Raw genomic sequence first — 57,671 nt, forward strand, 5'->3', positions numbered from 1 at the left:
CGCGACCCGGCGAACCGCGTCGATGAGCATGTCTCGGGACGCGACCAACTCACGGTACTGCGCCTGCATGCGCGCATTCGATTCGTTGAGTCCGATGGCGAGCGCCACGGCACCGGCCACGTTCTGCGTGCCAGAGCGCAGGCCGCGTTCCTGCCCGCCTCCGGACAGCACCGGTTCGATGGGTGTGCGGCCGCGTACCAGCAGCGCTCCCAGACCTTTGGGGGTGCCGAATTTGTGTCCGGATACGGACAGGGCGTCCACATCCCAGTCACGAAAACGAATCGGAATCTGCCCGGCGGCCTGTACGGCGTCTACATGGATGGGCACGCCGTGCGCGTGGGCGATGCGGACCAGTTCCTCCACGGGTTCCACGGTGCCGACCTCGTTGTTGGCCAGCATGGTGGAGACCATCGTGGTACGTTCACTGGCCTCGCCGTCGAGCTCGCGTTCAAGTGCGTCGAGATCGAGATGTGCTTGCGCATCCACGGGAATGCGCACGACTTCGAAACCGAACCATTCGTGCAGCCATGCCGCCGATTGGGCCACGGCCGGGTGCTCGATAGCGGAAATGATAATGCGCGGGCGACAATTTGCCGGCTGTTTGCCATCGGCTTCGGCGAATCCGCAGACCGGCCGCAAGCCCAGTTTGCGCATGCGCGCCATGGCGATGCCTTTGATGGCCAGATTGTCCGATTCGGTGCCGCCTGAGGTGAAGATCACGTCATCCGGCCGGGCGCCCAATGCCGCGGCAAATGATGCGCGAGCCGCGTCCAGCGCGCGGGCCGCGGTTTTGCCGGGCTGGTGCACGCTGGCCGGATTGGCGTAGGCCTCAGTCAGGAACGGGGTCATGGCCTCGATGACTGCCGGGCTCACTGATTCGGTGGCGGCGGCGTCCAGGTACAGTTCGCCGGGTTCACCGGATGCGTTGGGGGTATCGGCCATGACTAGTTCCAATCCAATCCGAGGTCGATGCTGCGCACAGAGTGGGTGAGCGCGCCCACGGAGATCACGTCCACGCCGGTGACGGCCACGGCTGGCACTCGCTCCAGGCTCATGTTGCCGCTGGCTTCCACGATGGCCTTACCGTCGATGAGCTCCACGCCGCGACGGGTGTCGTCGAGCGAGAAATTGTCCAGCATGATGGTGTCCGCTCCGCCGGCGAGCACGGCGGGAATCTGGTCAAGGCGGTCGACTTCCACTTCGATATGCGTGGTGTGGCCCACCTGTTCGCGCACGTGGCGGATCGCGCCGGCCAGGTCGATGCCGCGCGCGGCGAGCGCCGCCAGATGGTTGTCCTTCATCATGACCGCGTCGGACAGTCCGTAACGATGGTTGTGGCCGCCGCCGCAGACCACGGCGTATTTCTCGAACGGGCGCAGGCCGGGCGTGGTTTTGCGCGTATCGACGATGCGGGTGCGCTCGTAGCGGCGCGGCCGGGTGACGGGTCCGTCATAATCATCGCCGTAGATGGCGTTCACCGCGTCCACGAAGGCGGCGGTCATGGTGGCGATGCCGCTCATGCGCTGAGTGAAGTTGAGGGCGATGCGCTCGGCGGTGAGCAGGTCGCGTACCGGGCCTTTCACGGTGGCGAGTATCTGGCCGCGCTGGAATCGCTCGCCGTCCTTGATGGCGGCGGTGACGGTGACGGCCGGGTTCTGTGCGGCGAAGGCTGCGGCGAACACGTCGATGCCGCTCATCACGCCGTTTTCGCGCGCGGTGAGGTGGGCCGAGCCGGTTTCGTCCGCGGGGATGGTGGTCTCGCAGGTGATGTCGCCGTAGGGCGCGTCTTCGGCGAGCGCCGCTTCGACGGCGACGCGGATGATGTGTGATGTGAGCATGGGTCAGTCCTTGATGTAGGCGACGGAGTGGGCCCAGTTGTCGACTGGCTCGCTGTGGTCGGTGCGGGCGTGGGCGCCTCTCGACTCGGTGCGGGCGAGCGCGGCGGTGGCGGCCACATAGCCTACGGTGAGCATGTTGCGGTTCTCCAAAGCCTCAACGCTGCTTGCAGCACCATCGGCGTTTACATCAGCCTGGGCGTTTGCGGCGGCGAGGCCTTGGCCGAGTTCGGCGATGGCGGTTTTCAGTCCGGCCTCGTCGCGCAGCACGCCGACGCCATGCCACATGGTGTTCTGGATGCGGGTACGATTCCACACCTTGTCGGCGGCGGTATCGTCAGCAGCAGCCGTAGCGGCAGGGGCGGCCAGCGCGATCGGCGCATGGTCGAACACGGCACCGGTGGCGGAGTTCAGGAACGGTTCGGGTGCCCAGACCGCGTCGTCACCGTCCGCGACGGCGGCCAGACCGGCGCGGCGTCCGTAGACGAGCCCCTCGAGCAGCGAGTTGGAGGCAAGACGGTTGGAGCCCATGACACCGGTACGAGCGCATTCGCCGGCCGCATACAGGCCGGGAATGGAGGTCCGGGCGTTCAGATCGGTGCGAATGCCTCCCATGTAGTAGTGCGCGGCGGGCGCCACCGGAATCGGCTCCTTGCTCCAGTCGAAGCCAAGCGAACGCGTATAGGCGTCGATGGTCGGGAATCGGTGGGCCAGGAAGCTGGCCAGGTCGGGGTTCTCGCGGGCCATCGGCGAGACGTCGAGCATCACGGGCTTGCCGCCTTGCGCCTGCATCACGCGGAAGTTCTCGCGGGCCACGACGTCACGCGGCGCGAGTTCGGCGCGCGGATCGATGTCCTTCATATACCTGTGGCCATGCTCATCCAGCAGCACCGCACCTTCGCCGCGCACGGCTTCGGAGACGAGGAAGTGCTCGCCCACGGCCATGGCGGTGGGATGGAACTGGTAGAACTCCAGATCGGCGACCTGGGCACCGGCACGCCATGCGACGGCGAGGCCGTCCGCGGTGGCGACCGGCGGATTGGTGGTGTACGGGTACATACGGCCTGCTCCACCGGCGGCCAAGATCACCCGGTCGGCGGCCAGATCCTTGTCCTGCCCGTCGATCAGCAGGTGGACGCCGGCGATGTGGCCGCCCCGCACGATGAGATCTTTGAGGAAGGCGTTCTCGATGATGTGGATGCGCGGGTTCTTGCGCACCATGGCGGAGACGTCCAGTTCAAACACTTTGCCGGTGGCGTCTCCCCCGGCATGCACCACGCGGGCGCGCGAATGAGCCGCTTCCAGGCCGCGCAGCATGTGTCCATGCGCGTCGCGGTCGAAGTGGACGCCGGCCGCGGCGAACTCGCGGACGCGCTCCGCACCCTCACGGGTGAGGATGTCCACGGCCTTCGGGTCGCACAGGCCGTGGCCCGCGGCCATGGTGTCGGCGGCATGCAGCTTCGGGTCGTCGTCGGAGAAGATGGCTGCAGCGATGCCGCCCTGCGCATGATAGGTGTTTGATTCCACCAGTTCGGCCTTGGTTACCAAGGTCACGTCGTGTCCGGTGCCGGCCACGGCCAGTGCCGCGGACAGTCCGGCGACGCCGGCGCCCACGACGACGATTTCAGTGTTGCTCATTGTGTTGCTTTCCTCTGTTTTTGCGTCATCTGCTCCCTTCAGTCCGCTACGCGGACAGCTCCCCTCATGTACGAGGGGCGTCAGGGATGGATCACGGGTGAACGCGCAGCATGCGCTCCAGTGCCACCTTGGCTTCGCGGGCGGTGTCTTCGTCCACGGTGATGCGATTGACCACGTTGCCGGCTTCGAGGTTCTCCAAAGCCCAAGCCAGGTAGGCCGGGTGGATGCGGTACATCGTGGAGCAGGGGCAGACCACGGGGTCCAAGCAGAACACGGTCTTGTCCGGGTACTGCGCGGCCAGACGGTTCACCAGGTTGATTTCGGTGCCCACAGCAATGGCGGATCCGGCGGGCGCGTTGGCGATCTCCTTGACGATGTACGCGGTGGAGCCAGTACCGTCGGCGGCATCGACCACCTGCATCGAGCACTCGGGGTGCACGATCACCTTGACGCCCGGGTATGCCTTGCGGGCACGTTCGACCTGTTCGACGGTGAAACGCTGGTGCACGGAGCAGAAGCCCTTCCACAGAATCATCTTGGCGCGGGCGTAATCGGCCGGATCGGCGGCGCCGCCCTGTGCCTTGAACGGATCCCACAGCGGCATCTCGCTCAGCGGAATGCCCATCGCGCGGGCGGTATTGCGGCCCAGATGCTGGTCCGGGAAGAACAGCACGCGCTTGCCGCGGGCGAACGCCCATTCCAGCACGGCGTGCGCATTGGAAGAGGTGCATACGATGCCGCCGTTGCGTCCGCAGAACGCCTTCAGCGCGGCGGATGAGTTCATGTAGGTGACCGGAATGATCTGCTGCAAGCCATCGGAGTCCGGCTGGGTGCCGCAGATCTCGCCGAGCTGGTCCCAGCATTCCTGGACCTGGTCGATGTTGGCCATGTCGGCCATCGAGCAGCCGGCGGACAGGTTGGGCAGGGTCACGCTCTGTTCGGGCGTGGAGAGGATGTCGGCGGTTTCGGCCATGAAGTGCACGCCGCAGAACACGATGTGGTCGGCGTCCGGGCGTTCGGTGGCGTTCTTGGCCAGCTGGAAGGAGTCGCCCACGAAATCGGCGTGCTTGATGATCTCGTCACGCTGGTAGAAGTGGCCCAGAATCAACAGTTTGGAGCCGAGACGCTGCTTGGCGTCGGAGATGCGCTGCTGCAGTTCCTCGTCGGAGGCCTTGCGGTATTCGTCCGGCAACACCTGCTGGCGCGGCGCGTTGGCGGGCAGACGGTCGAGCATCGAGGCACCGGGACCGTAGCTGGGTGTGGTGGTGTCGAAGTGCCATGGGTCCTGGGTCAGTCCTGCATCGCAGGTGCTTTGCGCGCCCAGCTTGGCGATGATCTCGTCAACGGACGGCGCAGTGAATAGTGCGGTCATAGTGGTTCCTTTCCTATATACGTCTGTGATACCGGCCCGAAGCGGGTCGGCGGGAAAAATCAGATGCGCGCGGATGGGATCAGCGCGTCGAGAGCGTCTTCACGCTCGCCTTGTCTGGACAGTTCCACGATGTCGTCACCATCGGATTCGTGGGGCGTACCGTTCTCGACAGGTCGTTTGGGGATGTAGCGGTAGACGGTGGCCGGTCGTTGGCGGCCTTCGCGCATCTTCTCCCCGGTGTCTTCAAGGTCGCCCGAGGCAAGCATTTTGCGGCGGAAGTTCGCCAAGTCGAGGGGTTCGCCGCCAATCGCCTCATAGACGCCGTGCAGTTGGCGCAGGGTGAACGTGGGGCCGAGCAGTCGGGTGGCCACGTCGGAGTATTCGATTTTGGAGCGCAGGCGGAGCAGCGCGTAGTCGATGATCTGGCGATGGTCGAACGCCAGCTCGGGCAGTTCGTCTTCGGGGAACCATCGTACGTTGTCACCGTCCTCGAAGCCCGCGGCCTCGGTCTGGCCGACGAGCGCCCAGTACACGACGGATACCATGGGCAATCCGCCATGGGACCGGGTCGGGCCTCCAAAGGTGTACAGCTGTTCGAGGTATCGCGGGTGCAGGTCTGTGGTCGATTCGAGGGCCGCGTAGGCAGACTGTTCCAACGACCGGTCGGAGCGCAGGTCACCGCCGGGCAACGCCCAGCAGCCCAGGAACGGCTGACGGACGCGCTTGACCAGGGGCAACCAGAGACAGGAATGGGCCGAGTTCGCGGCGTTGCCGGAATCGGCGGCACTGTTGCCGGTATCGCCTTCCGGGCCGAGTGCCAGAATCACCACTGACACGCCGACCTGTGGCGGTGCGCTGCGGCGCTCGGACACATTGCCGAATCCCATGCCATGCCTCTTTCCATACCGGTTGTTCTCCCTGCATTGAGAGCATAGCACTACTTATAGTCACAATGACCATAAATCACATATCGGATGGTCTAGCGCACGAATATTGGTCAGGCAGCGGGCCCCAATCGCTACGAAATCACGTCCGTATCTTCCGATTTCGACTGTGTCATTTCGGCGACGGACGGGAGGAATGGCGCTAGGGAGGGTAGTTCGTCGAGACTCTTCAGACCCATTTGGTCGAGGAAGAATTCGGAGGTGACCAAGAGGGCCGCGCGGGATTCGGGGTCCACGCCGTCTTCCTTGATAAGGCCGCGTACCGTGAGCGAGCGAATCACTCCATCGGAGTTGACACCGCGGATCGCGGCCACTTGGGCTCGGGTGACGGGTTGGCGATAGGCCACGATGGCAAGCGCCTCCAGTGCGGCCTGACTGAGTCTCGCAGTCTGGCCGTCGGTGACGAATGATGAGACGACCGGCTCGAACGCGGCGCGACTGGCGAACTGCCAGCCACGAGCGGTGCGGCGCAGTTCGAAGCCGCGCGGGCGGATGTCACGGGATTCATCGCCCTCATAGTCATCGTGCAGGGCTCGCAATGCCTCTTCGACTGTGTTGCGATCCAATGCCAAAATACGGGCCAGCTCGGTGGCGGTCTGCGGCTGGTCGGCGACCATCAGAATCGCTTCCAGACAGGCGGGCAGCCCGCCGGGAAAATCGTCTACCGCGAAATCCACGTATTCGGGGTGCGTCTCCTCCACTCCCCTCACCGCGGCCTTTGCGGATTCAGCCGTCGATTCGGCATCCGCCATGTGTTCGGTTGTATTCGTTGCGTCAATCTGTTCAGTCACCAATCGCCGTCCTTACGCAAAATCACCTTCGGAAATGTTCACGTCGCTCATCGTTTCGGCTACGCCGGGTACCCACCTCAGGTGCAGTTCGGCAAACGGACCATCTTGCTGATACTGCAGCACACCTTGTTTGAAGAACACGAGCACGGCCATGAACCGAGCCACCACCTCAATACGAGAAGTGCAGTCCCGGGTCAATTCGCTGAACGATATCGACTGGTCGCCCTTGGATTCCAATGCCGCGATCAGCCGGTCGCGCACCACCAGCGATTGGGCCCGCAGATCGACCAACGGCACGTGCAGCTGATGGATCGACACTTCGGAGGCGGGCGCGTTGGCGATGACCTGGGCGGTCAGTCGGGCGAGTTCGAGCGGAGTCAGCGTCCATACCAGCTCAGGCAGCATGGCGGCAACGCCCTCGTCCATGGCCGCCGGGTGCGGGAATCGGCCGGAGTTGGCGGCGATACGCGCCCGGAAGTCACCTGCGGCCTGCTTGTAGGCGCGGTATTGGAGGAGTCGGGCGAACAGCAAATCGCGTTCGCGCAGCACTTCGAGGCTCTGCTCGTCGTGCTGGCTGTCTTCGCCGCCGGGCAGAATCGCCACGCTTTTGGCCTCGACCAGAATAGAGGCGATATCGAGAAAGGCGCTGGCCTCATCCATGTTTTTTGTGAAATCGAGCCCGCGCACGTATGTCAGGAATTCCTCGGTGATCGAGGAGAGGGAAACTTCGGTCAGCTCGAGTCTGTTGTTGGCGATCATGCCGAGCAAGGCATCAAACGGACCGGAATAGACTTCGAGGTTGACCCGGAAGCCGGAAGTGGCGGATTCCTCCGTGCTGATTTCGGCTTCCGCGGAGCTCCCCTCAGCCTCGCTACGCGAGCCAGCTTCCCTCAGAGAGGGGAGCCGAGAAAGGGAAGTCTCATTCATCGTTTATCGAAACAATCGTTACGCCACGATGCCGCGAGCAATGAGCTCACGTGCCACCTCACGGTATTCCTTTGATGTCTTGTGCTCAGGGGCATAGACCACCACGGGCGCGGCGGCAACCGTGGAATCGGGCAGTTTGATGGAGCGGGAGATGAACGTGTGGAACACCTTTTCGCTGAACGCCTCGTAAACGCGCTGGCAGACCTCTTCGCAGTGCAGTGTCTTGGTGTACATGGTGATGAGCACGCCATCCACTTCCAATGCGGGATTGATGCGGGACTGCACTTTTTCGATGGACTGCATAAGCAGGGCCACACCGCGCAAGGCGAAGAATTCGGCGGCCACGGGAATGATCACGCCATCAGCTGCGGCAAGCGCGTTCACGGTGAGCAGGCCGAGCGATGGCTGGCAGTCGACGATGATGAGATCGTATTCCGACTTGAGCTTGCGCAGCACGCTGTTCAGGATCTGCTCTCGGCCCACTTCGGTGACCAGCTGGACCTCGGCGGCGGACAAATCGATGTTCGCCGGAATCACATCGATGTTCTCGAATGCGGTGTGCTGCACCACATCATGTGGGTCCACGGAAATATCGAACAGCGCGGTGTAAATCGTGTTCTCCACGGTATTCGCGTTGACGCCCAGTCCCACAGTGGCGGCACCCTGCGGATCGAAATCGACGATAAGCACGCGGCGGCCATACTGGGCCAACGCACCGGCAATATTGATGGAGCTGGTGGTCTTACCTACGCCACCCTTCTGGTTGCACATGGCAATGACACGCGCCGGACCGTGCTGTTGCAGCGGTTCGGGTGCGGGGAAGGTTTCGTATTCACGTCCAAGCAAATCGGTAGGCATACTGTCTACCTTATCAACATCCGGGTTCGCTGGGGGTGCAACGACATACGTTCCTGTCATAGGCAGCGTTCCTTGACGGAATGCGCTGTCTTTATCGCGGGTATCTCGCCAGTCGTCCATCGTTGCCCTCGCCCCCTTTGTCGGGAATACCTGCTCGCCCATCCTAATGTACTCGCCGGGCTCGCCTCGGAACACCGTTTTGCCGCTGGTATTCCAGTGTTCCGAGGTTTATGGATCTCGTCTCGTACTATGTCGATGCGCTTACTCGGTGCGCAGTGCGGTGGCCGGGTCTTGCTTGGCTGCCTTACGCGAGGGAATCAGGCCGCCGATCAGCGTGAGCACCACGCTTAGGATCACCAGCACCACGCCACCGGTCACCGGCAGGGCGGCATTGACGTCCGCATTGCCGATGAAGTGGTGTAGCACGGCGTTGATCGGAATATTGAGCAGCACGGTCAAGCCCACGCCCAACAGGCCGGAGCATAGGCCGATGATGCCGGTCTCCGCATTGAACACCTGGGATACGTTGTGCTTCGAGGCACCCATTGCGCGTAGGATGCCGATTTCCTTGGTGCGCTCCAGCACCGAAATGTAGGTGATGATGCCGATCATGATCGAGGAGACGATCAGCGAGACGGACACGAACGCGATAAGCACGTAGGAAATCACGTTGACGATGGTGGTCACCGAACTCATCATGAGCCCAACGTAATCCGTGTAGGTGATCTTGTCTTTCTTCGAGACGGTGTTGTTGTAGTCGGTGATCGCGTCGGCGATGTGGTCCTTGTCTTCGAAGCTGTCGGCGTAGATGTTGATCGAGCTGGGCGCGTCACGACTCACCACACCGAATGCGGCGAGGTTGTCGTCGTAGGTGCCGGTCGACACGTACTGGTCGTAGATCGCGACAAGCACGTCGTTCGAAGCCGTGGCGATATACGCGTCGAAACTGTCGGCGAGCTGCTGTTCGCTCATCGCGGCCATGGCGGCGGCCTGATCGCCGGCACCCGCCGCGCCAGCGACACCTGCAGCACCAGCACCAGCGGCGTCCGATGTGCCCGTGCCGGACTGCTGCCCGGCGCTCATCATCGACTTGGCCATGTTCGCCTTCTGCGTCACGCCCAGCGAAGCCACGTAGGTGCGCGCGTCGGCCACCTTGGTGGCATCGTCCGAGGGCGAGAACGTCATGCCGTTGAGCACGTTCGTGTTCGGGTTGGCCTTCTGATCGGTAACGATGGCGCTGGAGGCCGCACGGTCGATCAAATCATTGGTCAGAGCGCGCGCGTACCCCACACCAGCGGCCAACGGCGTGGCCGAAGCATCCTTCTTCGCCTTGACGACGCCCACCACCTTGAGTTTGGTGGCCGTTTCGAGGCGCTGTTCGATTTCGTCCTTGTCGTTGCCGATGAAACGGTAGTGGCCGTCATCGCCCTTGACGTACTGGTCGGATGCCGGAATCATGTACAGCGTCTGATCGAGGGCCTTAGCATAGTCGATCTTGTCTTGTGGAGTGCTGACCTTGTCGCCGGCGTTGAGCTTGGACATCATCTCGTGGTAATCGGAGGCGGGCAGCAGGCCGAGCTCGTACAGCGTGGTCAGCGGCACGCTGTTGTTGTCGTCAAGCACCAGCACCACTTCATCCTTGGACTTCGGCCATGAACCGTTGACCACCTGGTAGTTGTCGGTGATAACCTTGCCTACGAGCTTGCTGTCGTCCGCTCCCGGCATGATCTCGTTGAACGAGTCGGGCGCGGCGTTCTCATCGGTTTTGCCGGTCAGCATCGACATCTGCTGCGAGGTGATCGACGAGGTGCCGGACATGCCGGACGAGCTTGTGGACGCCATCTGCGAGGCCATCGAGGCAGAGTCGCTGGATCCGATCGTCACGCCGTCCGCATTGACCAGCGTGCCGTCGGGGTCGTGGTCGAACACGGAGAATTTCACGTCATATGTGTACTGGATGCCGGTGGAACCCACATACTGGTGAATCTCGCTCTTGGAATTATCCAGGTATTTCTTGAAGCGGGTCAGGTTGTTTTCGGTAATCGAACTGGTCAGGCTGGACGCCTGCTTGACGCTGCGGTCGTCCGGGTAGATGCCGTCGGTTTTGTGCGTCTTGCCGCCGTATCCGCCATCGCCGCCCATCTGTCCGCCCATCATGCTGCTCAGGTCGAAGGTCTGGGAGTCGACGGTGATCGGGTAGGCGGTCATCGTGTCACGCTGGATGTCACTGATGTATGTGTTCACGCCAGTCGACACCGATAGAATCAGCGCGATGCCGATGATGCCGATCGAGCCGGCGAACGAGGTCAGCAGGGTGCGCGCCTTCTTGGTTTTCAGATTGTTGAAGCTCAACGCCAGCGACGTGGCGAACGACATCGACGCGCGGCCCATCGTCTTGTACACGGCCGGCTGTTCGGCCGTCTCATCCACGACAAACGGGTCGGAGTCGGAGCGGATCACGCCGTCGCGCAGGTTGACGATGCGCGTGGCATATTGTTCCGCAAGTTCGGGGTTGTGGGTGACCATGACCACGAGGCGGTCCTTGGCCACGTCCTTGAGCAGGTTCATGATCTGCACGGACGTGTCCGAATCGAGCGCGCCGGTCGGCTCGTCGGCCAGGACGATGTCCGGGTCGTTGACCAGTGCGCGGGCGATCGCCACGCGCTGCATCTGGCCGCCGGACAGCTGGTTTGGCTTCTTGTTGATGTGTTCGCCGAGTCCGACCTTCTCCAGCGCCTTGCGCGCACGTTCGCGACGGTCGGCCTTGCCGATGCCGGAAATCGTCAGCGCGAGTTCGACATTCGACAGAATCGTCTGGTGAGGGATCAGATTGTAGCTCTGGAACACGAAGCCGATGGTGTGGTTGCGGTACGAATCCCAATCGCGATCCTTGTATTGGCGCGTCGAGATGCCGTTGATCACCAAATCGCCGTCGTCATACCGGTCGAGGCCGCCGATGATGTTGAGCAAGGTGGTCTTGCCGGAACCCGAGGGACCCAGAATCGCGACGAATTCGCTGTCGCGTAGGTTCAGGCTGACTTTGTCAAGCGCCTGCTGAACGAAATCACCGGTTTTATAGCGCTTCGAGATCGATTTGATCTGCAGCATGAATACCTCTTCCTGGCTGACGGTTCGCTGTTATGTACTGTATTGTCACGCCTTGAATTTCCGGCCGACTTTGGTGCTCCCCCGCCGCGATTCCGCTATGGGCGGACGCGTCGCAAAATGGTGTGTCTCACCGCGCTCTGGGATGTGAGGTCAGATACGTTTCGATCAGGGTTTCAGGGCTTACGTGCGTGTAGATCTGCGTGGTGGTCACGCTGGCGTGCCCGAGCAGTTCCTGCACGGTGCGCACGTCCGCGCCGCCTTGGATCAGGTGCGTGGCAAAGGAATGGCGCAAGGTGTGCGGATGGAGTGGTTTGGTGATGCCGGCCCGCTCCCCGGTTGCTTTGACGATTTCCCATACCGATTGCCGCGAGATGCGCTTGCCGCGTTTGTTGAGAAACAGTGCGCGCCTCTCGGGAATCTTGGCGCTGGAGCGCTGTTCCAACTCGCCACGCCCCGCATTGAGGTATGCGGTGATGGCCCGGCATGCGTAACTGCCCAATGGCACAAGCCGCTGCTTGGAGCCCTTGCCCATGAGTCGCGCGATGTGCTCGTCCAGGTCGATGTCGTCCAGATTCGCACCGGTGGCTTCCGAGACGCGGCAGCCGGTGGCGTACATGAATTCGAGCAGGGCCTTGTCCCGTAATACCACCGGATCGGTTGAGCCGCCGGCTGCCGCCGCGTCGAGCAGACGGGTTACCTCGTCCACGGTGAGTACGTCAGGCAGGGTGCTGGCACCTTTGGGTGCCTTGACTGCGGCAGAAACGTCGGCAGTCACCGCGTGCTGGCCGAGCGCGAAGCGATGGAATTCATGGATCGAGGCCAGTCTTCGGGCTTTGGAGCGGGCGGACTCCCCCGCCTGGTCAAGGGCGGCGATGTAGTCTTCGACGTCTTGTTTGGTTATGGCGTCCGGTTCGTGGATGCCGCGGGTTTCGAGCCAATCAATGTATTTGGCGATATCGGATTCGTAGGCGGTGACGGTGGCCGTGGCGAGCCCTCGCTCCACGCCGATGTGGACGAGGAACTGCTCGGTGAGTCTGGTGAATCCGTTGGTCATAGTGCCCATGGTACAAAGAAACCCCGCTCGGAAGCGGGGTTTCTAGTGTGAAGTCACGACTTCAAGCAATCAGGCCTCAACCGGAGCGTTGACGTCCTCAGGCAGGGCGGCCTTGGCGGCGTCCACGATGGTCTTGAAGGTGTCCGGGTCGGAGACGGCGATCTCAGCCAGAGCGCGACGATCCAGCTCGATGCCGGCGAGACGCAGGCCCTGGATGAAGCGGTTGTAGGTGATGCCCTCAGCGCGGACGGCAGCATTGATGCGCTGGATCCACAGCTTGCGGAAGTCGCCCTTGCGAGCCTTGCGGTCACGGAAGTTGTAGTTAAAGGAGTGCAGCAGCTGTTCCTTGGCCTTGCGGTACAGGCGGGAGCGCTGGCCACGGTAGCCGGAAGCCCTCTCGAGAACAACGCGACGCTTCTTGTGGGCGTTCACTGCGCGCTTGACACGTGCCATAATCTATTCCTCAGCTTTCTAAAGTCTTGTTATTTCCGGGTAAGCCCTATGCTCACTTCTGCAGAAGCTGGTGCAGCTTCTTGGCCTGGCCGCCGCGCAGCACATCGTCGGCGGACAGTTCACGGCGCTTGCGAGCGGACTTGTGCTCGAGGTTGTGGCGCATGGCGGAACCGACATGCTTCACCTTGCCGGTGCCGGTGATCTTGGCGCGCTTGGAAGCGGCGGAATTAGTTTTCATCTTCGGCATTGCTGCCCTCCTTGCTGGTTTGCTTCTTGTCGGAAGTCTTCTGAGAAATCGCGGACTGCGCGTCGGCCGCGGCCTGAGCCTGAGACTCCTGCTTGGCCGCGAGACGAGCCGCCTGGCGAGCCTGACGCTCGGCGCGGGACTCGGCGCCACGACGACGCTGCTCGGACTGGGTGTGCACCTTCTTGCCCTTCGGCGCAAGGGTCATGATGATGTTGCGGCCCTCCTGCTTCGGCTTGGACTCGACGGTGCCGTATTCCTCGACATCGTCGGCCAGACGCTGCAGCAGTTCCACGCCACCAATCGGGCGGGAGATCTCACGACCGCGCAACATGATGGTGACCTTGACCTTGTCGCCTCCGTTAAGGAAGCGGGTCACATGGCCCTTCTTCACGTCGAAATCGTGGTCGTCAATCTTCAGGCGGAAACGAATCTCCTTGATTTCCGCGGTGCTCTGGTTGCGGCGAGCTTCACGAGCCTTGATCTTCTCGTTGTACTTGAACTTGCCGTAATCAATGAGCTTGGCGACCGGAGGCTTCGCGTTCGGGGCCACCTCGACGAGATCGAGGTTTGCCTCCTTGGCCAGGTTCAGCGCGACGGAAGTCGCGATGACGCCCACCTGCTCGCCCTTCGGGCCGATCAGGCGTACCTGCGGGACGCGAATCTCGTCGTTAATACGTGGTTCGTCGCTGATGATGACTCCAATCCTCTACTTCAATTCCGTGGCGAGGGCCTTTGCTGGAGTCCTGTTCAATGCTTTGGGTTCATGGCAAGCCAAAGCCCGCGCCAATATGCGCTCAGCTTCTGCAGACGCATATCAGTTCTTTGCGTCATTCCTGATTACGCGTTGTATATCGCAATCGCTAGGCTGTTTGCCTTGAACCCGAGGCCTTGAAAGGCTTCCAGGTGGGGTTGCCCCGCTTTCTTGATTTCTCAAGCCAAATAGAAAGTCTACCATACGCCCGGACATTCGCGGTCCGTGTGTCGAACCTACTGCACGGCGCGCAGCAGACCGCCGAAGCCTTCGTCTTTGAGAATCTGCCGATATGGGCCGGCCTCATCGGCGATGATTTGATCGATGGCATGCATGCCGAGTACTTCGACCGGCGCCTTGTCGTCGGTGAGAATAGTCGACGCTGAGTCCGGTTCGTTCACCTTCCGGAATCGAGAGGCGACCTCTTCCATATACCATTCGAGATCTTCGCTGCCGGTGCGCTCGTAGGTGGTCTCACGCAGGTTGAGCGCCTTGGAGGCCTGCTGCATGGAGTTCTCTTCGGAGCCGGAACCCGGCTTCTTGGCGAACAGTTCACGGTTCGTGGTGTTCGGCACGTCGGCCGTCAGTGTGTTCCCATTGCCGAACACGCTGGCGATGGTATCGCTCAACGCCTCGTTGATCGAACCTTGGCCGTCCGAGATCATGTTCATGTTCACCACCATCACGCCGCCGGGGTTCAGGTGCTCTCTGACCATGGTGAAGAACTCGGTGGAGCTCATCTGGAAGGGAATGGTGATGTCCTGATACGCATCGACCATGATCACGTCGTACTTGTCATGCGAGGCGGCGAGCCAGGCTCGGCCGTCATACGTGGTCACGGGGATGTCGGCGGGCTCATCGAAGTATTCGCCGGCCAGATCGGTGATCTTCTGGTCAATCTCCACGCCGGTGATGTTCATTTTCGGATAATACTGCTTCAGCTGGCGGGCGTAGGTGCCGGTGCCCATGCCGAGGATCAGCGCGGAATTGGCATTGTCGGCGAGCGCCGGCGCAGCCAGGGCCGTGTCGTAGTACATACCTGTCAGTCCTTTGTCTTTCATCGTGACGGACTGCACGCCGAACAGCACGTTGGTGGACAGGATCGTGCGGTCGGAGAGGTTCTTGACCTGCAGGTAGTTGTAGATGGACTCGCCCTCATAGGCCAGGTTGGTTTCCCAGAACGCGAAGCCGGTCAGGGGCGAGACACAGGACGTGGCCACGAAGATCACGGCGCTGACCACGCAGGCGATGCGCTTGGCCTTGATCGAGATGAAGTAGATCAGCGGACATGCCGGAGAAGAATTCGGTGATGTAGAGGAATATCTTTGATTTGAGAATCGGCCGTTCGCTTGCCTCGGTGATCTGTGCCATCGCTCCGCTCCCCTGCCTGTGCGCCTATCGACTACTGTTCTGATGCGTAGCCTATCAGCATTTTCCCGGCCGATGGGTGGATACCGGCTACAGTAGGCATCATGACTCAGGTATGCGTGATTTTTGGTGCGGGCGAATACTATGCGGGCACGCCCGTGGTGCCGGCCGGCGCGTATGTGATTGCGGCCGATGGCGGGCTCGACCATACGCGCCAGTTGGGTATCGTGCCCGATGTGGTGGTGGGCGACTTCGATTCGCTGGAGGGCCGGCCGCCCCGCACCGATGTGCGCACCATCGCGCTGCCCGCGCTGAAGGACGATCCGGACATGCTCTCCGCGCTGAAGGTCGGTTGGTCGGCGGGTTGCCGCGAATTCCATGTCTATGGCGGTTTGGGCGGCCGCATTGACCATACGATTTCCGGCATTCAACTGATGGCATTATTGGCCCGGCATGGGGCAAGCGGGTATCTGTATGGTGATGGGCTCATCGTCACGGCCATCACCGATGGTAGGCTTTCGTTCCCCGCGCATCCGGTGCCCGAGGACGGCCGCATGGTGTCTGCGTTCTCCCACTCCGATGTTTCGCTTGGCGTGAACGAGCCGGGGCTGAAATATGAGCTTAAAGACGGCACGCTGACCAATACGGTGGTGCAGGGGGTCAGCAACGAGTTCCGCGACGGCGTGGACGCGGCCATCAGCGTGGAGCACGGCACACTGATCGTCACCTTCCCCATCGAGGTGGCGTTGCCTCAGGTGAGTCGATTCCACGAATTTGGCGGCGATATCGGCGAGCTGGACACCGCAGTGTCCAAGCTGCTGGTTCGCTGACTTGCATGCCGCGCGCTTGCTCATGATGATTCGAGACATTCCTCCAAAGGAGAGGAAAAATCACATGTCGGTTGCGGGCAATCCGAATTGTGAGCGCTCACAGAAAATACGGCATTTTTGCCCAAAACGCACGCTGAAACGTTGCCATGTGTACAGAGTCGGCATTACAGTAGCAACTGTTGGTAAACAATGGCCCGGTGTGCCAAAGCGCGCCAAGGCCACCCTACAAGGGAGAATTACATGACAGTTAAGATTGGTATCAACGGCTTCGGTCGCATTGGTCGTCTCGCCTTCCGTCGCATCTTCGAGCTGCAGGCTCGCGGCGGCCAGGCTGGTGACATTGAAGTTGCCGCCATCAACGATCTGACCACCCCGGCTACCCTGGCTTACCTGCTGAAGTACGACAGCACCCACGGCACCTTCCGTCATGACGATGGCACTCCGGTTGACGTCAAGGCCACCGAAGACTCCATCATCGTCGACGGCAAGGAATACAAGGTCTACGCCGAGAAGGACGCCAACAACATTCCGTGGGTCAAGAACGACGGTGTTGAGTACGTGCTCGAGTGCACCGGCTTCTACACCTCCGCCGAGAAGTCCCAGGCTCACATCAACGCTGGCGCCAAGAAGGTCCTGATCTCCGCCCCGGCCAAGGATGACACCACCCCGACCGTTGTGTTCGGCGTGAACCACGACATCCTCAAGGCTTCCGACGTGATCGTCTCCGCCGGTTCCTGCACCACCAACTCCATGGCCGCCATGGTCAAGCTGCTGGACGAGAAGTTCGGCATCAAGGCCGGCTTCATGACCACCATCCACGCCTACACCGGCACTCAGATGCTGCTCGATGGCCCGCGTGGCACCAAGACCGGCCGCAACCTGCGCGCCGCCGCCATCAACACCATCGCCCACTCCACCGGCGCTGCCAAGGCCATCGGCAAGGTCGTTCCGTCCGTGAACGGCAAGCTGCAGGGCCACGCCCAGCGCGTCCAGGTTCCGGACGGCTCCGTCACCGAGCTGACCACCGTTCTGAACACCGAGACCACCGCCGACGAGATCAACGCCGCCTTCAAGGCTGCCTTCTCCGACACCGATTACTACGGCTACAACGATGAGGGCATCGTCTCCTCCGACATCCTCGGCGACACCCACGGTGGCGTGTTCGACCCGACCCAGACCGACGTCAACACCATTGATGGCGTGACCCTGGCTCGCACCGTGTCCTTCTACGACAACGAGTACGGCTTCACCTCCAACATGATCCGTACCCTGCTGTACTTCGCTGAGATCTCCGAGTGAACCATTGCGGTCTAGGCCGCTACGGTTCGTTTGAGAACTAAGCTGTGAGACCCCCGCCTTGTGCGGGGGTTTCTTCGTAGTAGAACGGTAATCATGGCAAAGAAAAGCAAGCATGATAAGGGCGCGGGTTCCACTCCGGCGACAGTCCAACTGGAGAAGGCGGGCGTGGAATTCCACGTATACGAATACGAGCACTCCAACGACCATATGGATGACGGCTACGGCGTGGAGGCGGCCACCAAGCTCGGCTTCGACGAGCATCAGGTGTTCAAGACGTTGATGGCGGACACCGGTGCCGAACGCGTGGTGGGCGTGGTACCGGTGAGCGGTCATATGGATTTGAAAGCCTTGGCTGCAGCCGTAGGTGCCAAGAAGGCCTCTATGGCCGATCCCAAGGTGGCGATGCGTGAATCCGGTTATGTGGTTGGCGGCATCTCGCCGTTAGGCCAGAAGACACGTCATAAGACTGTGTTGGATGAAAGCGCCCTGCAATTCGACCAAATTCTGGTCTCCGGCGGCAAGCGAGGCCTGTCTGTGGGCGTGAATCCACAGGACCTGCTCAAGGTCTTGAACGCCGTTGCCGCACCAATCGGCACGTGGTGACCGTTCTTGGCTCCCCTCACGGAGGGGAGCCAAGAATGACTACTTCTTCCTGCGCAACTCCGCCGGCAGCACAAAGTGCATGTTTTCTTTGATGGTTTCGACGGACTTCATACCGGTGAAACCCAAGTTTTGCAGAGCGTCAATCACACCGGACACCAGTTCGTCCGGTACGGAGGCACCCGAGGAGATACCTACGGATTCCAGACCCACGAACCATGCCGGGTCAAGCTCGCTGGCATCATCCACGCGATACGCTTTGCCGCGCTCCCCCAAGCCCTCCTGCGCCACCTCCATCAGTCGCACGGAATTCGAGGAGTTGGCCGATCCGACAATCACCACGCAATCGGACTGCTGGGCCACCAGTTTGACCGCAGCCTGACGATTCGACGTGGCATAGCAGATATCCGAACTCGGCGGCTCTTGAATCCAAGGGAATTTGGCCTTCAGCGCGGCAATGGTATCGGCGGTCTCGTCCACGCTCAACGTGGTCTGCGAGAGCAGCACCAGCTTGGTGTCGGGCGCAAAATCCAGCGAATCGACATCCGATTCATGCTCGATCAAGTGCACGTGTTCGGGGCTCTCCCCCACTACACCGACCGCTTCATCGTGACCTTTATGCCCGATATAGACGATTTCATACCCCTCGCGCACGAAACGCAGCACCTCACGGTGCACCTTACCCACCAGAGGGCAGGTGGCATCCACCACATGCATGCCACGACGTTCGGCTTCCGCCTTCACTACCGGAGATACGCCATGGGCGGAAAACACCACCGGAATACCCGCTTGGGCAGCAGCATCCGGAATCTCCGCCAATTCCTGGACGAACACCGCGCCTTGCCCGGCCAAGTCCTCGACCACATGCTTGTTGTGCACGATCTGCCGGCGCACATATACCGGGGGCAGCCCATCCTCGCGCGTCCGCTTTCCGGAAGCCTCCGCGGCTTTGAGAATGGTCTGTACGGTAAGAATCGCACGGTCCACACCCGCGCAGAAGCCTCGCGGATCAGCGAGCACAACGCTTTTGGTCATCGGAACCTCCTGAACGTCAATAGTGTTTTCCAGTGTAAGGCAGGGATTACAGGAATCTGCCGTCACAACTTTTCCGCGTCTCCCACAAATCACCGGTTTCCAAGGAATCCACGTGCTTCTCGCATGATGGTGTGAGACTCGTCACTCCACGTATTGCTACCGTGTTTATACGAATTGTTTATTATATGCCGCATATCGCCAATCCCCGCCTCGATAGAGGAGACGCGCTAGACTGGGGCCAGCGATAGCAGGAGCTACCGGCCCACCAACCTCACTACGGGAGTGATTCCATGACGAGTAAAACACCACGCACCGGAAATCAGTATTCGATTCACTATGGCGATTATTCCGCCGTCATCTGCGAACTCGGCGCCAAGATTCGCCGATTCGATTATCAAGGCAAGGAAATTTTCTGCCCGTTCGGCGTCAACGACCTGACCCCCACCTGTAACGGTTATGTGCTGGCCCCGTGGCCAAACCGCATCGAAAACGGCGAATACGATTTCAATGGCAAGCATTACTGCGCGCCGGTTAACGAATATCATCCCGCACCGCGCAACAATGCGAACCACGGATACGCCTACCACTACATGTGGAAGCTTGAATCGTTGACCGATAGCGCCGTGACGCTTTCGCTGCGCTTCCCCAACTTGGACGGATACCCGTTCGATGTGACCGTGACCGTCACCTACGAACTCGGCGACAACGGCATGACCGCGACCGTCAATGCCCGCAATGATGGCGACGAACCGGCACCGTGGGCTCTCGGCCTGCATCCGTGGCTGGCCAACGGCAAGCAGGGCGCAACTGCCGCCGAACGCGATGCCGACTCCGCCGCCTGCCACCTGCAGATTAAGGCCGCCAGTCATGTGACGGTGAACGAGGCGCTGATTCCCACCGGCACCGAACCGGTTACCGGTATCTACGACCTGAACGATGGCCCGACGCTCGAAGGCCGAGCCTTTGATGATGCCTGGGTTGACGTGGAGCGTGCCGCCGATGGTACGACCACCACCACATTCACCCGCCCGGACGGTATCGAAGTGAAAATCATTGGCGATGAGACGATTAATGCTTGGCAGTGCTACACCGCCACTGGCGCACCGTTCGCCGAGCATCCGTATGGCATCGCCGTCGAGCCGATGACCGCCCCGGCCAATGCCTTCCGCACTGGTGACCACTTGGTGACGCTCGCCCCCAACGGCGACTACACCACTGTGGTCCGCTACGAAGTAGTCCAGAAGTAGTTCTGTTACGCTGGCTCCCCTCCAGAGGGGAGCCAATTTTTTATCCTTATGTGCCGCCGCGTCTTGGGACTTATGCGATACGATTGTGAGCGATAACAATTTGTTCCACAAAGGAGTGTGCACTATGGCTTTGAAGCCTCGCACTGGTAACCAATATGTCATCTCGTCCGGCGAATGGAGTGCCGTCGTCACCGAACTGGGTGCCAGCCTGCGCGAGCTGAAGTGGCGCGGCGAAGACCTCATCGTCCCCTTCGACCCGAACAAGGTCATTCCCTGCTGCAACGGCTGGGTGCTGGCACCGTACCCGAACCGAGTGACCAATGGTCAGTATTCTTTCGATGGCGAAGACTACCAGATGCCGATCGACGAGTTCGACCGCCAATCCTCCCTGCACGGCTATGCCTACCGCTACATGTGGGAGCTCGTTGATTTGCAGGAATCACACGTGACGCTCTCCTGGCGCTCCCCCGACATCGCCGGCTACCCGTTTGATATCACCATCACCGCCACTTATGCACTTGACGAGAACGGTCTCACGGAAACCTTCACCGTGCACAACAACGACAGCGTGAAGGCACCGTGGGCATTTGGCATCCACCCGTGGCTGGCCAACGGCAAGCACGCCACCGGTCAGGCCATTACCGCCGACAACGAGCCCTGCCGTCTTGAGCTGCACTGCGACACCCACGTGACCGTAGACGAACACCTGCTGCCCACCGGCGAAGAGCCGGTTTCCGGCATCTTCGACCTGCGCGATAACCCCACGCTGGAGGGACGTGGCTTCGACGATGCCTGGACCGATATCACCAACCGCGGTGAAGATGGCAGCACTTCCGCCGCGTTCACCCGCCCCGACGGCATCAAGGTCACGCTGACCGGCGACAAGACCATCAACTCCTGGCAGGTGTGCACCGGCAACGAAATCGGCGAGAAGGCTCGTCAGGCCGGCGTGGCCGTCGAACCGATGACCGCCTACGCCGACGCCTTCCGCACCGGCAAGGATCTGGTTGTGCTCGAGCCGGGCGATGACTACACCACCGTGGTCACCTTCCACGCCGAACAAATCTGAAAAACCGAATAACCAAGCCTGACGATCATCGCCACATGGACACACGTGTTGCATCACGTCGTACTTATGTGGCATAATTCCGAAGGCTTATTTTTTTACTGCAGCAAAGGAGTCCATCATGGGCATGCGCGGACGTAAGCGCAAGGATCGTCGTAAGAAGGCCGCCAACCACGGCAAGCGTCCTAACGCCTGATTCTTCGCGTTTCTTATAGAACGCTCAAGGCCCGTCTGATGATACATCAGACGGGCCTTGTTGTATATGTCGTTACTTATCTTCCCCGCAGCAGTGATCAAGCGTGGCCTTGAGCCGGGCCATCAGACATTCGGGCGCCACATCCGGGCGCAAGTAGGCACGCAACGCGGCAATCAACGCCTGTTCACGCTCGTCGCAGCAGGTACGGGGGTCAAAACAGTCGCCCTCCGTAACGATATGCACGTCTGTCTGGACCGACGCAGCGGCCGAGCCGGTATCTACTGAACGATGATGCACCGCCGTGATATGCACTTCGGTCTGGCTTACCGTGCCATCGGCCGCCGTACGGGTTATGGAGATATGGCGAGTACGCTCTACCGGCTGATCGTTCATCAGATCTCCTTTCCCGAAAGCTTGCTTGACTGTTGTGGCGTGCGGGCGCCAGTCGCATGACTATGTCTCACTACGGCTTGCGTGTCGCCATTGCTACCAACAGTTTGTTCACTACTTTCATTATGGCCGGAATCGGCGATTCGACCAACGTTTTCGCTCAACTTCGCGGATGGTGAACCAGCCGACGAACCAGTCACGTACCCGCGCTCTTTCGCATACGAGGCGAGCTCACGCTTGAGTTGCGTGCGGGCGCGATTCAGGCGGCTCATTACCGTGCCGATTTTCACGCCCTGCTCATCGGCCACCTGCTGGTAGGACTTGCCGTCGATGGCGGCGTCGATGAACACCTGCCGGCGTTCCGGCGAGAGTTTGGCGAGCGCGGCCATGATTTCCTCGGGCGCGAAGGCGTCCAAATATTCCTCTTCAGCGGACTTGAGCCCGTCCGACGTATGTTCGGCGGCATCGTAAATGTCCCAATCGTCGTATTCGCCAGTGGAGTCGTTGGCACGCTGCGGGCGCCGCTTGGCCTTGGCATACTGGTTGAAGTAGGCATTGCGCTCGATGGTGGTCATCCACGCCTCGAAGTTGGAGCCCGGCTGAAATGAGTCGAAGGCCTTGAACCCGCGTTCGAAGGTGTCCTGGACCAGATCCTGCGCGTCATCGGGATTGTTGGTCAGCCTCATCGCCTGCCGGTACAGTGCATTGACGGCGGGCATGGCGAGCTGCTCGAATCTGGCGCGCTTGGCTGCCATGGACTCGCCCGATCCGGCTGACTGCCCGGATTGCGTAGTTGCTTCGCTTGTCGTCACGGTTCACCATTCTAATCAAATCATGTGCCCATATCGTGGTCGATGACGTGTGAGCCACAACACGCTGCACCCCACCTGTAGAATGGCGTATCGGCTAGATAATAGGGAGAAACAATTATGGCTTTGACTTTGGCTTCGGCCGCTGACCTGCTCAAGGAACACCATCTGCTGCGTGAAATCATCCAAGGGGATGTCTGGACCGACGACCCGGCCCGTATCGCTTCGGCGGATGAACCGTTCGCCGGCATCACCTACGACACCCGCAAGGTCACGCAGGGCACCCTGCTGTGCTGCAAGGGCCGATTCAAGGCCGAGTATCTGAACGGCATCGACGAAGCCGGCCTGGCCGCATACGTGGCCGAAACCGAGTACTCAGCCGCAACCGCCGCCCCCGGCCTGATCGTCAACGACGCACGCAAGGCGATGAGCCTGCTGTCCGCCGCGTTCTACGGATATCCGCAGAACGAGCTCACGGTCATCGGCGTCACCGGCACCAAGGGCAAGACGACCACCTCGTACTTCACGCAGGCGCTTATCAACGCCGTCTCCGGTGGCAAGGCCGCATTGTTCTCCTCGGTCGATAATTGCCTTGACGGCCACACCTACGTCGAGTCCGATCTGACCACGCCCGAATCGATGGACGCCTTCCGCATGATGCGCGAGGCGGCCGATAACGGCATGGAGTATCTGGTGATGGAGGTCTCCTCCCAGGCGTACAAGGTGGACCGCGTCTATGGCCTGACTTTCGATGTGGCCGCGTTCCTGAACATCTCCCCCGACCACATCAGCCCGATCGAACACCCCACGTTCGAGGATTACCTGTATTGCAAGCGCCAGATCATCGCCAACGCGAAGTCGCTGGTACTCGGCGCGGACAGTCTGCACGCCGATCTGTTGCGGGAGGACGCGGCGGCAGCCGGCATCGGCGCAACCACCTTCGCCCTGCATGACGCGGATAATGCCGGCACCAGTGCGGACGTCGTCGCCTGGCCCGCCGACACGGCGCACGCCTCCTTCCACATCGCCGACGGAGATCAGACCCTTGGCGACTACCATCTGTCCATCGATGGCGACTTCAACTACCTCAATGCGGCGGCGGCCATCGCCATCGCCCATGCGGCTGGCGTATCGCTCGATGACGCCGACGCACTGCACGCCATCGAATCCGTACGTATCGCCGGCCGTATGGAACAGTTCCGCGACCCGCAGTCGAACACGCTCGCCATCGTCGATTATGCGCACAACTACGCATCCGTCACCGCGCTGCTTGACTTCGTCTACGAGCGTTGGGGCGAGGAAAACCCGCGTATCACGCTGGTGACCGGATCGGCCGGCAACAAGGCCTACGATCGCCGTAAGGAAATCGTCGAGGCTGCCGAGAACCGCATCGCGAACTTCATTTTCACCGCCGAAGATACGGACACCGAGCCGTTCATCGACATCTGCATGGAAATGCAAGGCTACATCACGAACAAGGATGTGGCCTCCACGGTGATTTCCGACCGTCCGACGGCCATCACCAACGCCATTTACGATGCCCGTGCGCACGCCGACCGATTCAACATCCTGCTGATTATCGGCAAGGGCAACGAGCGTTGGATCAAGGACCATCACAAGCATGTGCCGTTCGACGGCGACGATCACGTCGTCGAACGCATGTTTGGCTTGTGACGGGATTCCAGCCAATCAGATCCTGATCGGATCCCGATTGGCCCACATCAGATCACGCGCAATACGACCAAACCAGAAACACGACATACGGATACGAACGAAAAAGGATAGCTGAATCGTAATGATCACGTTGGAGAAAGTTGACGGAGCCACACTGGAAGCCGAAGCCGAGAAGGCCGGCATCACATTGCCCATCGAACAGACCAAGGTTTGGTCTGGTTTTCAGGCGGATATCGACGGACGCACGCCATGGGGCGATTATCTGATCAAGCGTGATGGTGAATTGGTCGCCGTGATCTCCTTTATCGATTTTGAGACGCACGGTTATCATTATCTGCGCTCGATGCATGGGCCGGCGTGGGCTGCCAAGCCCACCGAAGCTGAGGAGCGCGAGGTCGTCGACGCCATCGTGGACACCGTCAAGAAGGCCGACAAGAACATCGCGTTCCTGCGTATCGACACCTGGTTCGCCGATGGTACGGAGAAGGTGCTCTCCACAGTGCCGTACGACCAGACCGTGGTCATCGACGTCACCGGTGGCGATGATGAGATTCTGGCTCGGATGAAGCGTCGTGGACGCCGTGACGTGCGCAAGTCTCTGCGTGAGTGCCCGGCCGAGGTTGCCGATGAGACGGATAAGGCGCTGGCCGATTTCTCCGAATATTACGATGTGATGGTCGAGACCGGCCAGCGCGATGGATTCACGCCTGCTCCGATGAGCGACTACTCCGATATGATCGGCGCGTTGGGTGCCGATCATTGCCGTGTGTTCGCCGCACGTATTGAAGACCGTGTGGTGGCATGGTCGATTGTCACCGTGAATGGCACACATGCGGTGCGCTACTATGCCGGCATGCGCAACGAGGTTATGCGTCTGCATGTGACCGACAAGCTGCTGTATTCCGAATGCTGCATCCTGGGCTCGCAGGGTATTACTGAATACGATCTCATGGGCATCGGCTCCGATTTCGCGCCGTCTCTCAAGGGCCTTAACGAGTTCAAATGCAAGTTCACCGAGGAAATCACCCCGGTGGCCCCCGCCCGCGACGTACCCATCAAGAAGGTCTTCTACAAGACGCTGCAGACTGTACAGGGCGTGCGCAAGGCATTGCGCTAATACCGCCCCGCTCCCGCTGGCGGGAGCTGTCGAACGAAGCGAGACTGAGGGCGGTCTTTCGATATGGACCGCCCTCTGTCACCTGTGGCACCAGTTCCTGTCAGCGGGAACCATTCGTTTATCGTTCGAGTTTTTGACTCACCACGGCTGTTACGCCGTCGGCTCTCATGGTTACGCCGTAAAGCGCGTCGGCAATCGACATGGTGCGTTGCTGGTGCGTAATGATGATGAGCTGCGCATGGGCGCGTAACTCATTGAACGCATTAATCAAACGGGTCAGGTTCACGTCGTCCAACGCGGCCTCGACCTCGTCCATCACATAGAACGGGCTGGGGCGGGCGGTGAAAATCGCGAACAGCAGCGCCAGCGCGGTCAGCGAACGTTCGCCGCCGGACAGGAGGCTCAGCTGTTTGACGCGCTTGCCGGCCGGGCTGGCCTCGACCAGTACGCCGGTGGTGAGCATGTCTTCCGGGTTTTCCAGGCGCAGTCGCCCGGTGCCGCCTGGGAACAGCGTGGCGAACATCTGCTCGAACGCCTCGGCGGTATCGTCGAACGCGGATTTGAACACCTGGACCATCGTGGAATCGAGATCCTTGATGAGCTGCATCAAATCGTCACGTGATTTGACCACATCGTTGCGCTGATCATTGAGATACTTGTTCCGCTCCTCAAGCGCTTCGAATTCCTCGGTGGCCAAAGGGTTGATCTTGCCGAGTGCGGCCAGATCGCGGCGAGCCTTATCGAGACGCTTCTTCTGCTCCTGACGGTTATACGGCACGGTCTTAAAGAGGGCGGAATCGCCGTTGGTGCCGGCCTCTCCCCCGGTTTCTCCCTCTTCGGTCCCAGCCTCAGCTTCCGTCTCATCCAACGGCACAGGGTTGCCCTCATCATCCAGCACGGGCACCGGCTGTTCGGGGCCGTAATCACCAACCAATTCCTCCAAAGTGAGACCGAGTTCGTCGGACACTTTCTGCATGAGCTGCCCGGATTCGGCGGCCAACCGTTCGCGGTTTACATCCAAGGCATGTTCGCGCCCGGTCAGATCGGTGACCTTGGGCTCGATCTGGTTGCGCTGCGCGCGCAGGGCCTTGAGTTCCTCGTCATGGCTGGAGGCGGCGGCCTGCAGCTCGTCTCGTTTGGCGGCCACGTCATGCAGCGTATGCTCTACCATGGCGGCCACTGCTCGCGCGTCATCGGCCACGCCTTGCAGGTGTGCGGCCTGCTCGCGTCTGCGATCGTTCAACGCCTCGATGCGGGCGCGGCGTTCGGCGGCTTCTTTGGCGTTGTCCCGCAGCAGCCCGGCCTGTCGGCTCAGGGACTCCCCTTTGCGGCTTGCCTCGGTCCACGCGATTTTCGCGGCGACCTCATGCTCGCGAGTCAGGTTCAGTCCGCGCTCCAGCGTACGTTCGCGTTCATCGAGTTCGTCGAAATCGGCATGTTCCGCTGTGGATTGCCGGGCCGATGCCAAAGCGCGATTGAGGTCGTCAAGCTTGAGCTGATGCTCGTTGCAATTCTCTTGGGTCTCGGTGATTTTCCTATCCAGCTGCTCGAGCTGACGGGTGAACGATGCGACGCGATCTGTGGCGGATTTCAGAGATTTCTCCGCCTGCTGGGCTTTGAGCCGGGCTTCGGTGCGTTTGGCGGATTCCTGGTCGACGAGTCGAGCCGCTTCATCGCGCTTGGTTTTGGCCTCGGCCACTTGCTCAGCCATTCCGCCGTCTTGGGCGGTCAACTGTTTGACCTGTGCCAATGCTTTGTCTCGGCGGGCGGCCAGAGACAGGTCCGATTGAGAGATTGAAGAGCCGCCGACCGCCGCCACGCCGTGTGTGAAGGTCTCGCCGTTCTTGGTGACGGCCCGCATGGCTTCGCCGAATGCCACAATCTGTTGGGCTTCGTCGGCGGTGCCGGCCGCGGCTACATCAGCCAGCAGGAGACGCACGGTGCGCACGACCGCTTCGGCCTGTGCCGGGTTCTCGGCATCCGGGTTCGCGGTGACGAGTGCTGCCAGCGCGTTGCCCGATTGCGGAGCGGCCCCCGCGTTCTCGGCGCTACTCTCCTCCGACTCCGTGCCCGGCTCTGTGGCGGGATCGCCGGCAATGCTCGCGGTCAGCACCACGGCTTTGCCGAGCTTATCTTCCCGAGCGCGTTCGAGGGCGTGCAACATGTTGCCTGCCGCGGGTACCACGATGGCGCTGGCATACTGGTCGAGCGCGTGGGCCACGGCTTCTCCCCAGCCTTCGGCCACATGGATGAAGTCGGTGAGTCGGCCAAGCGAGGCCACGTCCGTATCGCGCTCCAACGATCCGGAGGCATTGCGGCTGTCTAGCGTGTCGGCAAGCGCATCGGCCTTGGATTTGAGCGAGATGATCTTGGACTGTATCTCGCGCTGCTTATCGGCGCGTTCATTCAGTCGTTCGCGGCATTCGGCGAGCGTTGCACGTGCGGCGTCCAATGCGGCACCGTCATCGTCGGCAATGGAGTCCGCTTCGCTGCGCAATGCGTCCAGCTGTTGCTGGGCATCGTCGCGCTGGGAAGTCAGCGAGTCGCGTTGGGAGGCGTAATCCTTGGCGCGGCTGGTCGCCAGTTGTACGGCGGATTCCTCGCGGGCGATGAGTTCGCGCAGTCGGGCGATTTGCGCATCGCGTTCCTGTGCGGTTTTGCGCAGTTCCGTCAAGGTCTGGCGGACTGAGGCAAGCTTTTTCTCGTCGTCGGCGCGTTCCTCGGTGGCCTTGTCGAGTGCGATGCGCGCATCGGCCACGGCCTTGGTTTGTGCCGCTGCCTGAGACTCCAGTTCCTCGGCTCGTTTGACAAGCATGCCGGGATCCTCACCGAAGTTGGTGACGATCTGGCCGGCGAGTGACCGGCTGCGCTCTTCGGCCAACTGGGCGAGCGCGTTCAGTCGTTCACGGGTCTGCGAGAATTCATGCCAGTATTGGTTGGCCTTGGCGATGGCCGGACTGGATTCGGAGCTCAACGCCTCGACCTGTTCGATGCGTACTTTGACTTGGGCGAGTTCACGTTGGGCGACGGCCAGCTGGTTACGCACAGCGCCAAGCTCTTGACGTACCGTGTCGCGACGGCTCATCGAGCGTTGAGCGTCTTCGGCGTACAGGCGGGCTTGGGCGTCGCGTACGGATATCTGAATCGCGTCGGCGCGCCGGGAGATACGTGCCTGGCGTCCGAGGGGGCCGAGTTGGCGGTGAATCTCCCCCAGCAAATCGTCGAGTCGGCTCAGGTTCGTTTCGGTATTGGCCAGCTTGCGCAACGCGCGTTCCTTGCGCTTGCGGTGCTTCAGGATGCCGGCGGCCTCTTCGATGAACGCACGGTGGCCGGACGGGTCGGCCTTCAGAATCGCATCCAATCGTCCCTGGCCTACGATCACATGCATCTGCTGGCCAAGACCGGTATCGGAGAGGAGTTCCTGAATGTCGAGCAGGCGGCATTGCGAGCCGTTGATCGCGTATTCGGAGCCTCCGTTGCGGAAGATGGTGCGGGAGATGGTGACTTCCGTGTAATCGATATCGAGCGTGTGATCGGAATTATCGATGGTCAGGCTCACCTGTGCACGGCCTAATGGCGGGCGGGAGGACGTGCCTGCGAAAATCACGTCCTCCATCGAAGTGCCGCGCAGGTTTTTGGCGCCCTGCTCACCCATTACCCAGATCAGGGCGTCGACGATGTTCGACTTGCCCGAACCGTTGGGGCCGACCACCGCCGTGATGCCGGGCTCGAAGCGCAGCGTGGTGACGGAGGCGAAGGATTTGAATCCGCGGAGGGTGAGTTCCTTGAGATACATGGCGTGAGACTGTTTTCCGTATGCCGGGTGTCCGGGTATCCGATATGCCTTGGATGCGGGTTACCGGGCGTCGGCGGAATCGTCGGTGTCGGCGCTGGCTGTGTCAGTGCTGTCGGTGTCGGCACTGGCCGTGCCGGTGCCGGCGTCACCGGCCTGTTCCTTACCGAGGCCGAGGACGTCGAACACGTCGAAGTCGTCCGGGCTTACCGAATCCTCGAGGTTGTCGGCGGCCTCATCCTCGGCCTTGTCTGCCGGCTGATCCGAATCGTCCGGGTCAACCGCCGGCTGATGAACGGCCATAGCCTGCCTCATCGTGGGGCTGGCGTGTTCCTCAAGCATCAGGCGTGCGTCGCCGGCGGTGACGAAGCTGCCGCAGATAAGCACGCCGTGGCCGTAGCCCACGCCCAGCTCGTCCTCGGCATCGACCATATTGACGGCGGTCTGAATCGCGTCAGGCAGGTTCGCTTCCTTGATCACACGGTCACGGCCGAACACGTCCACGGCAATCTTCTCAAGCTCGTCGGCCGGCATCACGCGCTCGCGCCACGAGTTCTCGGTGACCACCACGGAGCTCAGGATCGGCTCCAGAACACCCAGATATTCCTCGACCTGCTTGTCGCGCATCATGGCGACCACACCGACCAGCTGCTTGAAGTCGTAGCTTTCCTCGATGGCCTTGCGCAGGGCTTCGGCGGCATTCACGTTGTGTCCGCCATCCAGAATGATGGTCGGTGAGGTGCGGATCTGTTCGATGCGTCCGGGAATCTTGACCGAGCTCAACGCCTCGGCCACCAAGTCGCCGTCCAGCGGGCCGTTGACCGGAATCACCACTTCGGAAGCGGCGAGCGCGGCAAGCGCGTTGTGGGCCTGATGCTCGCCGAACTTGGCGATCGGCACGCCCTCGTAAGTGCCGTTGGGCGTGGTCAGGGTGGCGACTTGGCCGCCGACTGCGGCCATACGGTCGGACGCGGTCATTTCGTAGCCGTCGCGCACGAGCATGGCGTGGTTGCGTTCGGCGGCTTCGGCGAGAATCGGCATGACGGCTTCCTCATGCGGCTGCGGGCCGATGATGGCGGTGCAGTTCGGCTTGATGATGCCGGCCTTCTCGGTGGCGATCTGTTCGACGGTGTCGCCCAGCCACTGCATGTGGTCCATGTCCACCGGGCCGATGATGGCCGCATCCGCGTTGAGCACGTTGGTGGCGTCCCACAGGCCTCCCATGCCGACCTCGACGATGGCCACGTCCACGGGCGTGTCGGCGAACTTCCAGATGGCCATGGCGGTGAGCACCTCGAAGAAGCTCATCTTCGGCTTGCCTTGCTCCTCCATCTTGGCGTCCACCAGGGCCACGAGATCCTTGGTCTGGTCCCAGATGTCGATGAAATCGTCATCGGACAGCTGCTGGCCGTCGATGGCGATACGCTCGTTGATCTTCTCCAGATGCGGCGACGTGTACAGGCCGGTGCGCATACCGTAGGCGCGGCAGATGGCCTCGGCCATGCGTGCGGTGGAGCCTTTGCCGTTGGTGCCGGTGATATGAATCACGCGGAACGACTGCTCCGGGTGGCCCAGGATGTCGAGCATCAGGTTCATCCGGTCGAGATCCAGATTGGTGGTGTTATGCTCCGGCGGGCGGCTCATGATGTCCAGTTCGACGTCCCGCATGCTCTCATTGTTCCGATTCGGATGCTCGAATGACATATCCTCTTCTAACCTCTGCTCGTGTTGCTGTTGCGCCGTTCGGAGTGCGTATGCCACTTACGTGTTCGCGCCATTCTCGTCATGTCTACGCATGCCCGCATATATTCCGCTTCCGCATGCGCAGGAAGTTCCCCTTGCACAGGTTTGCTCTGCATGGTTCGGGATTCTTGCCTTCACGCGTGGAGCCGCACTCCCTCAATTCCCTCTATCCTAGCCGCCGGGGTGGTTTATCGTGCGCGCACAGTGAAACCGTCTCATATGTCGCCGCCGCGCGGGCAGTCTCTACCTGCAGCCACGCACAGTGAAGCCGTCTCATATAGTTGCAATGCGGCTCTTGCCGTCGGCATCCCATTCTTAGTCGGCTGCAATCCAAAACTTGTATGTCCGGCGACGCTGATGCTATTCAGCGTCGGTACAGTGCCAGCTTCTGGCGGTACACCGACGCTATGATGCTCTTGCGAGTCGGTGGCTGGCCAAAACCTGGATTAATCCCGACTCCATCGCCTCTCAGTGTCGTCTCCTCGCCAAGGCATGCCATTCTGCCGTCGTTGAGAAATTTCAACGTCGTCAATCGACCATGTCTTGCCCCGGAAACGACTCTCACAAACGTCCTCTACATCATCTTTTGAACTCGCAGAGGCTCATTCACTGTTATGACTGCTCTCACCGTCGGCAGCCGTCCAAGCCCTGGATCTATGCCGCCAATAAATTGCAGCAAATCGTCGGCCCCGATACAACCATTGGACTCACGCCGACGCTAGATTCCACACTCAGACAGAAGCCAGCCAATATCTGAACCAGCACCGACGGCGTACAAAGCATAAGCACCGTTAACCGTCAATTCGCCGCCCTCTACCAGCTACATCCGCCTTCGCCGATGATATCTTGTTCGAATCCCCAAAGCACGTTGTTCGAATGACATTACTGATGGTGGATAAGTTTTGTGTGTTATCCACTATTCCGAATTAGCGGCCTAATACCTTGAAATTATCGGGAGTATCTCGCTCCAAGACAGCCAAGCTCCGAGGCTAGAACCACAATGGCTGAAATTCATACTTACGCTGCTTCGTTCCGGCTACGCTCGACGTCATGAAGACACACAAAGCAGTGGCCTCGCTCATATCAGCCGCGCAGAATGAGCTGAGATGCGTCTATTCAAGAAATGAAGCGGAACAGACCGCTCTACGCCGCCGTGCCCAGAGTGGTGAGTTGTTGAAAGTGTATGACGGCATTCCCAGTCTTTATGCAAATACTGCATACTGGGATGGTTTGACGCCGCCGGAGCGAACGTTGCATATAGCCCGCGCTCTTGCGCAAGAGCATCCTCAGTGGGTTTTTGGCGGCTTGGTGGCAGTAAGTGCCTATGGATTCGAACATCAATGGCATTTGCATGATGACTGCATAACCATCGTGACTTCCGATCATGGATCTCGTCAATGCCATCAGCGCTTACGACATGTCTATATGCCCGATATGAACAATCCGAAGACACATTACGAGGCCTCCGGCCTATCCCTGATATCACCGGCTAGAACCTTGGTCGAGGCCGCTATAGACCTTGATTTTCGGTTTGCGTTACCGATCTTTGACTCGGCCCTTGCCAAGGGAATAACCAAGGAAGAGATAGCCGCCGACTGCGTTCAATGGAGAATCGATTATGCCCGAGTATTCCGCCTGCTGCGCTATGCAAACGAAAGGAGCGAGAATGGTGGAGAATCCCTCGCGCGAGGCACCATCATCGAAGATCGCTTCCTCACGCCGCGTATTCAGGTAACGGTGACCGACCCACAGACGAATACCGAGTACCGCGTTGATTTCGTATGGAAGCTCGATGACGGGCGCGTGATAGTGGCCGAATACGACGGCACACAAAAATACGTGGACCCAGCCATGACCGATAACCGCAGCATTCAGGAGGTGGTGGCCAAGGAACGCGCACGCGACGAGGGACTGAAACGAGCCGGTGCCACCGAAATCGTCCATTTCACATACGCCGACGTCATCGAACGTACTCCGCTGCGGGTAAAACTGATCAAAGCCGGGGTGCCTCAGGTGGAGACCTCCGCATAGCAGTGAGTCCCGCGACGCGATAAACCTTCATCGCATGGGTTCACATGGATTCAGCCCACAGAATATGTCAATATCAATCGGCAAGCTCCAGCCCAAGCCCATGCCCCTCTCCTTCCCTACCGAGAACAATAAACGGGCCCGCATTCCAGCCCGCCGCACTCGCCATATGGGCATATCCGGAAGACCGTCCAAATTCCGTACTTGGTTTTACCGTCAGCCGTCAATCGTGGCACATCGCATAAAGCCGACTAATATGAGGTGGGAATCGATGATTCGACAACAACTACATACAGGAGAGTGGCAATGGGTGAAGTGATCACCGCCAAGGACAAGGAATATGAGGCCGAAGAGCGCGCTACGGCACCGGGCGCGAACCAGTCGATGAGCGACCGCGTGAACAACCGCTCGCTGCGCCCGCAGTCGGCCGCATTCAAGGAGTTCATGAAGTCCGGCTGGGCCGACGATGATCCGGAGATTAATCCTCTCGAATCCTCCAAGTTCACGCCAGCCCGCCTTGAGGCGCTGGGCAAGGCCTTCCCGGGCGAACGTCTGGTCATTCCGGCCGGCCAGCCGAAGGTGCGCAACAATGATTGCGATTACATGTTCCGCCCGGACACCACGTTCGCCTACTACACCGGTCTGGGTTCCGATTACGAGGCCGGCGCCGTGCTGGTCCTGAACCCGGTCGACCCCGACTCCCCCGAAGCCGCCGCCGGCAAGACGCACACTCCGGAACTGTTCGTGGCGCCGCGCGCCGACAATTCCACCGAGGACTTCTTCATGTCCGCCCACTACGGCGAATACTGGGTTGGCCCGCGTGCCGGTCTCAAGGAGATGCAGGCGATGACCGGCATCGAAACCCACGACATCGCCCAGCTGGCCGACGCCCTGTCCAAGGACGTGGGTGCCGAAGCCGGCGCCGTACGCGTGCGCGTGGTCAGCGAAACCGACCCGCAAATCACTTCGATGGTTGAATCCATCCGCGAGGCCAACGGTTTCGCCGATCCGGACAAGAACTCCGCATCCGACGACAAGCTGCACGAGTTCGCCGCCGAGGCACGCATGGTCAAGGACGGCTACGAAATCAACGAAATGCGCAAGGCCGTGGACGCCACCAAGCATGGCTTCGACCGTCTGCTCTCCGCACTGCCGGCCGCGCTCGACAAGCCGCGCTCCGAGCGTATCCTCGAAGGCGCGTTCAACGCCGTGTCCCGTGAACTGGGCAACGCCGTCGGTTACGACTCCATCGTGGCTTCCGGCCCCCACGCTCCGATTCTGCACTGGATGCGCAACACCGGTGTGGTGAAGACCGGCGACATGCTGCTGGTGGATGCCGGCGTTGAGGTCGATTCCCTGTACACGGCCGACATCACCCGCACCTTCCCGACCAACGGCAAGTTCACCGACTTCCAGAAGCGTCTGTACCAGGCCGTGCTCGACTCGCAGCAGGCCGGTTTCGAAGCCGCCAAGCCGGGTGCCACCTACTCCGACATCCACCACGCCTGCATGCGTGTGATCGCCGAGCGTCTGCACGATTGGGGTCTGCTGCCGGTGAGCGTCGAGGAGTCGCTGTCCCCGCAAGGCCAGCAGCACCGCCGTTGGCTCGCCTGCGGCGTGGCCCACCACCTGGGTCTTGATGTGCATGATTGCGCGCAGGCCCGTTTCGAGTCCTATCAGGGCGCGCCGATTCGCCCGGGCATGATCTTCACGATCGAGCCCGGCCTGTACTTCCGCGAGGATGATCTGCTGATTCCGCCGGAATACCGCGGCATCGGCATCCGCATCGAGGACGACGTGCTCATGACCGAGAACGGCCCCGAATGGATTTCCGCCGGCATCCCGAAGCAGATCGACGACGTCGAAGCCTGGATGGCCGAGCAGGCTGCCCAAGCGAAGTAACCTAAGCTCCCTCTGATGAGGGAGCTTCTTTTCTACTAAGGAGGCAATGTGTCCACTCCGGAATTTGTGTTGGAATTGCGTAAGAAGATCGGCCATGATCTGTTGTGGCTCAATGGCGTGACCGGTTGTGTACTGAACGAACATGGTCAACTGCTGTTGGGCCGTCGTTCGGACACGGGCGAATGGGCGATGGTCTACGGCATCAACGAGCCGGGCGAACAGCCGGCGGACACGGTGGTGCGCGAAATCAAGGAGGAGACGGGCATCGATGCCATCGTCACCGATTTGGTGGCCGTCACCTCGTCAAACAAGGTGCTGACCTACGCCAATGGCGACAACACCATGTACATGGATCATTCGTTCCTGTGCGCCCTGAAGCCCGGCGGCAATGCCGAGCCGTTCGTAGGCGACGAGGAAAGCCTGAGCGTCGGCTGGTTCGATCTGGATGACCTGCCCACTCCCCTGGCGGCCAGCACGAGCGAGCGGCTGGAGCTGTTCCATACTTACATCGAGAACAAAAAACACGGCGACGCCCACGCCCTGTTCCAGTTCGATGGGCAGCAGTACTAGCGGATATAAAGTTAGCTCCCTCTGACGAGGGAGCTCCAATGCTATGCGATTACGCCTCTTGGGCTAGGAGCTCGTGGAGGTGGGCGCGGTGTTGCTGCTGTTCGCGCGGGTCGGGCACGGGCAGGGAGGCCAGCAGCTTCTTGGTGTACGGGTTCTCCGGGTGCTGCATAATCTGGTCGGCATCGCCGTGCTCCACGATCTGGCCCTTATGCATCACCATGATGCGGTCGGCAAGCATATCGACCACCGCCAAATCATGGGTGATGAACAGGCACGCGAAGCCGATTTCCGCCTGCAGTCGCTTGAACAGCTCCAACACCTTGGCCTGCACCGACACGTCCAATGCAGAAGTCGGCTCATCGGCGATCAGCAGCGACGGCTTCAACGCCAAACCACGCGCCAAAGACGCCCTCTGGCGCTGGCCGCCGGACAGCTCATGCGGGAAACGGTTCATGTAGGCGCGCGGCAGCTGGACCATCTCCAGCAGATCGCCCACATAGTTCTTGGCATCGGCCACGGAACCGTACTTGTGGTGCACGAGCAGCGGCTCGGCCACATTCTCCGCGATGGTCATCAGCGGGTTGAACGAGGAGCCCGGATCCTGGAACACGAAACCAATGTCCGCGCGCTTGGGCTTGAAGTCACGCTCCTTGACGCCGTTCATCTCGATGCCGAGCACGTTCAGGGAGCCGCCGGACACCTTCTGCAGGCCGGCGATGGCACGGCCGGTGGTGGACTTGCCGGAACCGGACTCGCCCACCAGGCCCAGCACTTCGGAGCGGTGGATGGTGAAGTTCGCGCCGTCCACGGCCTTGAAGTCGGGCTGCATGAGATGGCCCGGGTACGTGATGGTCAGGTTCTTGGCCTCGACGGCGATCGGCTGTTCGCGCCAATCGGCCTTGCGCTCGATCGGTTTGCCCTCGCGGTCGCGCACGACCAGCTTCTGACCGATGCGCGGCACGGCACCCAGCAGTCGCTTGGTGTAGTCGTCCTTCGGATGGTAGAAGATCTGCTCCACGTCGCCCTGCTCGACCACGTGGCCGCGGTACATGACGACCACCTGGTCGGCGATGTCCGCGATCACGCCCATGTTGTGGGTGATGATGAGCACGGAGGCGTCGAACTCGTCACGGGCGAGGCGCAGCAGGTCGAGAATTTCGGCTTGCACGGTCACGTCGAGGGCAGTGGTGGGCTCGTCGGCCAGAATCAGGCCGGGGTTCAGCACCAACGCCATGGCGATGACGATGCGCTGCTTCTGGCCGCCGGAGAACTGGTGCGGGTAGTAGTCCACGCGGGTTTCGGCATCCGGGATGCCGACCTTCTTCAGGATGTTGATGGCCTTGGCGCGCAGTTCCTTCTTGTCCTTCATGCCGTGGGCGCGCAGGCCCTCTTCAATCTGCCAGCCGATGGTGTACACCGGGTTCAGCACCGAATTGGGCTCCTGGAACACCATCGCGGCCTCGGAACCACGCACTTCGCGCAGCTGTTCGCCGCTCAGGGAGAGCACGTCCAGCGAATCGGAGCCATCGCGCTTGGACAGGTAGACGGCACCGGAGGTGGTGGCCGTCTCCGGCAGCAGCTTGATGATGGAGCGCGCGGTCACGGACTTGCCGGAACCGGATTCGCCGACCACGCCGACCACGGTCTTGCGCGGAATGGTGAAGTTCACGTCCTCAACGGCCTTGATGGAGCCGGCGTCGGTCATGAAGGAGACGGACAGGTCCTTGATATCGGCGAGATTCTTGTTGTTTTCGCTCATCTCTCACTCCTTGCCTTCCGGCTTGCCCTCGCCGGTCCATTCGGAGGCGACGATGGTCGGGTCATGGTCGGTGACGGTGGCCGGCGGGTCGACGTTCGCGTCGAGTTCGGCAATCACCTCGTTGCGTGCGGTCGGCTTCTCGTTTGGGTCGACGGACGTGTCTTCGATCGATCCGACCACTTCGCCGGCGGACTTGCGGGCGCGCAGACGCGGGTCGGCCAGATCGTTGAGCGATTCGCCCACGAGCGTGATGCCGAGCACGATGAGCACGATGGCGATGCCCGGGAACACGGCAGTCCACCAGATGCCGGCGGTCACGTCGGAAACCGAGCGGTTCAGGTCGTAGCCCCATTCGGCGGCGGCGGTCGGCTCGATGCCGAAGCCGAGGAAGCCCAGGCCGGCGAGGGTCAGGATGGCTTCGGACGAGTTCAGCGTCAGGATCACCGGCAACGTGCGGGTGGAGTTCTTGAACAGGTGCTTGGTCATGATGCGCCAGGTGGAGGCGCCGACCACGCGCGCGGACTCGACATACGCGGATTCCTTGATGCGGATCACTTCGGCGCGAATTGTGCGGAAATACTGCGGGATGTACACCACGGTGATGGAGATGCCGGAGGCCAGGATGCCGCTCCACAGGCCGGACTGGCCGTGGGAGATCATGATGGCCATCAGAATGGCGAGCAGCAGCGAGGGGAAGGAGTAGACGGCGTCGGCGATCATCACCAGAATGCGGTCCACCCAGCCACCGTAGTAGCCGGAGACCAGGCCGAGCAGCACGCCGGCGAAGATGGAGAGCAGCACGGCCACGACGATGGCGATGACGGCGGTGCGTGCGCCCCACACCACACGGGAGAACACGTCGAATCCGGCGGCGGTGGTGCCCCAGATGTGTTCGGCGGAGGGTGCGGCCTGCGCCGGGAAGGACGTGCCGTCGGCGGCCTTGATCTGGGCGTGGCCGTAGGGGGCGATCAGCGGGGCGAAGAGGGCCACGAGCAGGAAGAACGCGGTGATCGCGAGACCGGTGATCAGCATGCCCTTCTGCCAGCCGACCGCCACGCGCAGTTCCTTGATGATCGGGATCTTGGTCCAGAACGGCGTCTTGGTGCTGACGTTGAGCTTGGTGAGGCGGTCGTCACCGGGGACGGTGATCTTGTCTTGGGATGCGGTGGTCATCTCAGTACCTCACTCTCGGGTCGATAAGCGCGGCGATGACGTCGACGAGGAAGTTGACGACGGCCACGATGATGGCGATAAGGATCACGATGCCCTGCACGGCCACGAAGTCACGGGCCTTCAGGTACTGGGACAGCATGAAGCCCAGGCCCTTCCATTCGAAGGTGGTTTCGGTCAGGACCGCGCCGGCGAGCATCAGGGCGATCTGCATGCCCATGACGGTGATGATCGGGATCAGGGCCGGTCGCCAGGCGTGCTTGTTGAGCAGGCGCTTTTCGGAGACGCCGCGCGAGCGGGCAGCCTCGACGTAGCCGGAATTGTAGGTGGAGATGACGTTGGTGCGTACCAGACGGATGAACACGCCGGCGGTCAGGAGGCCTAGGGCGACGGCCGGCAGCACGGCGTGGCGCAGCACGTCGACGAGCACGTTCATGTCGCCGAGCTGGATGGCGTCGATGATGTAGAAGCCGGTCGGCGATACCAGACGGGTGAACTGCATTTCGGAGTTCAGGTCGGAGCGGCCGGAGGCTGGAAGGATGTTGAGCCAGACAGCGAAGATGAGCTTCAGCACGAGGCCGAGGAAGAACACCGGGGTGGCGTAGCACAGGATGGCGAAGGTGCGGATGCCGGCGTCGGCGGCACGGTCGCGTTTGCGGGCGGCGAGTCGGCCTAGGCCGATGCCGACAATCAGCGCCACAATCAGGGCGAGGAAGGCCAGTTCGAATGTGGCGGCGCCGTAGTGCGTAAGAATGCTGATCACCGGCTGGTTATCGGTCAGCGTCGTGCCGAGGTCGCCGTGCAGCAGGCCGCCAAGATAGTCGACGTATTGCACAATCAGCGGGCGGTCATAGCCGGCCGCGTGGATGCGCTGCTGGAGTTCGGCGGGTGTCAGGCGGCCGCCCAGGGCGGCGGAAATCGGGTCGCCGGTGGCGCGCATCACGAAGAACACGATGGTGACCAGAATGAAAACGGTGGGAATAATGAGAAGGAACCTCGTCAGCACGAAGCGGAAGAAACTACCTGACAGTCGGTTCTTCTTCGTCTTGGCTTTCGCCGGAGTGGTGCTGGAGGTCGCTATGGCGCTGTCTGACACGCGATGCTCCTTGGTGTTGGTAATCGGTATATAAAGCAATAAAGGCTCCCCTCTCCGAGGGGAGCTGGCGGCGAAGCCGACTGAGGGGAGTCATACGAGTTGGGCTCCCCTCAGTCTGCCGTCGGCAGACAGCTCCCCCCCCCCTCAAAGAGGGGAGCTCATGCTGGATCAGCCCTTGGTGACGGAGGCATAGCGGAAGCGGAAGGAAGCGTCGAGGGTGACACCCTTCACGGAGGTGCCGGTGACGGCGACCTGGGCACCCTGCAGCAGCGGGATGGTGGAGAGGTCTTCGGTCTCGAGCTTCTGAATCTGCTTGAGGATGTCTCCACGAGCGGACTCGTCCTTCTCGCCGGCCTGCTTGACGATCAGGTCGTTGACTTCCTTGTTGGAGTAGCCGTTGTTCACGAAGTTACCATCGCGGAAGAACGGGGACAGGTAGTTGTCCGGGTCGGAGTAGTCCGGGAACCATCCAAGCTGGTAGACCGGGTACACACCGTCGGAATCGTCGGTAACCACACGATCCTTGTTGTACTGGGTCCATTCGGTGGACTGCATGTCGACCTTGAACAGGCCGCCTGCCTCAAGCTGGGACTTCAGGGCAGCGTACTCGTCGGCGGAGACGGAGCCGTAGTGGTCGTTGTTGTACTGGAGCTTGAGGTCGACCGGGGTGGTGACGCCGGCGTCGGCGAGGACCTTCTTGGCCTTCTCGGTGCTCGGCTTGCCGTTGCCGTCGCCGTAGGCGGACTTCAGCGTGTCATCGTGACCGGCCAGGCCGTCCGGGATGAAGGAGTACATCGGGGTGTAGGTGCCCTTGTAGACCTTGGTGGAGAGCTCTTCGCGGTCGATGAGGTTGGCGACGGCCTGGCGCACGGCCTTGGCCTTGTTGGCGTCGGCATCGGGCTGGGATTCGCCGTAGGGCTGAATCTTGAAGTTGAAGGCGATGAAGCGCTCCTCACCGCCCGGGCCCTTGACGACCTTGACCTTGGAGTCCTTGGAGAGGTCCTCGATGTCGGTCGGGCTCAGGGAGCGGTAGGCCACGTCGACCTGGCCCTGCTGGACGGCCATCTTCAGGTTGGAGGCGTCGGCGAAGTACTTGACCTGCACGACGGAGTTCTTGGCCGGGGTCAGACCCTTGTAGGAGTCGTTCTTGGCGTAGGCGGCGGACTCGTTGATCTTGAAGGCTGTCAGCGTGTACGGGCCGGCGAAGGCCTTCTTGGAGACGATGGTGTCGGCGTCGGCGAGCTTGTCGGCGTCGAAGGTATCCTCATCGACGATCGGGCCGGCGGGGCTGGACATGACCTGCTTCAGGGTCACGTCGAAGGGCACGGAATCCTTGAACACCACGGTGGTGTCGTCCTTGGCGGTCACGGATTCGACGTTGGCGAGCAGGGAGCTCGGGCCGTTCGGGTCGTTGATCTTCTTGATGCGATCGTAGGAGAACTTGACGTCGGAAGCGGTCAGGTCGTTGCCGTTGGCAAACTTCAGGCCGTCCTTGAGCTTGACGGTGAATTCGGTGCCGTCATCGTTCCAGGTACCGTCATCGGCGGCGATGTCCGGGCTCAGTTCGGAGGTGTTGTAGTCCTGGGCGTACAGGAACGGGAACACCTGGATCTGCACGGCGTATGAACCGTTGTCGTAGGAGCCGGCGGGGTCCAGGCTGGTGATCTTATCGGTGGTGCCGATGGTGATGGCGTTGCCGGAATCGGCGCCTGCGGCGGTGTCATCCTTCACGCCGCCGCAGGCGGTCAGGGATGCGATGGCGGCCACGGAGACGGCGGCGGCCAGAATCTTCTTGGAATTCAACAGGAATCCTCTCTCATAACTTGTTTCCACGTCATCACTGCGGGCGTGGATTACCGCCTGACTATGGTGCGGATGTGTTACCTCTGCGTTTCCATAGTCATCGACTTATGTTTCGCTTGTGGCGACCAAGGCCGGTTTTATGCGGTATCGAGCAGTATTACGGATTCTTGTATTACGACGTGAATAACGGTCACATGGTGAGACAAATATACTATCATCTCACCATGTGACCATGTTCGTAGACGAATGCCTTCCATTCGTCAACCGGTCGGCCTACTGCTACTTGAGCTTGCGGCCCGCGCACCACACCTGTTCGACCGTCCAGTCGGCCGGGTCCGCAAGGTTGAAATCGGCGGCGAAGCCGGGGGCGATGAGGCCGATCGGCGCCCCGGTGACCGGGTTCGGCCGGTCGAAGCCGAACGCCTTGGCCGGCGTCAGAGTGGCCGCCTCGACCGCGTCCACCGGGCTGAAGCCCAGTTCGTCCACCGCACGGCGCACGGCGACCTCCAGCAGCAGAGTGGAGCCGGCGATGGCGCCGTTGGAGACCAGGCGCGCATGCCCATCGACCACGTTCACGTCCAGCGCGCCCAACTTGTAGGCGCCGTCCGGGCAGTCGGTGGCGGCCATCGCATCGGTCACGAAGGCCGTGCGGTGAGGCGCGAACCGGAAGGAGAGGCTCACCATCGGATCCTGCACGTGGAATCCGTCGTTGATGAGCTCGATGGTGACGCGCGGATCTTCCACCGCAGCCGGAATCGGACCGGGTTCGCGGTGATGCAGGCCGTTCATCGCGTTGAACATGTGGGTCATGATGCCCGCGCCCGCGTCGAAGCCGGCTTTGGCGGTCTCGTAGTCGGCGTCGCAGTGGCCCACGGCCGGCACCACGCCGGCAGCGGCGAACTGGCGGATGGCGGAGATGCCGTGGGGCAGTTCGGGGGCGATGGTGATCTGGCGGATGCAGCCAAGCTTGCCGGAGGCGGGGTCGGCACCGGAGGCATCAAGCATCTTATCGACGATGTCAGGCACCGGATCCTTGAGACATTCCGGGTCATGTGCGCCTTTGCGCGCCAGGGCCAGGAACGGGCCTTCCAGATGGCAGCCTAGGATGTCGGGGCGGCCGGACTCCATCTTGGCGCGGACGGTGCGGATGTTGCGGCAGATCACGTCCACGGGGTTGGTGATCAGCGAGAGCACCTGGCGCGTGGTGCCGTGCACGGCGTGGCCGGCCCGCGCCACGTCGATGCCGTCCGGCCCGTCATCGAAGCTCTTCTCCCATGCGCCGTGCGCGTGGATGTCCACGTAGCCGGGGGTCAGAATACGGCCTTCGGCGTCGATGACCGCGTTGCGATCGGCCGGGTCGAGCCCCACCGTGCGGCAGTAGTGCTCGAAGGTCTCCTCCCCCGTGCCGGCCGCCACGATGACGCCGGCGGCATCGGAGACGACCCAATATCCGCGCCGTTCGCCGCGCGCATCCACCTTGCGCGCGTTACGAATCGCCACCGGAGCCGGCTTGCCCTCCAGTGCCGCGGTCACGCGCGAGACTATCTCGTTCCTATCAGACATGTTGTTCTCCTTACCGCTCATGCGCTCCCGCTGGCGGGAGCCAGCACACGATAACTCAGATGCCCTGCCAGGCCGGCTTGTGGGTGTAGGCATAACGGTAGTAGTCCTTGTGGCGCAGGCGGGACGCGGCCTCCTCGTCCACGATAATCGTGGCGTGCGGGTGCATCTGCAGCGCGGAAGCCGGGCAGAACGCTGACACGCCGCCTTCCACCGTCTCCTCGATGGCTTCGGCCTTGCCGGCACCGAACGCCAGCAGCACGAGGTGACGGGCCTTCATGATCGTGCCAATACCCTGCGTGATGCAGTGGGTGGGCACTTGGTTGATGTCGTTGTCGAAGAAGCGCGCGTTGTCGATGCGGGTCTGTTCGGCCAAGGTCTTGACGCGAGTGCCGGAGGCCAACGAGGAACCGGGCTCGTTGAAGCCGACGTGGCCGTCGGTGCCGATGCCGAGGATCTGCACGTCGATGCCGCCAGCGGCTTCGATGGCACGATCATAGGCCGGGCCGGCCAGCGCGACTTTGTCGCCGTCTTCGAGCGGAGTGCCGTTGAGTACGTCGCCGGGCACATGGACCTTGGCCGGGTCCAGGCCAAGCGGTTCGACCACGGTGCGATGGATGGTCGCATGATAGGACTCGGGATGGGTCAGCGGCAGCCCGATGTATTCGTCAAGCGCGAAACCACGCACGCCCGAAACGTCAATGGCCTCGTCCTTGACGATCTTGGCGAGCGCCTGATAGGCGGCCAGCGGGCTGGAGCCAGTGGCCAGGCCCAGCACAGCGTCCGGCTTTGCTTTGATCAGGTCCGCCACGCAACGGCCGTAGATCTCGCCGGCCTCGGCTTCGTTCTTGACAATGATGATTTCCGGCATCGGTTTCCTCCAGTTCCGTGCGGCCCGCCCGATGCGAGTCGCTGTACCGCCGCCCGTCTTGCGGATAATGGCAACATCCTTGTCACGTCCGGGTGCCGCGCGGCGTTCCAACCACCGTTCGGCGTAGCGCCGATTGGTGATTCGCTATTTGTTAATGATACTAACAATTTTGGACCTTATGAACACTCACGGTGTTTCCTGACGCTTCACACAGGTACACTGGAATTTATTAGTGAAGTTTCATAACAGTTTCAACGACGAAATTGCGCTTCACCGTCTAAGCTGTGTATGGAACAACAATCGCCGTCCACTCGCTCACCATCAGGCAGGAGGAAACATGTCATATCTCGGTCTCAACACAACGACCGACGACCATGCGGCCAAGGCTTCCCCCGCCGATGTGCGCCGCAAGAACCGCCAACTTATCTTCAGGTTGTTGTTCCCCACCAACCAGTATTCGCGCGCCGAGCTCGGCCGACGCACCGGATTGAGCCGCGTGGCCGTTTCCGATGTGGTCGGTCGGATGCTGGAGGAAGGATTGCTGCGCGAGACCGGTCAGGCACCCAGCGGCGGCAAAGGCAAACGAGGCACACTGCTGAGCATCGATATCGATCGACTGCGCATCATCAGCATCGACCTGACGCAGGAGCACCTGCTGCACGGCGCAGTCACCAATCTGCTCGGCCAGCCGCTGCGTCACGCCGAAGTCACCCTGAACACCGGCTCATTCGTTTCCGTGGATGTGATCATCGAGCTCATTGAGAAGATGCTGGGCATGTCCGATGGCGAGGTCATCGGCATCGGAGTCGCCTCCCCCGGCGTGGTAGACAACGGCGTGGTCCGCTCCTCCACGATGCGCGGCTGGAACAATCTCGACCTGTCCACGCCAATCGCCGAACATTTCGGACTTGAAGTAAACGTCAGCAACGACGCCACCGCAGCCATGCTCACCGAACGTTTCTTTGGCCAAGGCGGGCCGAATATGCTTTTCGTGCGCATCGAAAGAGGCATCGGTTCGGCGATTCTGCTCTCGGACACGCCGGTAATCGGCGAACTGCACGCGGCTGGCGAGCTCGGCCATATTTCCATCGATCTTGACGGGCCGCCGTGCCCTTGCGGCAAGCACGGTTGCTTGGAGACGATGATTTCCGGAACCGCATTGAAGAAGCAACTCAGCGCAGCAGACGTGGAGCAGCATCAGAATATCCTTGCTCGGGCGGGCCGCTATCTTGGCCAAGCCCTGGCCATGCCTGTGGGCCTTTTGGATATGGCAGACGTATGCGTCTATGGCCAGCCGAACATCATCAACGCGACGTTCATCGGCGCGGCCCAGCAATATCTGGATGCCGCCACATCCTCGTCCTTCCACAAACACACGGTGATTCGGCGCTGCGAATGCGGACCTGACATCACCGTACAGGGCGAGGCCATCGCCGTGGTCTTCCAACACTTGGCCAAATAAAAGCCGGTCACCCCGGCAACGAAACGCGCAAGACCAAGCGCGGCACAGCACGACATAAAGCGATATAGGACTGCGTGGGAGATGGGGCCTCGGAGACAAATCTGAGGCCTCATCTCCCATGCCCCGGCACTATGCCAGGCTACGCCGCCATGGCGGCACCGATGGCTCCGACTGGTTGGCCGACAGGTGCCAGACGCAGCCGGGCCGGCAGGTCCAGCGTTTCGAGGAATCGGCATTGCGATTCGCGCCGGCGCAGCTCAGCCGTGATCACCTCGACCAATGGTTCGCCGGTTTTGGCCATGCCACCGCCCAAGATGATGAGTCGCGGATCAACGGACTGAGCCAGGATTTGTATGGTGTCGCCGATGGCGCGCACTACCATGTCCAGCACATCGACGGCCTCGGCCTCCCGCTTTTTCGCGCGACGAATCAGGTCGGGCATCGGCGGGTCGGCGTTGGGCCACAGACGTCCCACGGATGCGCCCGAGCAGACGGTTTCCAAGCATCCGTATTGCCCGCAAGGGCACTTGAGGCGATGAGGTTCGACTGGGATATGGCCGATTTCGCCGGCCGCACCGCTATAGCCATGCATCAGCACGCCGTTTTCGACAATGCCCGCAGCCAGTCCGGTGCCGAAGTTCAGGAACGCAATGGTACCGGCCATGCCATCTGCACCGCCCAACACGGTGGCCGCGCCGACGGCGGCGGCGTTGACGTCGTTTTCCACATGGGCCGGCACGCCCGAACGCTGCGAGATCAACGGCCCCATATCCAGCGAGACCACGTCGAGATTCACGATATTGCCCACATGCCCGCTGGCCGAATCCACCGTGCCCGGGGTACCGACACCGATGGCCCTCACCTCGTCAAAACGCTCACCCGCCGCCTGATGCGCTACAGCGACGATGTCTTCGATCACGGCATCGTTGCCATGTCTGGCGGGAATACGGGCGGAACCCAATACCGTGCCCATTGCGTCAACCAGCACAGCTTCGATTTTTGTTCCGCCCACGTCAACACCGATTTTGAGATTGTTCATAGTGTTTTCGGACATCAGTCCTCCCCTGTTCTTCATCGAACGTTTCGCTTGATATCAGTGTACATCTGACTATTGACAACTATCTTAACAAATTCACCCAAGACGACACTCACATGCACGACACGCCGAATGACATATTGATTGCGTCAATCAATTAACAGCGTTAATATCTTAATCAAGTTCAGATTCAAAGACGAGCGGAACAACTCGCAGCAGTGCAGACAAGGAGGACTTAAGACCGATGGCAACAAACACCACCCACGCCACTTCCCAGGCCAGTGTCTCCGAATCCAACCGCTCCCGCATCGTCAAGCACCTGTATCACAACGGCATCAGTTCCCGCGCGCAAATCGCCAAGGCACTGGAACTCACCCCCGCGGCCATCACCAAAATCACCGCACGCCTTATCGAGGCCGGCATGATTGAAGAGACCGGCGATCTGGAAGGCTCCAAGAACCGCCGTTCCATCGGACTCAAGCTCAACACCACGCACTTCCGCATCATCGGCATCAAATTCGCCCGCTCGCTGGTGCAGATCGGCGTGTTCGACCTGTGCGGCAACACCCTGAGCTTTGAAAACCTGCCCACGGTGTGCGACAACACCATCAACGACTCCATCGTCACCATCCACCAGCGCGTCGAACAACTGCTCGACAACGACCCATCCATCGTGGCCATCGGCATGGCAGTGCCCGGCCCCTATCTGCGTAACGTAGGCCGCACCGCCGTGGTGTCCAACATGCAGGGCTGGCGCAAAATCAACTTCATCGACGAATTCGCCACCGCTTTCCGCGTGCCAGTGTTCATCGAACAGGACGCCCGCGCCGGCGCCCTCGCACATTATCTCTTCGACCCGTCGGTGCACGCCGACGACAACCTCGCCTATTATCTGGTCGGCGAAGGCGTGGGCCTCGGCGTCATCGACAACGGTCGCCTCATCAACGGCTTCCTCGGTGCCGCCACCGAAATCGGACACATCTCCATTGACGTCAACGGCCGCCCCTGCGATTGCGGCAACATCGGCTGCCTTGAACGCTACTGCTCCACCCCCGCCATTCACGATACGCTCATCGCCGATGGCACCGTGGTTCCCGGCGCGGCCGATATGACCCACACCGAAGCCGCCCGCGCCCTGTTCGCCAAAGCCGGCGACGGCGACGAAGCGGCAATCGCCATTGTCCGCGAAGTCGCCCGATACGTCGGCTACGGATGCGTCACCATCTTCAATGGATACAATCCCGAGCACATCATCATCGGCGACATCGTGTCCGAAGCCGGCCCGATACTGCTCGATGAGGTGCGCGCCACGGTGGCCGAACGGGCCATCCCCGAAATCAATGCCTCCACTTCCATCAGCCTATCCACCTTGTCCGCCGACGCGGCGGTCTCCGGTGCCGCAGCAGTGGCAGTGACCCAATTCCTCGAACACCCCTCGGTGTTCTTCGACGTCTCCTAAACCAAGCGCCGACATCACAAGATTTTCCATACGAAACACCCGATAAAGGAAACAAAGGAAAGGAAACCAACCATGACTACCCCGATCGTTCTGAGCCTCGGTGAACTGCTGTGGGACATGCTGCCGAGCGGCAAGCGAGCCGGCGGCGCCCCCGTCAACTTCGCCTACCACGCGATGAAGAACGGCACCGAAGGCTGGGCCATCAGCGCGGTCGGCGAGGATGAACTCGGCGACGAACTGATTGCCAAGGCCGACGAGGCCGGCATCAACACCGTTCTTCAGCGCAACGCCTGGCCGACCTCCACCGTCGAAGTCGCACTGAAGAACGGTATCCCGGAGTACACCATCGTCAAGGGCGTGGCTTGGGACCACATCCTGTACACCCGCCAGCTCATCGACGTGGTCTCCAAGGCCGACGCCGTCTGCTTCGGCACCCTGGCCCTGCGCTCCCCCGAATCGCACGCCACCATCACGGAGCTGCTCAAGCACACCAAGCCGGGCGCGATGAAGTTCTTCGACATCAACCTGCGCGGCGACCACTACTCCAAGGAACTTATCGAGGAACTCCTCAAGGCGGCCACCGTCTTCAAGATCAACGACGAGGAACTCCTGCTGCTGCGCGACATGTTCGACATTCGCGGCACCTCCGGCGAAGACGCCTCCCGCTGGTTCCTCGAGGAATTCGACCTCGACTACGTGATTCTGACCGCCGGCTCCGCCTACTCCACCATCATCTCCCGCAAGGGCGAGGTCTCCACGCTGGACACTCCGCACGTCGAGGTGAACGACACCGTGGGTGCAGGTGACTCCTTCTCCGGCACCTTCACCGCACGCATCCTGCTGGGTGACACGCTCGCCGAAGCCCACCGCAAGGCCGTCAACACCGCCGCCTTCGTCTGCACCCAGGCCGGTGCCTGGCCCGAGTACCCGGCCGAGATGCCCGACTATCTGGCTGAAATCGGCAAGTAATCCACTCCCACCCCATTTTCCCGATGGCTTTGCCGCTCTATACCGGCAAAGCCATCTTGTTCAGAGGAGTCACCATGTCCATTCGCGACACCGTCACCGGCGTCCAGCATGTCGGCATTCCGACCACGGACCTCGAAGGCACCATCGCCTACTACGAGCGTCTCGGCTTCGAATGCCTCGGCATCTATCCCAACGGTGAGGACCGCTGCACCTTCCTGCGCCTGAACAACCTGACCCTCGAGGTGTGGACCATGAACCCCACGCCTATGGAAAACGGCGCCATCAACCACTTCGCGCTGGATTCGACGGATATCGAAGCGTCCTTCGCCGAAGCCCAGAAGCTCGGCCTGAACTTCGTGGAAGGCTCCATCCAGCACATCGACACCTTCTGGAGCAACGGCATCCGTTACTTCAACGTGCTTGGGCCGAACCACGAGGTCATCGAATTCTGCCAAATCATGTAACGCCATGATGACATCCGATAACGGAACCATCACTATTCACTAGTCATCATCCATTGACCGATAGATCTGTCGTACGTCCATTCATAGAGAAAAAGGGAATTCAAAATGAGTAGCGAAACCACCAAGACCGGCAACGCCGGTCTCGTAAAAATCGCGCCTGTGATGTTCGCGTTCTTCGTCATGGGCTTCGTCGACCTGGTCGGCACCGCCACGAACTACGTCAAGGCTGAGTTCAATCTGGCCAACGGCACCGCGAACCTGTTCACCACCATGGTGTTCTTCTGGTTCCTGATCTTCGCCGTGCCCACCGGCATGCTGATGAACAAGATTGGCCGCCGCAAGACCGTGCTGTGGTCCATTCTCGTGACGCTGGTCGCCATGGCACTGCCCATCATCGCCTACGTGGCCCTATCCGGCACCGCACGTCTGGTGCTCATCGTCATCTCCTTCGCCTTCCTCGGTATCGGCAACACCTTGATGCAGGTGTCTCTGAACCCGCTGCTCACCGTGTTCGTCAAGGGCGACAAGCTCGCCTCCACCCTGACGCTCGGCCAGTTCGTCAAGTCCTTCGCCTCCCTGTTCGCCCCGTACATCGCCATCTGGGGCGCCACCCAGCTCGGCATGTGGTGGATACTGTTCGTGATCTATCTGGTCGTCGGCATCGTCGGCTACGTGCTGCTCGCCATCGACAAGATCGACGAACCCGCCCCCGACGCCGGCACCACCACCATCGGCCGCTGCTTCAAGCTCCTGTTCTCCGACCGCATCGTGCTGCTCTGCTTCCTCGGCATCGTGGCCCACGTGGGCGTGGACGTCGGCATCAACGCCCAGGCGCCGCGTATCCTCACCGAGCACACCGGCGACACCTTCACCGAAATCGCCGCCACCGCCACCATGGTCTACTTCGTGGCCCGTATGATCGGCTGCTTCACCGGCGGCATCGTGCTCTCGAAGATTTCCAACCGCGTCGGCATTCTGGTGTGCGGCACCATCATGACCGCCTCCACCGTCTGCTTCGCCATCTTCTGCTCGATCACCTCCAACCCGCCGGTCGCCCTGTTCTGGGTGGCCGTGGCCCTGGTCGGCTTCGGCAACTCCAACGTGTTCTCGCTCTTCCTCTCCCACGCGCTGATGTACCGTCCGGAGCGCCAGAACGAAATCTCCGGCCTGATGCTCATGGCCCTGATCGGCGGCGCCATCTTCCCGCCCATCATGGGTGCCCTGGCCGACGCCATGAGTGCCCAGCTCGGCGCCATCATCGTGATGTCCGTCGGCTGCATCTACGTGCTGGTCATCGGCGTTGGATACAAGGCCATCATTGAAGGCAAGAAGGCAGCCGTCAAGGCCTGACGATCGGCCTGGCTGCGGCTTCCTGAAGCCGATATACGAAAAGCCCTGTGCGAATGATCCGCACAGGGCTTTTCGTATATGTACTTGTCGCTTGGCTCAGCGGGACCCGTCAGGCATATCAGTTTCGGTGTCGATGACGATGGTCACCGGCCCGTCATTGACCAGTCCGACCCGTATATGCGCGCCGAAACGACCTTCCTTCACCGGCACTCCCCCGGAGCGCAACGCCTCGTTGAACTTGATCCACATGAGATCGGCATGCTCGGGCTTGCCGGCCTTGATGAAGCTCGGGCGATTGCCCTTGTGCACGTCGGCGAACAACGTGAACTGCGAGATGGAGAGAATCTCACCGCCGATGTCCTGAATCGAACGGTTCATCTTGCCCTGCGCATCCTCGAACACCCTGAGATTCAGAATCTTATGGGCCAACCAGGCGATCTGCTTGTCGCCGTCCTCATCGGTGACGCCCACCAGAATCATGAATCCCGGGCCAATCTGCTGCGGCTCGAACGTGGGATCCAGCGTGCCCAATTCATTGACCACGTCCACGGACGCTTCGGATACTCGTTGCAATACGACTTTCATGGTTCCCTACAGTACAACGTGTGCAGTCACCAGCCGGTAACGTACACGACCGACTGGTGACCGGTAATATCTGCACTGCAGTTCATCGTTTACCGCTTCATTCGACGACGAGACCGATAGTCATCACGAACACCACCAAGAAAGTCCGGCGCGCTGAGGTCATCAAGGTCAGCACCTCCGCGCACGGCGGTCGCGGCACAGGCAACGGCCTCAAACGAGGCTTTGATTCCCTGTCCATCGGCATGAAAATCAGTGGCGCATCGCGGTGAGATACCAAAATCACCAGCCGTCTGTTCGGCGTCGATGTTCGCGCCCAGAAACACAAACTCCCAATGATAGCGTTCACGCTCATAGGTAATCATCTGCTTGATCTGATGCAACGAATATCGACGACTCGCGTTCTCATACCCGTCAGTAATGATGACAAACAGCACATGTTGAGCACGGTACGCTGCCGCAGTATGTCGTTGCGTCACGATCATGCGGTCAATGGCCAGCCCAATCGCATCCAACAACGCAGTGCTACCGCGCACCCAGTAATCCCGGCTCGTCAAATCGTTCACTTCGCGGATGTCGAGGTGATTATGCAAGGTTTCGATTCGATGATCGAACAGTAGGGTCGTTACCCTGCACTCGCCGGCAATTGTTCGCTGCTTGGACAGCATGCTGTTGAAGCCACCGATGGTGTCTGATTCCAGACCTCCCATCGATCCGCTTCTGTCGACGACGAACACCAGTTCCGTACGGCCGTTATTGCCATTGTCGTTCTTGCCCATGATGAATCCTTTCGCTCATTCGCCAGCCGGATTGTCGGCGATATCAATGAGCTTCGCATCATGGGACCAGTCCTAGGTCGCTTGGCAAGCGACAATATGCCGCGTATCGGCAGCAGGTCAGGAGACGAGCGTACCGCTCCGCATCATTGCCCAAGCAACGGCTGATCGTATCGGAACAACATCTCGTTAATAGTGAATACATCAAACATCTCATGGACGATGAAGAATTCCACGATCACATCGAATTTCACGCTGTGCGACAGCGCATACCCGGCGCACGCCAATATATCTTGCGTCTCGTCAATATTCAGCCGTAAGGCAATGGCCAGTGCCAAAACCGTTTTCTTGCTGGGCATATAGCCATCGCCACAGCGAATTTTAGAGAACAGTTTACGATTGATATTCGCTCGTTTATATACCTCCACGTCGGAATATCCTTTGGCGTCGATAAGCCTCAAGAGAATGATGTTAAAAGGTTCATCCAGATTGGAGAGCACCGCATCATCCACATGCCCGGCGGATTTCGGCGATGGAGCTGCCGACGGCGCCGAGTAGACAGGCGTTTCACCCATATCGCCCAGGAAATCCGGCATGTCCAAGACGCCGGAAGGTACGGCCCTATCCGCCTTCGGCTTATTATCCGAAAACCGTTGGAGAGCAAGCAGCTCATACGTTCTGCTTCCTAGCGTATCTTCATGCTCCGCTACATAATAATCATCAATATATGCGCGAAGACGTTTGTCAATACTGCTGCTTATTTCGAAAGCGGTTTTGTCGAATACGCATAGGTATACGTCGAGATCGTGTCCGGAGTCGGCTGCGTCGCCCAGGAATCGGCGAATCTCATCGAGGGCCACATGAAGGGCCTCGGCTTTCGGATATCCATAGATACCGCTGGAAATCAAGGGGAAGGCGATGCTGGCACACCCCTGCCGTGCCGCGAGTTCCATCGAATTGCGATAGCACGAACGCAGCAGACGTTCTTCATCATGCTTGCCGTCTCGCCATATCGGGCCTGCGGTATGAATCACATAGCGTGATGGCAAATTGAATCCCGGAGTGATAACCGCCTCACCGGTATGAATGGGAGCAAACCGATCGCAGGCAGCAGCCATGCGCGAGACTCCCGCAGCGCGGAATATCGCGCCGCACACTCCCCCACCCATGGCGAGCTGCGTGTTTGCCGCATTGACTATGGCGTCCACCTTCATCTTCGTAATATCCTGTCGGACCAATTCCAGCGGCATATATCCTCCCTGATTACGGCGTAGCATAATAGCCTCTACACATCGTGCAATCGGCAGCCCTGAACTAAGTCTAAATCGTTTCTTCCCCGCAAGTTCGTCCAACTGACATATCCGACACGAGAGAATAGCGGGAAAACAAGGAATCAACGGAGCAATAACAGAAAGCCGCTCAGCCTTACTTTCGTAAAGCCAAGCGGCTTGTTTCCGCCGAGGCGGATTGGTGGAGGCGCGGGGAATTGAACCCCGGTCCGATGACCGAGCCCACAGTCTTCTACGTGCGTAGTCTGCTGGCCAAGTTGGCGATTTTTCTGCCCCCATCGATGTCGCAGACAACTGATGGCGAGCATATCCGCAGTTAAAGTCCCGATGCAGCCCTGAGGCTCAACTGCATCAGCAAGTCTTCTAAACGACGCTCAGCATCCTCCCAAAGACGAGGAGGAGTGAACGGAGCGGCTGCTCACTGGTTAATCCTGACTAAAAATCAGGCAGCGAGAGCGAACTCAGTGCGGTTAGATTTAGCACTTATTCTTTTGCCGGGGTCATCCACGAGCGGACCCGGCGTTCTCGGCACGCTTCCCTGCAGCGAACAGGTCACCGTCGAAACCGATCGCCCCCAATCTTGAGTTATCAAGCTTCCGGCTTTTCGGCCGGACTTTTCAGCATACACCCTATGGCGCTACTCGCGCAAATCGCCAGCAGCGAACATCGCCCCGGAACCAACGAAGCCAACGAAATCGCCGTCACTTGATGATGGGCTTCTGGGATGAGGAAACATCAATCTGATGTTTCCCGGCAAAGCCAGCCGTGCCAGCGGTGATGTTCTTGTCGATTTCCTCGACTTCCGCCAACTTCAGCTTCAGTTGCGAAGAGTCGCCCCAAATGATTACGCGGTCACCGTCGTTAAGCGTGGTAGTCACCGAATCCTGCGTCTCAGCGGTGACCTTGGTAATGGACTTACGCATCGATTCCGGCAACGCGCCCAGAATCGTCAGCGTCTCCTTCACCGAACGGTTCTTGAGACTGGCGTCTATATCCTTGACCTCGATCACCGGGATGCCATCCACGTTGGCGTTCTTCACCGAGTTCAACACACGCGCCTGGGAATCCACCGCGGTCAGGGTATCGCCTCTTTTCAGCATGGCCGCGGGCCGTTGCGCCTTGACTTCCACGCTCATCGACTTGGGGAACTGTTTGGAGACCTTGGCCTCGCTGACGCCGGGAATGGACTTGAGTTGCTCTGTGACCTCATGGGCGGAGACCAGGAACAACGACTTTCCAGCCTGCTTATCGGCGATGACATGGATGGTCTGCGCACTCACCCATTCGTTGGCACCGGATACGCCGATCTCGCTGGTTTCCAGACGAAACACCGACGAGAAAAGCAGCAGCCATGCCAGCCCCGCCACTACAGCCACACTGACGACCGCAATCAACACGCGTAACGCAACGACGCGCACGTTTGCACGCTTGCGTTCTTTGGCGCGTTCGGTGAAATTCACCACTTTCGGGCGTGATGCGACTCCTAGGGAGCCGGTGGTCTGATGCAGCGTTTCGGCAACGTAATCCTCGCTGTGCAACCGCCGTGCATCGACGAAGGCACCGGCCTGGCCCTTGGCTACCGTCGCATCGTCGATGATCTCCGGCTCGTCGATCTCATGACCGGAAGACACGGACCGGGGAGCGCGAGACTTCGACGAGCGACCCGTGTTTCCGCGTGAACCGATGGTGCGCGGCTTGCGGGAGCTCCCAGACGAACGACGTGAGCCGTTGTCATTGCCCCCGGATCTGACCGTGCGCCCGGACATCACTCGCAGCTTTCCCGATGGGCCTCAAGTGCGGTGAGCAGCACCTGATCCATGTCGGTGATGTCGCCCGCGCCCACGGTGAAGATCACGTCGCCGTGGTGGGCGCGCATGGCCATCATCTTGGCGGCCAGGCACATATCCTCAACCGGCTGAATCCACGTGCCTGCGGAAGCATCCTTGAGTCCCGCAGCCGCGTCCACGATGGTGGAGGGGCTGATGTCCGGGAAATCGGCCTGCTTTTCACGGGCCGGGAAGATGCCGGTGATAATGACGTCATCGGCTTTGGCTAAGGATTTGGCGAACTGGTGCGCGAAGAACTTGGTGCGGGAGAACAGGTGTGGCTGGAAGATCACACGAATGGTCGAATCGGGGTACCGGCGTCGGGCCGCATCCAGCAGGGCCGCGATTTCGGTGGGATGATGGGCGTAATCGTCCACTACAGTGACCTGCTTGACCGTGCCGCGCACCTGGAAGCGGCGTGCCGCACCGAGGAATGTGCCGGCCGCCTTGGCCGCGTCTGCGGGGCTCACGCCCAGCAGCACGGCAGCGCTGATGGCGGCGGCCGCATTGCGCGCATTGTGCACGCCAGGAACCTTCAGGGCAACGCTCTGAGACACCGGCTCCCCCGCCGTCACCGCGGCCGGCAGATGCAGGGTGAGCTGTTCGACGCCGCTGCCAGCGGTCTCGCTTTCCGAAGCGATCCAGACATACGCGGCACCGCCCAAATCGGGCAGGGATTCACGCGCGGTAGTGCCGTAGGCAACGGTATGGGATTTCACGTCGGCGGGCAGGGCCTCCAGCACGGCAAGTCCGTCGGGGTCGTCGATACTGATGATCACGTGACCGGTGGCCCGGCCGGCGTGGGCAACGAACGCGGCACGGTAGTGGGCTTCGTCGCCGTAATGGTCGAGATGATCGGCTTCACAGTTGGTGATAATGGCGATGGTCGGATGGTATTTGGCGAAGCTGCCGTCCGATTCGTCGGCTTCGGCCACCAGGATGTCGCCTTTGCCCGCGTGTCCGCCGTCCAGCGTGGTGCCGTCCGGGCCTTGGATAAAGCCGCCGATGGCGTAGCTTGGATCGGCACCGGCGTTCACCAGAATGTGGGACAGCATGGAGCTGGTGGTGGTTTTGCCGTGCGCTCCGGCCACGGTGACGGCTCGTTTGCCGTTCATGAGCAGGGCGAGGATGTCACTGCGATGCACAATGCGCTTGCCCGCCGCGTGTGCTGCGACGATTTCCGGATTGTCCGGTTTGATGGCGCTGGAGTAGACCACGGTCTCGGCCTGGGCGACATTTTCGGCTCGCTGCCCGAATTCAACGGTGATGCCCAGCGTTTCAAGTCGGTCGGTTTTGGCGCTGTGTGCGCGATCGGAGCCGTCCACCGCGACTCCTTCGGTGTGCAGCATTTCGGCCAGAACGCTCATACCGGCACCGCCGATACCGATGAAATGGGTGGCGCCGAGATCCGCAGGGCGGGCCGCAGCATCGAATGAGGCATACGTAGGGTCAAGCACTATGGGCTGATCTTGAGACAATTCAAAACTCCTTTAGGGATTCCAGCACCCTATATTATGACCGTATCTCGTGCTGCGGAACGGAATTGGTCAGTATCGCGCACGGAATGATATCTGAATACTACTTGGATGGTTCGGCTAATTGCAGAACGTGCCGGGCCATGATTTCGGCAGCGTTTCTGATGCCGTATTCCCATGCCTTGCGGCCGAATTCGGCAAGTCGTTCGTGATCGGCGAGCAGATCGGGCACATGCTCATGCACCCACTGCGGGGTCAGGTCCTTGTCTGCGACCAGAAGGCCGCCGCCGGCGTTCACCACTGGCTCGGCGTTGAAACGCTGCTCGCCGTTGCCGATGGGCAGCGGCACGTAAATGGCCGGCAGGCCCAGTGCAGCCAGCTCGGATACCGATCCGGCTCCGGCACGGCAAATCACCAAGTCGGCACAGGCAAAGGCCAGATCGATTCGTTCCAGATATTCGGCGGTATGGTAGTCACCTTGTCCGGCCGATTCGGGGCCGATGCCGGTAAGCACGTCCGCGCCGGCCGAGGCCGTGACCAGTTCGCGTACTTCGCTGATTTTGCCTCGCCCGGTCAAGTGGATGATTTGTGCGTGGGCCAACAGGTCTGCGGCGGAGGAGGCGATGGCGCGGTTCAGGCTTTGCGCTCCCAGCGATCCGCCAGTGACCAGCACCAGCGGACGGTTCGGATCGACGCCAAGCTGCGCGGCCGATTCACGGCGTACGGCGGCACGGTCGTCACCGATGCGTTTGGTCAGGGAGGCGATGGCCGGGCGCAACGGCAGACCGACGCGCTCGACGTCGGCTCCGGCACGCGGTTTGAGACCGGTGCCCTCGTACACGGTACCGATGAAATCGGCCCAACGAGCGCCCAGTTTATTGGCCATGCCGGCACGCGCATTCTGCTCATGGATGGCAATCGGAATGCCCATCTTGTGTGCGGTGGCGTAGACGGGGGCGGAAGCATACCCGCCGAATCCGGCCACGACATCCGCATGCCGCGTTTCAAGAATGGAGCGCACCTTGGCGGTTTCTCGCTTCCATTTTGCCGGGAAGCGCAGCATGTACAGGTTAGGGCGA

At 60.8% G+C, this 57,671-nt stretch carries 49 protein-coding genes and 1 other RNA gene (2 of these 50 cut by a window edge); 16 read left to right on the plus strand and 34 right to left on the minus strand.

What is annotated here, in order from left to right:
• The 15 genes from BLLJ_RS06320 to BLLJ_RS11165 all read right to left on the minus strand — a co-directional run.
• Positions 1-942 carry the 5' portion of a cysteine desulfurase family protein gene (locus BLLJ_RS06320; protein ID WP_007054451.1) on the minus strand. 306 nt of this gene lie to the left of the window's left edge, so 942 of the gene's 1,248 nt are visible here — the first part of the coding sequence; its start codon is at positions 940-942; the stop codon falls past the left edge of the window.
• A 2-nt stretch (positions 943-944) separates the two neighbouring features.
• Complete coding sequence (gene nadC, locus BLLJ_RS06325; protein ID WP_007052603.1) at positions 945-1,838, minus strand: carboxylating nicotinate-nucleotide diphosphorylase; 894 nt, start codon at positions 1,836-1,838, stop codon at positions 945-947.
• A gap of 3 nt (positions 1,839-1,841) precedes the next feature.
• Positions 1,842-3,473, minus strand: coding sequence for an L-aspartate oxidase (gene nadB, locus BLLJ_RS06330; protein ID WP_007054450.1), 1,632 nt, complete (start codon positions 3,471-3,473; stop codon positions 1,842-1,844).
• Positions 3,474-3,564: 91 nt separating this feature from the next.
• Positions 3,565-4,845 (minus strand): quinolinate synthase NadA, encoded by a 1,281-nt coding sequence (nadA, locus tag BLLJ_RS06335; RefSeq protein WP_007052601.1) that lies wholly within the window; start codon positions 4,843-4,845, stop codon positions 3,565-3,567.
• A 59-nt stretch (positions 4,846-4,904) separates the two neighbouring features.
• On the minus strand, positions 4,905-5,732 hold the full coding sequence (locus BLLJ_RS06340; protein WP_013582809.1) for an NUDIX hydrolase: 828 nt from the start codon (positions 5,730-5,732) through the stop codon (positions 4,905-4,907).
• Between the two features lie 131 nt (positions 5,733-5,863).
• The gene (scpB, locus tag BLLJ_RS06345; RefSeq protein ID WP_007055260.1) at positions 5,864-6,580 is read right to left on the minus strand and encodes an SMC-Scp complex subunit ScpB; all 717 of its coding nucleotides are present in this window, start codon (positions 6,578-6,580) and stop codon (positions 5,864-5,866) included.
• A 12-nt stretch (positions 6,581-6,592) separates the two neighbouring features.
• The gene (locus BLLJ_RS06350; protein WP_007052598.1) at positions 6,593-7,507 is read right to left on the minus strand and encodes a segregation and condensation protein A; all 915 of its coding nucleotides are present in this window, start codon (positions 7,505-7,507) and stop codon (positions 6,593-6,595) included.
• A gap of 18 nt (positions 7,508-7,525) precedes the next feature.
• The gene (locus BLLJ_RS06355; protein ID WP_007052597.1) at positions 7,526-8,365 is read right to left on the minus strand and encodes a ParA family protein; all 840 of its coding nucleotides are present in this window, start codon (positions 8,363-8,365) and stop codon (positions 7,526-7,528) included.
• Positions 8,366-8,626: 261 nt separating this feature from the next.
• On the minus strand, positions 8,627-11,473 hold the full coding sequence (locus BLLJ_RS06360) for an ABC transporter ATP-binding protein/permease (RefSeq protein WP_013582810.1): 2,847 nt from the start codon (positions 11,471-11,473) through the stop codon (positions 8,627-8,629).
• A gap of 127 nt (positions 11,474-11,600) precedes the next feature.
• Entirely contained in the window at positions 11,601-12,527 is a 927-nt protein-coding gene (gene xerD / locus BLLJ_RS06365; protein ID WP_032743318.1) for a site-specific tyrosine recombinase XerD, read from the minus strand.
• Between the two features lie 69 nt (positions 12,528-12,596).
• A complete protein-coding gene (gene rplT / locus BLLJ_RS06370) occupies positions 12,597-12,980 on the minus strand; it encodes a 50S ribosomal protein L20 (RefSeq protein WP_007052594.1) in 384 nt (127 codons plus the stop codon).
• A gap of 52 nt (positions 12,981-13,032) precedes the next feature.
• The gene (rpmI, locus tag BLLJ_RS06375; protein ID WP_007052593.1) at positions 13,033-13,227 is read right to left on the minus strand and encodes a 50S ribosomal protein L35; all 195 of its coding nucleotides are present in this window, start codon (positions 13,225-13,227) and stop codon (positions 13,033-13,035) included.
• Positions 13,208-13,930, minus strand: coding sequence for a translation initiation factor IF-3 (gene infC / locus BLLJ_RS06380; RefSeq protein ID WP_032682519.1), 723 nt, complete (start codon positions 13,928-13,930; stop codon positions 13,208-13,210). The genes rpmI and infC overlap by 20 nt, the downstream gene beginning before the upstream one ends.
• Positions 13,931-14,214: 284 nt before the next feature.
• Entirely contained in the window at positions 14,215-15,198 is a 984-nt protein-coding gene (locus BLLJ_RS06385) for a spermidine synthase (RefSeq protein ID WP_225090007.1), read from the minus strand.
• Positions 15,134-15,349: a hypothetical protein gene (locus tag BLLJ_RS11165; RefSeq protein WP_162094057.1), complete on the minus strand. Its 216-nt coding sequence runs from the start codon at positions 15,347-15,349 to the stop codon at positions 15,134-15,136. The genes BLLJ_RS06385 and BLLJ_RS11165 overlap by 65 nt, the downstream gene beginning before the upstream one ends.
• Positions 15,350-15,450: 101 nt before the next feature.
• On the opposite strand from BLLJ_RS11165, the gene BLLJ_RS06390 reads away from it, so the two are divergent.
• The 3 genes from BLLJ_RS06390 to ybaK all read left to right on the plus strand — a co-directional run bounded on the left by BLLJ_RS06390 (position 15,451) and on the right by ybaK (position 18,078).
• Positions 15,451-16,176 carry a thiamine diphosphokinase gene (locus BLLJ_RS06390; RefSeq protein ID WP_007054441.1) on the plus strand — a complete coding sequence of 242 codons (726 nt, stop codon included), beginning with the start codon at positions 15,451-15,453 and terminating at the stop codon, positions 16,174-16,176.
• A gap of 240 nt (positions 16,177-16,416) precedes the next feature.
• Positions 16,417-17,475 carry a type I glyceraldehyde-3-phosphate dehydrogenase gene (gene gap / locus BLLJ_RS06395; protein WP_007052589.1) on the plus strand — a complete coding sequence of 353 codons (1,059 nt, stop codon included), beginning with the start codon at positions 16,417-16,419 and terminating at the stop codon, positions 17,473-17,475.
• Between the two features lie 93 nt (positions 17,476-17,568).
• Positions 17,569-18,078 (plus strand): Cys-tRNA(Pro) deacylase, encoded by a 510-nt coding sequence (gene ybaK / locus BLLJ_RS06400; protein ID WP_007054439.1) that lies wholly within the window; start codon positions 17,569-17,571, stop codon positions 18,076-18,078.
• 39 nt (positions 18,079-18,117) lie between these two features.
• On the opposite strand, the gene BLLJ_RS06405 is transcribed toward ybaK, so the two are convergent.
• Entirely contained in the window at positions 18,118-19,131 is a 1,014-nt protein-coding gene (locus BLLJ_RS06405) for a 4-hydroxy-3-methylbut-2-enyl diphosphate reductase (protein WP_256337108.1), read from the minus strand.
• Positions 19,132-19,400: 269 nt separating this feature from the next.
• On the opposite strand from BLLJ_RS06405, the gene BLLJ_RS06410 reads away from it, so the two are divergent.
• From BLLJ_RS06410 to BLLJ_RS11620, 3 genes are all read left to right on the plus strand, one after another.
• Positions 19,401-20,357: an aldose 1-epimerase family protein gene (locus BLLJ_RS06410; RefSeq protein WP_007054437.1), complete on the plus strand. Its 957-nt coding sequence runs from the start codon at positions 19,401-19,403 to the stop codon at positions 20,355-20,357.
• A 124-nt stretch (positions 20,358-20,481) separates the two neighbouring features.
• Positions 20,482-21,426 carry an aldose 1-epimerase family protein gene (locus tag BLLJ_RS06415; RefSeq protein WP_007057264.1) on the plus strand — a complete coding sequence of 315 codons (945 nt, stop codon included), beginning with the start codon at positions 20,482-20,484 and terminating at the stop codon, positions 21,424-21,426.
• Positions 21,427-21,544: 118 nt separating this feature from the next.
• Positions 21,545-21,619, plus strand: coding sequence for a 50S ribosomal protein bL37 (locus BLLJ_RS11620; RefSeq protein WP_003817083.1), 75 nt, complete (start codon positions 21,545-21,547; stop codon positions 21,617-21,619).
• 72 nt (positions 21,620-21,691) lie between these two features.
• On the opposite strand, the gene BLLJ_RS06420 is transcribed toward BLLJ_RS11620, so the two are convergent.
• Together BLLJ_RS06420 and BLLJ_RS06425 are read right to left on the minus strand one after the other, a co-directional pair.
• The gene (locus tag BLLJ_RS06420) at positions 21,692-22,012 is read right to left on the minus strand and encodes a hypothetical protein (protein WP_007055264.1); all 321 of its coding nucleotides are present in this window, start codon (positions 22,010-22,012) and stop codon (positions 21,692-21,694) included.
• Positions 22,012-22,764, minus strand: a complete 753-nt coding sequence (locus BLLJ_RS06425; protein ID WP_007057260.1) for a sigma-70 family RNA polymerase sigma factor — start codon at positions 22,762-22,764, stop codon at positions 22,012-22,014. The genes BLLJ_RS06420 and BLLJ_RS06425 overlap by 1 nt, the downstream gene beginning before the upstream one ends.
• 174 nt (positions 22,765-22,938) lie before the next feature.
• Here BLLJ_RS06425 and BLLJ_RS06430 point away from each other — a divergent pair, with 174 nt between their 5' ends.
• On the plus strand, positions 22,939-24,492 hold the full coding sequence (locus tag BLLJ_RS06430; protein ID WP_013582813.1) for a UDP-N-acetylmuramoyl-L-alanyl-D-glutamate--2,6-diaminopimelate ligase: 1,554 nt from the start codon (positions 22,939-22,941) through the stop codon (positions 24,490-24,492).
• A gap of 121 nt (positions 24,493-24,613) precedes the next feature.
• On the plus strand, positions 24,614-25,609 hold the full coding sequence (locus BLLJ_RS06435) for a lipid II:glycine glycyltransferase FemX (protein ID WP_013410747.1): 996 nt from the start codon (positions 24,614-24,616) through the stop codon (positions 25,607-25,609).
• A gap of 118 nt (positions 25,610-25,727) precedes the next feature.
• Here BLLJ_RS06435 and smc read toward each other — a convergent pair whose 3' ends face one another.
• Both smc and BLLJ_RS06445 read right to left on the minus strand, forming a co-directional pair.
• Positions 25,728-29,405, minus strand: a complete 3,678-nt coding sequence (smc, locus tag BLLJ_RS06440) for a chromosome segregation protein SMC (RefSeq protein ID WP_013582814.1) — start codon at positions 29,403-29,405, stop codon at positions 25,728-25,730.
• Positions 29,406-29,465: 60 nt separating this feature from the next.
• On the minus strand, positions 29,466-31,070 hold the full coding sequence (locus BLLJ_RS06445; protein WP_007052575.1) for a bifunctional folylpolyglutamate synthase/dihydrofolate synthase: 1,605 nt from the start codon (positions 31,068-31,070) through the stop codon (positions 29,466-29,468).
• A gap of 1,254 nt (positions 31,071-32,324) precedes the next feature.
• Here BLLJ_RS06445 and BLLJ_RS06450 point away from each other — a divergent pair.
• From BLLJ_RS06450 to BLLJ_RS06460, 3 genes are all read left to right on the plus strand, one after another.
• Positions 32,325-33,176 carry a hypothetical protein gene (locus BLLJ_RS06450; RefSeq protein ID WP_007057256.1) on the plus strand — a complete coding sequence of 284 codons (852 nt, stop codon included), beginning with the start codon at positions 32,325-32,327 and terminating at the stop codon, positions 33,174-33,176.
• Between the two features lie 303 nt (positions 33,177-33,479).
• Complete coding sequence (locus BLLJ_RS06455; RefSeq protein WP_013582815.1) at positions 33,480-35,075, plus strand: aminopeptidase P family protein; 1,596 nt, start codon at positions 33,480-33,482, stop codon at positions 35,073-35,075.
• A gap of 48 nt (positions 35,076-35,123) precedes the next feature.
• The gene (locus tag BLLJ_RS06460) at positions 35,124-35,645 is read left to right on the plus strand and encodes an NUDIX hydrolase (RefSeq protein ID WP_007057255.1); all 522 of its coding nucleotides are present in this window, start codon (positions 35,124-35,126) and stop codon (positions 35,643-35,645) included.
• A 49-nt stretch (positions 35,646-35,694) separates the two neighbouring features.
• On the opposite strand, the gene BLLJ_RS06465 is transcribed toward BLLJ_RS06460, so the two are convergent.
• The 6 genes from BLLJ_RS06465 to nagB all read right to left on the minus strand — a co-directional run bounded on the left by BLLJ_RS06465 (position 35,695) and on the right by nagB (position 43,904).
• Entirely contained in the window at positions 35,695-37,404 is a 1,710-nt protein-coding gene (locus tag BLLJ_RS06465) for a dipeptide ABC transporter ATP-binding protein (protein ID WP_007052568.1), read from the minus strand.
• 3 nt (positions 37,405-37,407) lie between these two features.
• On the minus strand, positions 37,408-38,577 hold the full coding sequence (locus BLLJ_RS06470; protein WP_007052567.1) for an ABC transporter permease: 1,170 nt from the start codon (positions 38,575-38,577) through the stop codon (positions 37,408-37,410).
• 1 nt (position 38,578) lies between these two features.
• Positions 38,579-39,670, minus strand: coding sequence for an ABC transporter permease (locus BLLJ_RS06475; protein ID WP_007052566.1), 1,092 nt, complete (start codon positions 39,668-39,670; stop codon positions 38,579-38,581).
• Positions 39,671-39,838: 168 nt separating this feature from the next.
• Positions 39,839-41,473, minus strand: a complete 1,635-nt coding sequence (locus tag BLLJ_RS06480) for an ABC transporter substrate-binding protein (protein ID WP_007057390.1) — start codon at positions 41,471-41,473, stop codon at positions 39,839-39,841.
• Positions 41,474-41,752: 279 nt separating this feature from the next.
• On the minus strand, positions 41,753-43,036 hold the full coding sequence (locus BLLJ_RS06485; protein ID WP_007057958.1) for an N-acetylglucosamine-6-phosphate deacetylase: 1,284 nt from the start codon (positions 43,034-43,036) through the stop codon (positions 41,753-41,755).
• 55 nt (positions 43,037-43,091) lie between these two features.
• On the minus strand, positions 43,092-43,904 hold the full coding sequence (nagB, locus tag BLLJ_RS06490; protein WP_007052563.1) for a glucosamine-6-phosphate deaminase: 813 nt from the start codon (positions 43,902-43,904) through the stop codon (positions 43,092-43,094).
• Positions 43,905-44,241: 337 nt separating this feature from the next.
• Here nagB and BLLJ_RS06495 point away from each other — a divergent pair, with 337 nt between their 5' ends.
• Positions 44,242-45,366 carry an ROK family transcriptional regulator gene (locus BLLJ_RS06495; RefSeq protein WP_007052562.1) on the plus strand — a complete coding sequence of 375 codons (1,125 nt, stop codon included), beginning with the start codon at positions 44,242-44,244 and terminating at the stop codon, positions 45,364-45,366.
• A gap of 139 nt (positions 45,367-45,505) precedes the next feature.
• Here BLLJ_RS06495 and BLLJ_RS06500 read toward each other — a convergent pair whose 3' ends face one another.
• Positions 45,506-46,420 carry an ROK family protein gene (locus BLLJ_RS06500; RefSeq protein ID WP_023658453.1) on the minus strand — a complete coding sequence of 305 codons (915 nt, stop codon included), beginning with the start codon at positions 46,418-46,420 and terminating at the stop codon, positions 45,506-45,508.
• A gap of 226 nt (positions 46,421-46,646) precedes the next feature.
• Between BLLJ_RS06500 and BLLJ_RS06505 the strand changes: the two genes are divergently transcribed.
• From BLLJ_RS06505 to BLLJ_RS06520, 4 genes are all read left to right on the plus strand, one after another.
• Positions 46,647-47,861, plus strand: a complete 1,215-nt coding sequence (locus BLLJ_RS06505) for an ROK family transcriptional regulator (protein ID WP_007052560.1) — start codon at positions 46,647-46,649, stop codon at positions 47,859-47,861.
• A gap of 72 nt (positions 47,862-47,933) precedes the next feature.
• Positions 47,934-48,830: a carbohydrate kinase family protein gene (locus BLLJ_RS06510; RefSeq protein WP_013582817.1), complete on the plus strand. Its 897-nt coding sequence runs from the start codon at positions 47,934-47,936 to the stop codon at positions 48,828-48,830.
• A gap of 74 nt (positions 48,831-48,904) precedes the next feature.
• Complete coding sequence (locus tag BLLJ_RS06515; protein WP_013582818.1) at positions 48,905-49,294, plus strand: VOC family protein; 390 nt, start codon at positions 48,905-48,907, stop codon at positions 49,292-49,294.
• 105 nt (positions 49,295-49,399) lie between these two features.
• Positions 49,400-50,644: an MFS transporter gene (locus tag BLLJ_RS06520; RefSeq protein WP_013582819.1), complete on the plus strand. Its 1,245-nt coding sequence runs from the start codon at positions 49,400-49,402 to the stop codon at positions 50,642-50,644.
• Between the two features lie 96 nt (positions 50,645-50,740).
• Here the strand turns inward: BLLJ_RS06520 and dtd are convergent, their stop codons facing one another.
• The 7 genes from dtd to BLLJ_RS06550 all read right to left on the minus strand — a co-directional run.
• Positions 50,741-51,229, minus strand: coding sequence for a D-aminoacyl-tRNA deacylase (gene dtd / locus BLLJ_RS06525; protein WP_013582820.1), 489 nt, complete (start codon positions 51,227-51,229; stop codon positions 50,741-50,743).
• An 89-nt stretch (positions 51,230-51,318) separates the two neighbouring features.
• On the minus strand, positions 51,319-52,005 hold the full coding sequence (locus BLLJ_RS06530; protein WP_007052555.1) for a vWA domain-containing protein: 687 nt from the start codon (positions 52,003-52,005) through the stop codon (positions 51,319-51,321).
• 143 nt (positions 52,006-52,148) lie between these two features.
• Positions 52,149-53,252, minus strand: a complete 1,104-nt coding sequence (locus BLLJ_RS06535; protein ID WP_007056379.1) for a macro domain-containing protein — start codon at positions 53,250-53,252, stop codon at positions 52,149-52,151.
• A 218-nt stretch (positions 53,253-53,470) separates the two neighbouring features.
• Positions 53,471-53,867, minus strand: a transfer-messenger RNA (tmRNA) gene (gene ssrA, locus BLLJ_RS10100).
• A gap of 125 nt (positions 53,868-53,992) precedes the next feature.
• Positions 53,993-54,922, minus strand: a complete 930-nt coding sequence (locus BLLJ_RS06540) for a cell division protein FtsQ/DivIB (RefSeq protein WP_013582822.1) — start codon at positions 54,920-54,922, stop codon at positions 53,993-53,995.
• 134 nt (positions 54,923-55,056) lie between these two features.
• Positions 55,057-56,595 (minus strand): UDP-N-acetylmuramate--L-alanine ligase, encoded by a 1,539-nt coding sequence (gene murC / locus BLLJ_RS06545; RefSeq protein WP_013582823.1) that lies wholly within the window; start codon positions 56,593-56,595, stop codon positions 55,057-55,059.
• A 100-nt stretch (positions 56,596-56,695) separates the two neighbouring features.
• A protein-coding gene (locus tag BLLJ_RS06550; protein WP_007052550.1) for a UDP-N-acetylglucosamine--N-acetylmuramyl-(pentapeptide) pyrophosphoryl-undecaprenol N-acetylglucosamine transferase crosses the window boundary here: on the minus strand, positions 56,696-57,671 show its 3' portion. The gene runs 206 nt beyond the window's last position; 976 of the gene's 1,182 nt are visible here — the last part of the coding sequence; its start codon lies beyond the right edge, outside the window; its stop codon occupies positions 56,696-56,698.

This window comes from Bifidobacterium longum subsp. longum JCM 1217, assembly GCF_000196555.1.
GTDB lineage: Bacteria > Actinomycetota > Actinomycetes > Actinomycetales > Bifidobacteriaceae > Bifidobacterium > Bifidobacterium longum.

Excerpts from the sequence above, each read along its gene's own strand:
- BLLJ_RS06530 (WP_007052555.1), bottom strand. The coding sequence starts at position 52,005 with ATGGGCAAGAACGACAATGGCAATAACGGCCGTACGGAACTGGTGTTC.
- BLLJ_RS06500 (WP_023658453.1), bottom strand. The coding sequence starts at position 46,420 with ATGTCCGAAAACACTATGAACAATCTCAAAATCGGTGTTGACGTGGGC.
- BLLJ_RS06510 (WP_013582817.1), top strand. The coding sequence starts at position 47,934 with ATGACTACCCCGATCGTTCTGAGCCTCGGTGAACTGCTGTGGGACATG.
- rpmI (WP_007052593.1), bottom strand. The coding sequence starts at position 13,227 with ATGCCGAAGATGAAAACTAATTCCGCCGCTTCCAAGCGCGCCAAGATC.
- BLLJ_RS06425 (WP_007057260.1), bottom strand. The coding sequence starts at position 22,764 with ATGGCAGCCAAGCGCGCCAGATTCGAGCAGCTCGCCATGCCCGCCGTC.
- BLLJ_RS06455 (WP_013582815.1), top strand. The coding sequence starts at position 33,480 with ATGGGTGAAGTGATCACCGCCAAGGACAAGGAATATGAGGCCGAAGAG.
- BLLJ_RS06340 (WP_013582809.1), bottom strand. The coding sequence starts at position 5,732 with ATGGGATTCGGCAATGTGTCCGAGCGCCGCAGCGCACCGCCACAGGTC.
- BLLJ_RS06415 (WP_007057264.1), top strand. The coding sequence starts at position 20,482 with ATGGCTTTGAAGCCTCGCACTGGTAACCAATATGTCATCTCGTCCGGC.
- BLLJ_RS11165 (WP_162094057.1), bottom strand. The coding sequence starts at position 15,349 with ATGGCACAGATCACCGAGGCAAGCGAACGGCCGATTCTCAAATCAAAG.
- BLLJ_RS06470 (WP_007052567.1), bottom strand. The coding sequence starts at position 38,577 with ATGACCACCGCATCCCAAGACAAGATCACCGTCCCCGGTGACGACCGC.
- BLLJ_RS06360 (WP_013582810.1), bottom strand. The coding sequence starts at position 11,473 with ATGCTGCAGATCAAATCGATCTCGAAGCGCTATAAAACCGGTGATTTC.
- xerD (WP_032743318.1), bottom strand. The coding sequence starts at position 12,527 with ATGACCAACGGATTCACCAGACTCACCGAGCAGTTCCTCGTCCACATC.
- nadB (WP_007054450.1), bottom strand. The coding sequence starts at position 3,473 with ATGAGCAACACTGAAATCGTCGTCGTGGGCGCCGGCGTCGCCGGACTG.
- BLLJ_RS06430 (WP_013582813.1), top strand. The coding sequence starts at position 22,939 with ATGGCTTTGACTTTGGCTTCGGCCGCTGACCTGCTCAAGGAACACCAT.
- BLLJ_RS06435 (WP_013410747.1), top strand. The coding sequence starts at position 24,614 with ATGATCACGTTGGAGAAAGTTGACGGAGCCACACTGGAAGCCGAAGCC.
- BLLJ_RS06355 (WP_007052597.1), bottom strand. The coding sequence starts at position 8,365 with ATGCCTACCGATTTGCTTGGACGTGAATACGAAACCTTCCCCGCACCC.
- BLLJ_RS06350 (WP_007052598.1), bottom strand. The coding sequence starts at position 7,507 with ATGAATGAGACTTCCCTTTCTCGGCTCCCCTCTCTGAGGGAAGCTGGC.
- rplT (WP_007052594.1), bottom strand. The coding sequence starts at position 12,980 with ATGGCACGTGTCAAGCGCGCAGTGAACGCCCACAAGAAGCGTCGCGTT.
- BLLJ_RS06520 (WP_013582819.1), top strand. The coding sequence starts at position 49,400 with ATGAGTAGCGAAACCACCAAGACCGGCAACGCCGGTCTCGTAAAAATC.
- BLLJ_RS06420 (WP_007055264.1), bottom strand. The coding sequence starts at position 22,012 with ATGAACGATCAGCCGGTAGAGCGTACTCGCCATATCTCCATAACCCGT.
- BLLJ_RS06410 (WP_007054437.1), top strand. The coding sequence starts at position 19,401 with ATGACGAGTAAAACACCACGCACCGGAAATCAGTATTCGATTCACTAT.
- BLLJ_RS06390 (WP_007054441.1), top strand. The coding sequence starts at position 15,451 with ATGACTCAGGTATGCGTGATTTTTGGTGCGGGCGAATACTATGCGGGC.
- BLLJ_RS06515 (WP_013582818.1), top strand. The coding sequence starts at position 48,905 with ATGTCCATTCGCGACACCGTCACCGGCGTCCAGCATGTCGGCATTCCG.
- nagB (WP_007052563.1), bottom strand. The coding sequence starts at position 43,904 with ATGCCGGAAATCATCATTGTCAAGAACGAAGCCGAGGCCGGCGAGATC.
- BLLJ_RS06485 (WP_007057958.1), bottom strand. The coding sequence starts at position 43,036 with ATGTCTGATAGGAACGAGATAGTCTCGCGCGTGACCGCGGCACTGGAG.
- BLLJ_RS06505 (WP_007052560.1), top strand. The coding sequence starts at position 46,647 with ATGGCAACAAACACCACCCACGCCACTTCCCAGGCCAGTGTCTCCGAA.
- nadA (WP_007052601.1), bottom strand. The coding sequence starts at position 4,845 with ATGACCGCACTATTCACTGCGCCGTCCGTTGACGAGATCATCGCCAAG.
- BLLJ_RS06495 (WP_007052562.1), top strand. The coding sequence starts at position 44,242 with ATGTCATATCTCGGTCTCAACACAACGACCGACGACCATGCGGCCAAG.
- nadC (WP_007052603.1), bottom strand. The coding sequence starts at position 1,838 with ATGCTCACATCACACATCATCCGCGTCGCCGTCGAAGCGGCGCTCGCC.
- ybaK (WP_007054439.1), top strand. The coding sequence starts at position 17,569 with ATGGCAAAGAAAAGCAAGCATGATAAGGGCGCGGGTTCCACTCCGGCG.
- gap (WP_007052589.1), top strand. The coding sequence starts at position 16,417 with ATGACAGTTAAGATTGGTATCAACGGCTTCGGTCGCATTGGTCGTCTC.
- dtd (WP_013582820.1), bottom strand. The coding sequence starts at position 51,229 with ATGAAAGTCGTATTGCAACGAGTATCCGAAGCGTCCGTGGACGTGGTC.
- smc (WP_013582814.1), bottom strand. The coding sequence starts at position 29,405 with ATGTATCTCAAGGAACTCACCCTCCGCGGATTCAAATCCTTCGCCTCC.
- BLLJ_RS06465 (WP_007052568.1), bottom strand. The coding sequence starts at position 37,404 with ATGAGCGAAAACAACAAGAATCTCGCCGATATCAAGGACCTGTCCGTC.
- BLLJ_RS06445 (WP_007052575.1), bottom strand. The coding sequence starts at position 31,070 with ATGCGGGACGTCGAACTGGACATCATGAGCCGCCCGCCGGAGCATAAC.
- BLLJ_RS06535 (WP_007056379.1), bottom strand. The coding sequence starts at position 53,252 with ATGCCGCTGGAATTGGTCCGACAGGATATTACGAAGATGAAGGTGGAC.